Genomic DNA, 57,671 nt, shown 5'->3' with positions numbered 1-57,671 from the left:
TTTAATTTCTTTAACGTTTAGATCAAGGTCTTTTTCAATATCAGCAATCTTTTGTTGGAATGCCAATACATCTGGACGAACTTTTTCTAAATAGCCTTTTAATTCAGCAGGTGCTTTTGCAATTTGTTCATCTAACCAAGCAGGATTTGATTCCTGACCTGGGAACGATGTACGGAACTGTGTACGATCCATACGACCACGACGAACTGCATAACGCATCACTTCACGTTCAGAGGTACGAATTTGTTCGTGCGTACCACGAATCATTTCTGAAATGATGTCAAATAAACGCGGTGTAAATTTAAACATCATAAACACAGTAGCCAGTGCTTCCATTGCCTCAGTACCTTGAGTACTGTTACGGCCGTGTTGCGCAATTGCGACTTTTGCACTGTTCCAAACGGCTTCTAGCTCTTCAAAACGCGCTTTTGCGATTTCAGGATCTGGACCAGATTCACCTTCAGAATCGTCATCACTTTCAGACTCTTCCTCTTCGTCTTCATCATCCAACTTCACTTCTTTAGTTGGTTTTGCAGAAGTATCTTCTTCTTCAACGATAACTTCAGCTTCGTCTTCTAAAACTTCTGGAATCACTTCGTCAGATTCAGGATCTAAATAGCCTGATAAAATATCGGCAAGGCGACGTTCGCCAGTTTCATAATCTTTATATTCTTGTAAAACAACTTCTACAGCATTTGGCCAGTATGCAATTGAATGTAGAACGTCACGAATACCTTCTTCAATACGTTTGGCAATACTAATTTCGCCTTCACGTGTTAAAAGTTCAACGGTACCCATTTCACGCATATACATACGTACTGGGTCAGTGGTACGACCTGGCTCATTTTCTACAGAGGCAAGTACTGCAGCAGCTTCTTCTTCTGCAACTTCATCGCCAGCTTCACTATTCCCTTCGAACATTGCATCGTCAGTTTCAGGTGCACGTTCATGAACTGGAATACCAACGTCTTGAAGCATTTGGATAATGTCTTCAATCTGTTCGCTTTCGGTGATCGAGTCTGGGAGATGATCGTTAACCTCAGCGTAGGTTAAGTAACCTTGTTCTTTGCCTCGGCTAATAAGAGCCGCTACTTGGGAAGTAGGGGAATGCATTTCGCTCATCTTTACTCTCTTCTCGTTGAATCTGTGGCAATGAAAAACCGTGCGTAATTGCACAATCTGTTAAAATATATCTTTGAATAGCTCGCATATTCCATCGGAAGAAATCAGCATAAAACTGTCCGATAAAATATTCAGAATTTAAATTCAATCAAATAGGTGGGGGTGAAATTGTTATTTTCAAGATCATCCCGTGCGATTTCTATTCAGAAAATGTCATAAAATAGTAAGACGCAGGGTGGATTATATCATTACATAAAATAGGGCTCGAAAAAAGCCCAAATTCGCATTTAAATGTAAAAAAAACGGAAAAAACTTGACAAGTTTTCTGAAGACAGATAAATAGCGCCTAGACCCATTCACTTTTTTTCATTATGAGGTAGTTTTAGTGTCTTCTACAGATTTTGAACTAGATGATAACTACGGTGATGATGATGTTAGTTTCGATGAGTCATCAAGCAAAATTAGCGCCAAAGAATCTTTAGAAAAGCGACGTTTGATCGATGATTTACTTGCTCAACGTCGTTTAGAAAAAGATTTAAAAGATTTTGATTATGACATTGATGATGACGATGATTTTGATGACGAAGATTAAAAATTCATTGGGCATGGCGTGGGAAAATGCTATGCTTAAATCTGATACAAATTTACTGGAAACAAAATGAGTGCTTTAGATTTAGACCTACTGAGTGATTATCTAGATGGTGACCAAAATGAATTTGGTCTAGATTTCGCAGCGACTCATGGTTTCTTATGCGCAATTGCGGTTGGTCCTACTTTTGATAAATGGCTTGATGAGCTATTTGATAATAATCAAAAGAAAGTTCCAGCAGAAATCATTGTACAAATCAAAGCATGGCTTGAAGCGATTCGTCAAAACTTAGCCAATGAAGAAGGAATTACATTTCCTTTTGAAATTGAAGAAGCTGATGTTGAATCAAGCTTAGGCGACTGGAGTGTTGGCTTTGTCGATGCAATGTTCCTGAATGAAGAAGCTTGGTTTGCACCAGAATATGAAGATCAAGTTGTTGATCTCACACTACCAATGATGGTGTTCAGTGGTATTGATGATGAAGATCCTCAAATGGAATCTTTCCGCCGCAACGGTCAGTTAATGGACGAGATTGCTGAAGAAATTCCTGAAAATCTAAATGAAATTTATTTGATGTACCACACACCAAATTAATTTGCGCGTATAAAAAAAGCATGCTCACTGAAAAGTGGCATGCTTTTTTTTGTTGGTGATTTACGCCAATAGTTAAAACCGTGCAAATAATAGGCTACAACCTAAAATAAACAGTAAAAGGCCAATCACACGATTGATCACCACTTGGCGATCTAAAATTTTATTTCGTATGCGGGGATGTGCACAAAATAAGGCAATCAAGCCAAACCAAACAAAATGACTCAACGAAATAAACGCACCATAAGCAAAAAGCTGAATGGTCGAATTTCCTGTAGAAGTCATCAGCTGAGCAAATAAACTGATTACAAATAAAGTTGTTTTTGGATTTAGGCTATTGGTTAAAAAACCATGTTTAAACGCTTGCCAGCTACTGATACCAACACCAATTTCATCCAGTTTTATTTTTGCCTGCGTGAATGTTTTATAGCCAAGATAAATTAGATAAGCAGCGCCAATATATTGAATTGTTTGTAAAAGATAGGGCATATGATTTTTTAAAAAACCCAGGCCAAGTAGGCTATAACCCACATGTATCCAAACACCGCAAGCAATACCTAAAGCAGTGCTTAATCCAATATTTCGACCATATAAATAACTGTTTCGTGTCACGATAGCAAAATCAGCGCCAGGACTTATTACTGCCAAGCAGGTGATTAAGATCACAGCAATCATTTCATTCACTCATGTATCCTTTTTTACACAGTTTTAATTATTTTTATATTTTTCATATATTTGTATTCGGTTAAAGCGATAATATTTTGATGAAATGCATGATTTTTTGGAATGTATAGTGCTTGCCGTTGAATTCACTCAAATTTCTCAATCGCTCGGAAGTTTTGCTCACATCGAATGTGTGGTGATTTTTTACGATCGCTGTGGTGTATTGATTATGATTGGGTGATTTTTATACAGTGATGCTATTTATATATGGTGATCGTGTTTCAATTGGTCGGCATTGGTGAAACGGGGAGTATAAGAAAATATAAACAATAGGTTTCTTTTATAAAGCCTGTTAAAACTCATAAATCAACATTATAGTCCCTTTCACCCTATTTTTTTCAAAAGGGAGAGGGAGCGTTCAATAGCAATACAATTTATTCCAGATGATCATTTTGATTTATGAAAGCTCTAATGTCTTTGTGGTTATTCTTGGAATTCGTTGATTATTTTTCAGACAGCTAATGTTAAGAACACAGAGCTCGGCCAAGCAAACATAAATTTGTCTGCTCGACTCAATGTACAAAAATAGTGTGTTTTAACTGAATGCGGGTGCACAATAATTTTTAGCGTGCTTTTGATTTTTTATAGAAAAAATAAGCAACTAAAATTAATACAATGACAATGATCACATAGCCCACACGACTAAAAATTTGTTGCATGAGTTCTATATTGTTGCCAAAATAATAACCAACACATGCAAGAAAAGTGGTCCAGATGATAGTCCCTACGCTGCTATAGAGCATAAATTTCCAAAAGGGCATATGACTCATGCCTGCAGGGATACTAATCAAAGAACGAACTGCGGGAACCATTCGCCCAAAGAAAACCACGCGATGTCCATATTTTTCAAACCAATCTAAAGCTTTTTTGACATCTTCAGATTTGATAAAAAGGTATTTACCGTAGCGGTCAACCCAATTAAAAATGCTTTGATTTGGGATTTTTCGACCCACCCAATACAACAACGCGGCAGCAAGCAGTGAACCGAAGCTTCCTGCGATAATTACACCCGATAATAATAATTGACCTTTAGATGCAGCAAACCCAGCTGATGGCATAATCACTTCTGAGGGAATCGGCGGGAAAACATTGTCTAAAAACATCAAAAGAGCAATACCGAAGTAACCAAGTTGCTCCATGATCGAAATAATCCAATCAGTCATTTTATATATAAAAATAGGGCGTTATGAACATGGTATGGTTTTCATTTATCAAAATATAGTGAGAATTTGTTGTGTTATTAAAATATCTAAATAAAAACCGCAGCCAATAAGCTGCGGTTGAGTGAAGCATTTTAAAATTGATAAAGATTAAAGACGTTTGCGTTTTGCAGCAGTAATTTGTGATTGACGCATACGGAAACCTTCTTTTTGTTTCTCAGATGTTTTATCAATACAATATTTGCAAGAAACACCATGTTCATAACTTGGTAAATCAGCTTCTTCAGGAACAAGTGGCCAACCACATGCATGACATTTAATATTTTCGCCTTCTTCCATACCATGCGTCACCGCAGTACGACCATCAAATACGAAACATTCACCTTCCCACATACTTTCATCAGCAGGGGTTTCTTCAAGGTATTTTAAAATACCGCCTTTAAGGTGATACACCTCGTTAAAACCTTCTTGAAGCAGTAGCGATGTTGATTTTTCACAACGAATACCGCCTGTACAGAACATCGCAATTTTCTTATCTTTATGCTGTTCAAGTTCTTTTTTTACGTATTCTGGAAATTCACGAAAGGTTTCTGTTTTAGGATCAATCGCGCCTTTGAAGGTACCCGCTTTATATTCATAATCATTACGTGTATCAATCAAAATCACGTCATCACGCGCAATCAGTTCGTTCCATTGTTTTGGATCAAGATAATGTCCAACAAGATCACGAGGTTTCACCTCTACACCTAAAGTTACGATTTCGTTCTTTAGCTTAATCTTCATTTTACGGAATGGCTTTTCATCACTATGTGATTCTTTATATTCCATGCTATTAAAGCCTTCATTCAATAAGAATTGATGAATGACATCAATTGCTTGACGATCGCCAGCAACAGTTCCGTTAATTCCTTCACCTGCAATAATGAGAGTACCGCAAAGGTTGATGGTTTTTACCAAGTCTAAAAGACGTTGTTGAAGATCAGCAGGATCTTGAACTTCTTTGAATTGATAAAGTGCTGCAACAACCCAACCAGAGGTCGCTTGCTGTTCTACAGGTGCAAGCTGTTCTACAGTAGCGTTCATGGAGTACTCCAAATATTTAAGATAGAATAAAATTTAAGGCGCATATTTTAGCGTGATTTACATGAATATGCGAGAAAACCCTAGTCTTTGTAGTGTTTTTTTATTCCCTGAAAAAAATATGGGTTTTTATACTAAATATAGTGCTTTAAAATATTTTATATACCATATATAGTATTGCGAAATGATTATTTCGTGCCAAAAAAGTGTGTCACATCGTTGATGTAAGGAGTAAATTTTGAGTAACGAACGTCGGATACCCACCTTAACGCCATGCGCTGGTCGTTGTTCAACGGTATTTGGTGATTCTGTTTGTCGTGGTTGCCGTCGTTTTAATCATGAAGTGATCCAATGGAATACATATGATTCAGCGCAACGTTTAGCCGTTTGGAAGAGGCTGGATGCACAGCTCGATCAAATTTTAATTCCGATGCTACCTTTTGCCGATTTAAGACATATTGAAGGTTTTATTTTGGGTAAACGTATACGAGTGATGGATTCTGCTTCTAAAGGGCGCAAGTTGTATCATGCATTAAAAATTTGTGAAAAAAATAAACATCTCGCAGAAGAGAGTGGTTTGGGAATTCAAGCGAAACAGGTAAAACCGCTTTGGGATGAGTTTGAACGTCGTGTATTGGCATTGGCCAATGCAAGTTATGATTTTGCATGGTTACGTGCAGACGGTATTCGTCAAAGTATTTTACATTTGGAAGATGTTTAAACTTATTTCTTCAATGATTTATTATTCATCAGCTTGATATTTTGGCTATTTAATTTTAATCAGTGCCACTTATAAAAAATTAAAACAAAAACTGGCGCTGTTATTTCATCGCACTTTAACCAAGAATACCTAATCAATATTAAAAAGCCAGTCCAAAGATTTGAACTGGCTTTTTTACTCTGTCTAAATGTGATGACTTAAAATATTTTCTTAGACATTGTGTTTTAAACGATACTGAACCAATTCTTCAATAGTAATAAGCGTTAAATGATGCGTTTGTGCATATGCTAAAACTTGAATGCCTGAAGCCATTGTTCCATCAGGATTGGTCACTTCACATAACACACCAGCGGGTTTTAAACCGGCTAAACGTGCCAAATCAATAGAACCTTCTGTATGTCCACGACGGGTTAATACACCACCATTACGACCACGCAATGGAAAAACATGACCAGGGCGATTCAGATCGCTTGCGACAGCACCTGTTTTAATTGCAGCATGAATAGTGGTGGTACGGTCTTTTGCAGAAACGCCTGTTGTTACACCTTGTGCTGCTTCAATGGTGATGGTAAAAGCCGTTTTAAATTGACTTGAATTGTCCTGAACCATCGGTGGGAGTTCAAGGTGATCTGCTAAATCATCGGTAATGGTTAAGCAGACAATACCAGAACCATCACGAATCATACGTGCCATGGTTTCAATATTGAGGGTTTCTGCTGCAACAATTAAATCTGCTTCATTTTCACGATCAAAATCGTCCATGACCAAAACAGGTTTGCCTTGGCGCATATCTTCGATTGCTTGTTCGATACGTTGGTCTGCAGGGGATAGTGCAGAAAAGAAAATTTCGGGTTGAATTAAACTAGACATTGAAACGCTCTCGTAAAGTTAAAATACGGTTGAACATTTCAGGACATTTGAAATAGTGGCGTTACAAAACCTTTTCCAATAGCGAATATTGAAATTTTTAAGCTGTGACGTCGTCTTCTTTCATCCGGACTATACCGTCGGCTTTGGCATTTCACCAAATCTGCGAATCACGATTAAGCGTGATAAGCTCGTGGGCTGTTGGCTCAGGATTGAAAATCCGTCCAATTTACCACCGGTGGGGAATTACACCCCGCCCTGAAGCGATGTGCATTTATTATAGACACTTTTTTACTAAATGGATGCTTTTTTTTAGAATGATCAGTACTATAGATAGAACAATAGTTGCTATAGAAAATAATTAAACTTATACATTTAAAAGAATATTTGTGGTCATAGTGATCAACAAATAGCAAAGCATAAAATAAGGAGACTCAGCTTGATCACGATTCAGCAAGATGTCTATTCATGGCGTAATGATGACTTTGTTAAACACTTACAGGTTTTGGGATTTGCTCTAATTGCAGTCAGTATTTTATATCTGACCGCTGCAAATTGGTTTATGTTGCCTCAGTTTTTTCAATTAGCAATTCCACAACTCTTCTTGTTACTCAGTGCTGTAACAAGTATTTTTTTAGTTCAGCATGATTATTTAGTACAGTGTTTGCATACAATAAGTGGCTTGATGATTGGTTTAAGTTTGGCTGTCATTGGTCAAATTTATCAAACAGGGGCAGATAGTTATTTACTATTTTTAATCTGGTCTATTTTATTACTGCCGTGGTTGTATCGTCCAAATATTGGTGTTTTTACATTGCTCTGTATTGTCAGCCAACTCACCTTATTTTTGTTTTTTAAACAAACATTTTGGGCTGATGAATATCCTGTCACATTTTTATTTAGCTTAAATCTCCTTTCACTATTTCAGTTTTATTTTTGTCTTCGTTGTTATCAAAAGCTGCGTTATCTCTTTGTCTTATGGTTTGGCATTCTTTCAATTTGGCATATGGGGCTATTTTTATATGGTGACAGTAATTTAGCATTAGCCACAGCCATGGTTTTTACATGGATAAACCTTAAGATCGCTTATTTAATTTCTTCATTTTTTCTACTTTCGATTGCGCTACTTTATTTTTATCGAAAAAGAGATCAATTATGCAGTGTGCTTTCAGCAGTAGGTTTAGGGATTACATTTACGCTGGTGATTTTCAAATGGATGAATAGTCTGTTTCGTGAATCCGAAGTGCTCGGATTATTTTCAATTGCACTGGTGGTTTTCGCTTGGTTTGCATTGATTACTTTTTTATTGATTAAGTTTATCCCACAAAACAAATTTAATAATATTCCTATCGCAGTGGGGGCATGGATTGCAGGTGTTTTATTGGCATCATTGATGCTGACATTTTGGGGCAATTTTTCCTTGATCATGGGGGCCATTTTTGTGGTATTGGCTGCCTTTATTTTAAGAAGCAAACAAGCTTTATTTTTAAGACAGTTTGCTTATTGTATATGGGTCGCAGGGCAAAATGCTGTGATTTTCCACACGTTTGAATTAACAGATCAATTCTTTCCAATTTTCTTTATTCAATTTGCCATGCTGTGTCTTAGTTATTTTATTCGCAGCCATTGGTTCTTTATTTTAATTCAACTATTTGCCTTGTATTTATCAGGTATTGCGTTGATTTGGGATTTAAGTGTTCTGCTTGGATTACATCGTTTTGTTGAAAACTTTTCATTTCTGCTCTTGCTGAGTTATGGATTTTATCTGGTAATGATTTGGGTGCATCGTATTCAACCCAGTCAATATCAACGCAGTTTAGCATTGGCGAATTTATTGATTATTCTTTCATCCTTGGGTTTCTATACACTATTTGGACAATATGAATTAGAGAAAATTAGATACCTTCCTATTCTCAGCTTGGGGCTGCCTATTTTATGGTTGGCTTTGTTTATGGTGTTGAGGATTCACAATCAATTTAGCTTGATTGCTCAATTGATTTTATTGGCTTTTGCAGCAGTCCTGATATTTTATGGCTATTTTGAAATTTTTATTTGTATCGCCATACTTTCATGGGCATTGCCACAGCACGATAAGATTGTCTATGGTTTTGCTTTAGTGACTTTGGCGTTAACCTTATGGTTTATTTACTACGCGTTGAATGTCAGCTTCCTTGTTAAAAGTCTAAGTATTTTTAGCTCAGGATTAATTTTATTGGTACTGACTTGGGTGCTGCATAAATTCCAATCAAAAGAGGGAGTAAATACATGAAAAAAATCATTCCTCTTTGTCTTGCTTTAAGCTGTATTGTTCTTTTTCTAGGCATCATTTTTAAGAATGAACAGCATCTGAAGAATAGTCAGAGTATATATGTCCACTTACAACCTGTTGATCCACGTTCGTTAATACAAGGTGATTATATGGTGCTGAGTTATCAACTTTACTTTGCACCGCAAAAGCTAAATCAGGGTGATCAGAACAATGTAGATCCAAGTGATAATGATGAAAATCATATCTTTTCAGGGCATTATTTTGATCAAGTGATTGAAAATAAGCCTTCGGTTAAGGCTTATGTTGAATTGGATCAACATAAAAAGGTGGCACATACTTATTTTGAAAAGCCTAAAGATGCGCAAACTGTTAAATTGATTTTGAAAAACCCGGATAATCGACATAGATCACTTTATCCTGCATCCAATAGCTTTTTATTTGCAGAAGGTTTAGCTGAATGTTATCAGCAAGCAATGTATGCTGAGTTTAAGGTGGATCAGCATGGCAATGCGATTCTTGCATCTTTACGAGGAGAGCATTTACAAGATTTGGGCTGTGAGAATAAACAACGCTGGCGTGATGGATTTCGTTCTGAAAGAACTGAATAATTGAAGTCCAAATTATTCACTATAACGGATACTTGCTAAGGCAACATTGAATAATATGCATGAAATAAGTGCTTCGAATAAATGGTGGATTAAGTCAGTTTGAATTTAGTCTTATTGGTTTTCATAGCCATAATATGTATGGATAGTCGTTGTGAAAAATAACCAGATCAAATTTTCCCATATGATTATTTTTCTAATACTATTTATTTTTGTTTTATCTACATTTTATTCAGGTCGCTTGAATAAGTCATATTCAAATAGTCCAGAAATAATCAATTTTAGAGAAATTAAAAATAAGTATTTTATCCAATATTCTCCAGAATTTACTCCATCATTGATTAGGCCTGGCAACGCATCTGCTTCAATACGGATACATCGAGATAATTTGTCTAGTGAAGAAATGACACGGATACAACAACAACTTGTCTCTGATGGCTGGAGAAGAATAAAGGATGAAGGTAGATATTTTCAATATTGTTTAAATAAAACACAAATATTAAATATTGGATCTCCTGTCACTTTGAAAAAGAGAAGTGGTGAAATTATTGAGAATGATAAGGTTAACTCATGGATTATTAGTCTGTATTATAATGATAATGGTGTAAATAGCTGTTATTGAAAATAATTAAGTGAAATAGACATAAAAAACCCGCAACATTGCGGGTCTTGAATCATCTGTGTGCAATTATGCAACTTGAACAGGGATACAGTTTGCTGTGTGATTTACTGTATTGTCTGGATTTGCATATACAAGACGTGGTTTATGCGCATCAGCTTCAGCATTGGTAAAATCGCCAAATGTGGCAATAATCATTAAATCACCAACATCAGCTTGAAGTGCAGCGCCACCATTGACTGAAATGATGCCTGAACCTTCTTCACCACGAATCGCATAGGTTGTAAAGCGCTTACCATTAGTCACGTTCCACATATGAATTTCTTCATATTCACGGATACCAGCTAAATCCAAAAGAATACCGTCGATTGCACAAGAACCTTCATAATGTAATTCTGCTTGTGTAACAACACAACGATGGATTTTTGCTTTTAATAAACGAGATAGCATGATTTGCGTCTCCAGAGTAGCCCTTACAATTGTTATCTTGTGTTGAATCAACAATTTTCAATGGGGGATGCATTTGAAAGCGCATTTTGCTCTTAAAAATGAATCATGGCAAGAAAAATTGTTGAACAAAGAACATAAAATTTAGGTTTAAATTATGCTTTATAAGCATTGATTTGATTCATTGCTTGCTGAATCTCACCATTAACCAATAATTTTGTTTTGCCTAAAGCATGGTGTATTGCATCATCCATTAAAGTCTGTTCACTGCTTGGTGCTTTACCAAGTACATGTCCTGAAACTTTTTCTTTAGCGCCGGGATGACCAATGCCAATACGTAAGCGATGAAAATTAGAACCAATATGAGGAACAATGTCACGTAGACCATTGTGACCACCATGTCCACCGCCAGTTTTTAAACGAATGACGCCCGGATTCATATCCAGTTCATCATGAGCGATGAGAATTTCTTCTGGTTTAATTTGGTAGAATTTTGCAAAGGGAACAACACTTTGACCAGAAAGGTTCATAAATGTTGTGGGCAATAGTAGACGAACATCTTGTCCTTCAATATTACCACGACCACTGATTCCTTTATATTTTGAATCAGTTTTTAATGTAATACCATATTGTTCTGCAAGGCGTTCGACGAACCAAAAGCCTGCATTATGGCGGGTTTGGGCATATTCAGAACCTGGATTACCCAAACCAATAATCAGTGAAAGTTTACTCACTCATTTACACCATTTAACACTTATGCGCGTTTAAAGTCAGCGTGCATTGGAGTGTTTTTAGCTGGGTGACGTTGTAAAGCTTGGATTTTAACGCTTTCAACTTTACCTTCGATGTTAAGATCAATAACTTCTTCAAAGAAAGAGTTATTTTCTAAAGCTTTAACAAGCTCGCGAAGTTCTAAAGTAACCGCTACAGGTTCAGCAGAACCACCATAGATGATTGCTGGAACTTTATTTTGAAGACGAAGGCGGCGGCTCGAACCTTTCCCTTGAACTGCTTCTTCACGTGCTACTGCATTTAATACGAAGTTTGCCATGATGACATTTCCTCATTGAGTGTAATTGACTGAACTTTCGACCAGCCCAGTGATATAAAGCCCTACCAAAGAGTAGGGCTTTGAAAATTTGGCGCTATTATAGATAAGAATCGAACATTGCGCTAATAGATTCTTCGTTGTTAATACGACGAATTGTTTCAGCAACCATACTTGCTACTGAAACTTGGCGAATCTTACCAAGTTTTAATGCTTCATCTGAAAGTGGAATTGTGTCAGTAACAACCAATTCATCAATTACAGATTTGCTTAAATTTTCGAGTGCTTTACCTGAAAGTACAGGGTGCGTTGCATAAGCAACCACTTTACGAGCACCAAAAGTTTTTAGTGCATCGGCAGCTTTACACAAAGTACCGGCTGTATCAACCATGTCATCAACAATCACACAGTCACGATCACGTACATCACCAATCAAATGCATCACTTGTGATTCATTGGCTTTTTGACGACGTTTATCAATGATTGCAAGGTCGATATCACCCATTTGTTTTGCAACAGCACGTGCACGAACTACACCACCAACGTCAGGTGAAACCACCATCAAGTTATGATGTTGTTGTTGACGTAAGTCAGCAAGCAAAGCAGGTGTACCGTAGATGTTATCTACAGGAATATCAAAGAAACCTTGGATTTGGTCAGCATGCAAGTCGATCATTACAACACGGTCAATACCCACAGTGGTGAGCATGTCTGCTACAACTTTTGCAGTAATTGGAACACGAGTTGAACGAGGACGACGGTCTTGGCGTGCATAACCGAAGTATGGAATTACAGCAGTAATACGACCAGCACTTGCACGACGCAAAGCATCTGCCATTACTAAGATTTCCATAAGGTTATCATTCGTAGGGGCACAAGTGGGCTGTACGATAAACACGTCTTTACCACGCACATTTTCAGTAATTTCGACAGTGATTTCACCATCAGAAAATTTACCTACAGCAGCAGCTCCCAGAGGGATGTGCAAATGGCTAACGACTTTTTGGGCGAATTGTGGATGCGCAGTTCCACTAAAAACGACAAGATTGGGCATGAAGCACCCTTGGCGGTTGGCAGATTTGAATTAGATGGCAGGGGCGGCTGGATTCGAACCAACGGATGCCGAGATCAAAACCCGGTGCCTTACCACTTGGCGACGCCCCTAATGCGGCAGAATTTTAGTGTTTTTGCATGTCTCTGTCAAGGTAAATCAACATTAAATACAAATTACTACGTTCTGTCTTTTTTGAGAAAATGGCAGGGGCGGCTGGATTCGAACCAACGGATGCCGAGATCAAAACCCGGTGCCTTACCACTTGGCGACGCCCCTAATTTGATGTTGTATTTAATGGCAGGGGCGGCTGGATTCGAACCAACGGATGCCGAGATCAAAACCCGGTGCCTTACCACTTGGCGACGCCCCTAAAATACAACGATCTACAGATGAAAAATGATGGCAGGGGCGGCTGGATTCGAACCAACGGATGCCGAGATCAAAACCCGGTGCCTTACCACTTGGCGACGCCCCTATCATTACACTGTAAAATGAGTGAGTGGTGATTCATTCAAACTGTTGACCAAATAGGCTTTGCAGGGTGAATGATTTAAAACATCATCAATCTTCATTTGTTCAGTGACTTCAACAAAAACACAAGCACCTGTACCTGTAAGCTTTGCTGTACCGAACTGATCTAAATACTGCATTGCTTCATCAACTTCAGGATATAAATTTCTTGCCAGTGGCTCAAAATCATTTCTAAAATTGGATGGCTTTAGCTGATAGGCGCAAAATTTAGTAGGCTTCGTATCTCTTGTCAATGTTTTTTGCGAAAAAAGTCGTTGAGTGCTGATAAAACAATCAGGTTTTAACACAATGTATTGTTTTTGATCTAAGTCTATGAATGTTAAGTGTTCACCTATACCTTCTGCCCAAGCATTACGACCATGAACAAAGATTGGAACATCTGCACCCAATTTAACCCCAAGCTCAGCCAGTTGTTCAGTATTTAAACCGCACTGCCAAAGTTGATTGACCACAATCAATGTGGTGGCAGCATTGGAAGAACCACCACCTAGACCTGCACCCATTGGAATATTCTTTTCGATACGAATTTTTAAACCAGTCGGCTGTGTAGCATAAGGTTTTAAAATTTGAATCGCTTTATAGATCAGATTATGTTCCAAATCGACGTTACTCAAACCTTCAAGACTGATTTCTGCTTGAGAATGTTCTGTTTGGATGAATTCTAACCAGTCATACAAATCAATCAGCTGAAAAATACTTTGCAACTCGTGATAGCCATTTTCACGACGACCTGTGATATGCAAAAACAAATTTAATTTTGCTGGAGAGGGAACACGAATCATAGATTTCATTGTCTAAGGTCTAGATTTAGCGGTTTTGAATCACCATTGTAATACGATTTTCCTGTCCAGATTCAAGTTGTTGTTTTAAAATCAGCTTATTGGGCAAGCTCGCTTGATTGTTATAACTAAAATCTACAGTCCAGCCATCTTCAATGATTTGAGCAATACGTTGAGTATTATCTCGGGTGATTTGTGCATTTTCAGTGGCAGGGTAAGCTTGAACCCAATCGACAATATGCGTAATAGGTGCAGTCCAGCCTGTGGCTTTTTCAAGCAGCTCTTCTGGTGTTTCAGCCGAAATCGAACCTGTTTTAGCGCTGTTTAGGGTAACTTCTCCAGATTTTCCTTCAATAATAGTTTTGCCAATACCTAAGATCCCATTCAACTGGATGTTAAAATCTTGTTGGTCTTGTGTCCATGTGTAGAACGCACTGCCAGACTGTTTTGGTGTTTTCACCCCAATTTTCCCTTCAAGATTAAATTGATTTGACGGTTTTTGCAGGGGCGTTGTGGCATCTGTCGGTGCTGTAAGCGTTGGTGTGGTTTGTGCTGGCTTGACGACTTGTTGACAACCTGTGAGTGTAAAAGCGGTTACAGCAGTTAGGGTGCAAAAGATCTGTGGAATGTGACGCATACAAGTCATTAACTCTTTTTAATATGTTGCGGTAATATTAATGAATCTAATTGATTTAATTGAGGATCATTTGGATGATTTTGTTTGAGTTGTTGTAACACTTCATTAAATTGAGCTAAGGCACCTTGCATATACAAAGATTTTGCATACCGAATACCAATGTTTACACTATGACTCAAATTATAAGCTTTCGATAAAATGTTTGAGGCGGCATCAAAATCATTTTGCAAGAATGTGATATATCCCAGCGTATCTAAAATCGAGGCCTGATCTGGTGCAGAATCTAAGGCATGTTCAGCATACTTTCGCGCTTCATCTAAACGTCTATTTTGTAGTGCAAGCGTATAGGCATAAGCATTTAAATAAGCAGGATTATTTGGCTCTAAAGTTAAGAGTTGTTTCAATGCTTTATCAAGTAAATCACGATCTTCAAATGGATCAAGAAGCAATATTTCTGAATAGAGAATTTCAGGATCATCAGGCAAGTTCTTCACTGCTTCAGTGAGTAATCTCAGCGCTGCTTTTTTATTGCCCATGCGTTTTAAAATCTCGGCTTGAGCCTGATATAAGAAACTTGCATGTTGTGGATAATTGACACGTTCTTGGGTTAAAAACCGCAAAGCATCATTCATCTTGTCTTGTCTTTCAAAAATCGAGACCAGATTACGGCGTGAAACCGTATATAAGTTCCCATCAACCAAACGATAATAGGCTTTTGCCGTTTCATCATTTTGCTTTCGTTCAGCATTTACTGCCAAATAAAAATAAGCTTCGTTTTGATAACGTGACGAGTAGCGTAATTCCACTAAATACTGTTCAGCTTGGTCCAGCTTTTTTAAATCAATCGCAGTTAAACCTGCAATAAATAGGGCTTCTTCAGCATCTGGCCAAGCTTGGATAATCGATTCTAATTTGCTTAAGGCCAATTCAGATTGATGAATCTTGATCAGATATTTGACTTCTGCCAGACGGATATCATAGTTGTACTTGTTTTTACGACTGCTTCGATCATACCAATTTAAAGTCGCTTCTTGGTCACCCAAAGCCTCTAATAAATTAGCTTTCATCAGAATAAAGCCAGTCACTTTTGAACGTTTTTTTAACGCTTTATTGACGGTTTTTAAGGCTTGTTCGATCTCATCGTTTTGTGCTTCCAAACCCGCAATTAGAATTAAAACAGAAGGATTATTTTTTTCTTTACTTGCTCTCAGTGTACTGAGCAGATTTTGACGATCTACTTCTGATTCTGGTGCAATTCCTTCTAAAATCTTTTCTAAATCAGCGTTGGGGTCAATATTGAGAATACTGTCCAGAGTCTCCGCTGCAAGTTCATATTCATGTGATTTGAGCGCGATATGTGCCAAATAAAATTTTGCAGGAACGTCCTCAGGTTCTTGTACAACCCAATGGGTGGCAATGTCTAAAGCTGCTTTTAAATCGTTTTGTTCAATTGCAACATTCAAGGCACGTTGCTTAATGGTGGTTGAATTACTACGAATTGCGAGCACAGTATAATTGTGTAAAGCAGTTGCAGTATCATTATAAGTCAATGAAAATTCAGCAATAATACTTTGTTTTAATGCATTAGTATTATATTTAGCATGATAAAATTCTCCAGATGCTCTAATATGAGCACTAGAAGCCATGCTACCAACCAGTAAGAATGTGGTAGAATATTGCTTAATTGTCATGCCGCTTAAGCGGTTGTTTATTTGACGCAATTTTTCCGAATCCAAGTATGCTTTTTATGACACCGTTATTGCACAATAGCACAAATTTAGCGAAATGATGATCTGATATGTCTTTCTTTGCATTGGGTGTCAACCATCAAACTGCTTCTGTTGAGCTACGTGAGCAAATCGCTTTTAATCCAGAACGATTAAAAGATTTATTTGCCGTAGAAAGCCTTCGCCAAAATTTGAATGATATGGTGGTGGTGTCAACATGTAACCGCACTGAAGTCTATGCCATGGCTGAAAATGCCGATATGGTATTAAATTGGCTCGCCCAAACCAATGGTATTGATGTAAAGCAATTGTCAAATCATGTATATCGTTATGAAAATACTGATGCAGTTTCGCACTTAATGCGGGTTGCGAGTGGTTTAGATTCGTTGATGCTGGGTGAACCGCAAATTCTTGGGCAGGTTAAAACAGCACTATCAATCGCAAAAGATGCTGAAATCGTTTCGCAAAATCTGAATCAAATATTTGAATATGCTTTTTATGCAGCCAAACGTGTACGTTCTGAAACTGCAGTCGGCAGTCATGCTGTCTCAATGGGATATGCTGTTGCTCAACTCGCATTGCAAGTGTTTAGTAAGCCTGAACAGCTTACAGTCATGGTGGTTGCCGCAGGTGAAATGAACAGCTTGGTTGCAAAACACTTGGCTGAAATGGGCGTTGCAAAAATCCTGATTTGTAATCGAAGCCGTGAACGGGCAGAGAAATTAGCACAAGAAATAGCGCATCGTGTTGAAGTGGAGATTATTCCATTTGATGAACTCACTACTCAGCTTTATCGTGCGGATGTAATTTCCAGTTGTACAGGCAGTTTGCATCAAGTCATTGCTTATGCAGATGTGAAATTCGCTTTAAAAAAACGTCGTTATCAACAAATGCTTATGGTCGATTTAGCTGTACCTCGTGATATAGATCCAAAAGTTGAAAGTTTGGATGGTGTGTATTTATACGGTGTGGATGATCTACAAAGTGTAATTGATGAAAATTTAGCACAACGACGTCAAGCTGCGGTCGAAGCAGAGGTTATGGTCAATCAACTGGTGACTCAGTTGGTGACACAGCAAAAAGTAAAAGAAGCAGGTGGGACGATTCAACAGTTTCGTGAGCACGGTGAAGAACAACGCCAGATGGAGTTGTCGCATGCCTTAGAGCGTATTCAGGCAGGTGAGGATACGCAACATGTACTTGAGGATTTTGCACATCGTTTGACGCAAAAGTTATTGCACCCATCTTCAATTTTGTTACGTCAAGCAGCACAGGATGAAGATCCTTCACATTTTGAATGGATGAAAGAAAATATTCAGGATATTTTTGAACAAGAAAGAAAACCAAAAACGAAGTGATTATTTTTTAAAACGAATGTGATTTAATATTTTTGCTTCACCAGCTATTATTGATGTATATACTAGTGCGATCAAATTAGAATAATGAAATTAAGGCAATTAAAATCCTTAAAACTTTATATATATTCATATCATTGTGTTTGTCAGTAGAATGCTTTGCAAAGCCTGTAAAAGACAGTGATGTATTATTGAACCAAGCAATCAAGGATCTACATAGCCTCTCTACTCAGGGTGGAATTATGGGGGTAATTGATTCAGTTGATCGATGCTATAAGAATCCCAAAAAACCTAAACTATATTGCTTTTATCTAGATTACTCAGGGCGGATATTTGATGCACTTATGGTCGAGAGTATAAATGCACACTCAGATTCTAATTACCCTACCAACGCGTTTTTTAGTGATGAAAACTTTCAAAAACGTATATTTATAAACCTATATAAGCCTTATGGCTCCTCAATGGAAGAGGCCAATAGCCATATGAATTTTTTGTATTACAAAATACTTGATAAGCTCAATGAAGCGGTTATAGAAAATTAATGATGTACCAACTTTAAACTAATTTGTTTAGTCAGTTCATTGAGTTGTTTACGTAAATTACGTGATTCACTCAATGAGGTTGGTGCTTTAAGCTTTAATTTTAAATATTTCTCTTGTAAGGCCAAAGAGTAATCTGAAGCCAATTTATCTGCCATTTCAGGCGCCTCAGCCAAAGCCTGAATATTGGTGCGTTGTATGATTTCAGAGAGTTCCAAATGATAAGCACCACATGCACCTAAAATATAATAGGTTGCAAGTTCTTGATCATCTGGTAGATCGTCAAAGACACGGTCAAATACTGCTAAGATTTGCGCCAATAATTCATCTGGATGAATCAATGCACGTAATACTTCAAAGTGAATATATAAAAACGGATGTTGCATCAAAATCGCCACAGCAAAGTCTTCATCTTTGGTGCGAATATTAAATGACAACGAGGCATCTAAGCTGACTTGAGGTTGCCATTTTCGATTAAAACCTAACTTTTCTTTAAAAAACTGTCTTAATAAATAGCGGTAAGAACCTTGTTTAGGTAATAATTCAGTCAGTTGATTGAGTTCAGCCATCACCTGACTTTTACCTTCAGGTGTAGCAACATCATAGTTTTGACTCAATAAAGCAAAGACAAAATCCGATAATAAAGGGGATTGTTGCCATATCCGTTGAAACGTTTCAAAACCTTCCTTACGAATCAATGAATCTGGGTCATGTTCTTTGGGTAGAACAAAGAATTTAAGTTCACGACCATCGTTCAATAAAGGTAGGGCAATTTCTAAGGTTCGACGTGCTGCTTTTTGTCCAGCGGCATCACCATCAAACGCAATCGTGATTTGATTGTTCTGCTTAAATAAAATATTTAAATGATCTGCATTACTGGCAGTACCTAATGTTGCTGTCGCACCAGAAATCCCGTTTTGTTGTAAGGCAATCACATCCATATAACCTTCAACCATGAGCCAATTTTGCGCTCGGTCTTTCCGACCTTCATACAAGCCGTAAAGCAACTGGTTTTTATGAAAGACTTCAGAATCAGGTGAGTTAATATATTTCGGTTTGATTTCGTCATTCAATGCGCGACCACCGAAACCTACAACACGACCTTTGTTGTCTCGAATCGGGAAAATCACCCGATCACGCAACAAATCGAAGTCACGTCCACTATCACTGGTACGAATCAGACCCAGTAGTTTTAAACCTTCAATATCTTGTGGGAAAGCTTTTTCTAAATGTTGCCAATCTTCTGGCGCATAGCCTAAGCGCCAATATTGGATTGTTTCGGCGCTTAAACCACGATGTTTAAAATAATTTTGCGCCACTTTACTGTTGGGTAATTGCCGTTCATAAAATTGTGCAATATTTTCTAACAGATCATAAAGGTTGCCATCTTGAGGGATCTGATCAAAACCCACTGAGTCAAACTGGGTTGGATCGAAATGCTCAGGATCTGGATATTGGCTAAAGGCTTCAAAAGGATCAATTTCAAGTGGCTGAACAGAATCTGTTTTTTGCTCAGCAGGTTTAGAATCTACTACTTTATCGTCTACAGCCTTCACTGCTGGTTTTGGTTTAGATACTTCGCGTTTATACGACAGTTTTTTATTGTCATGATTGTCTTTGGGAAGTTCGACACCTGCATGGCTGGAGAGTTCTTTCATGACATCGACAAAATTTCGATTGTCAATATCCATTAAGAAGCGAATGGCATTGCCATTTGCCTGACAGCCAAAGCAGTGATAATACTGTTTATCACGGTAGACATGAAAAGAGGGTGACTTTTCCTGATGAAAAGGGCAACAACCTGAATAGGTGCGACCAGTTTTTTTCAATTTCACACGTTGACCAATCAGATCGACAATATCTGTGCGATCCAAAATTTGATCTATCGTGTGTTGAGGAATAGCCATAAATTTAATGTCATGTATCGTTTAAACCAATTTAAAGTTTAACGTAGTTTTGAGTCTAAAAATATCTATGAATAAAAAAGACGGGTAAAAACCCGTCTTGATTTGTCGCAATCAATATTTATTTACGTTGTCCATCATACAAACTTTCATCTGCACGTGCTGGCTCTTTAGGCACTTCACGATTTGGACGATCAAGTAAGCCAAAACTCACTTTATTTAACAAGCTTGATTTTTGTTCTGCTTGATCAGACGTTTCAGAACCCGCATCTTTTGATACTTCTGCTTTATCACCACGACCTAAAATACCTAATGTTGCACGGTTCCACCAGCTCGCTTCTTTACGTGCTGCGCGTATATTCACTTCGCCATTGGATTTAACGAGGTTCGGGTAGTTTTGCTTAAGCACGCCAATGTACTGTTGTGAGGTTTCTTTATCGCCCAACTTGTCATAACCATACGCCATTGTTGCTAAGGCTTCAGGAACTTGAGGTGTTTGAGGATAGTGTTCAATCACCCATTGTGAACGTTCAATCGCAGCCAAATACGCTTTACGTTTAATATTGAAACGTGCGGTATTCATTTCACTTTCAGCCAGTTCTTGGCCGATGTATTTCATTCGTTGTGCAGCATCAACTGAATATTGGCTTGAAGGATAGCGACGAATTAAGTCGACAAAATTTTGATAGGCAATTTTTAAATAACCTACATCACGATGTGCTTGTTTTAGTGATGTATAGCGAAGCAAACTGTCATAATTTTGCTCCATATTGGCTACACCACGGACATAGTAGGCATAATCTAAATTCGGATGTTGAGGATTTAAACGAATAAAACGATCTGCCAGTGCAATTGTGCCTTCATAATCTTTTTGCTTAAATTTTGTGTAAAGCAATTCAAGCTGAGCTTGTTGTGCATATTGCCCAGTCGGGAAATAAGTATCCATTGCTTCTAACGCTTTTGCAGCATCGCCATATTGCCCACGGTCTAATGATTTTATCGCATTATTGTAATAAGTCTGCTCATTTGATTTCGGGCCTGTATCAACAACATCCTTCTTCGGATTGCTGCTACAGCCGACAAATGCAGTTGCTAAGCCTACAGTTAAAGCAAGCATTGTGACTTTATAACGTGGTAGCGACATAAAAATTCCTCTGTTTATACGGGCAATAGGCTACAATTGCGCTATTAAACCACTTTTGTCCGAATGAGCAAATGACTTCAGCACACTCTTCTAATTCTAATTTCCCAGAAAATGATTTCAATTTACTTGAAGATTCTGAGGATGCAGATAATCATAATTCTGCGCCGACTGCAACACGTTTATCGTTGCAATTTCAACTGGATGAAAGCTATTTAGGGCAACGTATTGACCAAGTCGCAGCACTGGTTTGGAACGAGTTTTCTCGTGAAAAACTCAAGCAGTGGATGAAAGAAGGTCATTTGTTGGTAAATGGTAACATTGTCAAGCCTAAGTATAAATGCGAAGGCAATGAACTTCTATGTTTAGATGTTGAATTGGAAGCACAAACGTCGGCACAACCTGAAAATATCCCTTTAAACATTGTTTATGAAGATGACGATATTATGGTCATCAATAAACCTGTTGGTATGGTTGTTCATCCTGGTGCGGGTAATCCAAATGGTACTTTGGTGAACGCCTTGCTTTATCATTACCCAAAATCTGCTGAATTAACTCGTGCAGGTTTAGTACATCGTATTGATAAAGACACCAGCGGTTTATTGGTTGTTGCTAAAAATTTGGAAGCGCAATTTTCTTTAAGTAAACAATTGGCTAAAAAAACAGTTTACCGTGTATATGACTTGATTTGTTATGGTCATATTATTGCAGGTGGAACGATTGATGAACCGATTAAACGTCATCCTGTAGATCGTGTAAAAATGGCTATTTTACCAGGTGGTCGTGATGCGGTGACGCATTATAATGTTAAAGAACGTTTTCAACATTTCACCCGTGTACAAGCGCAACTTGAAACAGGGCGCACTCATCAAATCCGTATTCATTTCACCTATATTGGTTATCCATTGGTGGGTGATCCAGTCTATGTTAGCCGAGTTAAAGTTCCAGCAGGTGCTTCTGAAAAGTTGAGCAGTGCATTGCGTAACTTTAAACGCCAAGCTTTACATGCCTCTAAATTAGGCCTAGTTCACCCACGTACACAAGAAGAAATGATGTTTGAAGCACCATGGTCAGATGATTTCGTTGAGTTGGTTGAAGTTTTACGCTCTGAAAACAAAGCCTATTAATTGATTTACATGATAAAACTGCTCAATGAGAGCAGTTTTATACAATGATTTAGTTACCACAAGGATCTTTTGTTCCTGTAGGAAAAGTATTGGTAAATTTTGATTTATCCGTGACTAATTCTAATGACATGGTTTTATTTAGGTATGGAGAGTTGGCTTCAAAACCCTCAAAATTGACTTGTGGGGCTACTGTGAAATCTTTAGGTTTCGACAGTAAAGTTGCGACATAACCTAAGTTGTTTTTATTTACAATCAGTCCAATTTGATTGGTATTTTGATTAAAGTAAATACCAATATTTTGTTGTGGCATGCCCTCAATCGGTATTCCATAACCATAAAGAGTTTCTGTTTGTTTAGTGTCTGGATGAGTTGAAGCTATTAGTATAAATACTACATTCTTTTTATTATCTTGAGAGCTTAATGCTGTGTTATTGGCATAGGTGATGAATATTGAATGCATATTCTTATCTTTGTCTTGGACAAATATTCCATAATTTTTAGTTTCTTTTCTATCGTTTGTTAATTCAGTTGGAATAATTTCTGTATTGAATTCAAGTCCAATAACGCCTGATTGAGGTAATGTTAATCCTCCTTCAGTAATCGTATTATTCGTCATTTCCAATGTACTATGATTCGCAGAATACGTGATTGGACTTGTTGTATTTAGAATTTTATATGAAACTTTTTGACCTGATACCGTAGGAAATTTTTGTGCTACAGGATTGTATTGATCAGATAAAAAACCGTCTAAATCATAACGACAGAGTGCAAATCCTTGCGTGCTGATAACACTCAAACTCAATAAAACAGCAAGCTTTAATTTTTTCATGGTTTGTCCTTATTTTTAAGTTTTAATTAATATTAATGAATTTGATTAAAAAAACAACACTATATTAAGTTGAAATGTTTAGTTTTGTTAATCAACAAAATGGACGAGAAGATTGGTTTTGGATTGAGTAAATTTGTTATAGTTATTGAGTCGTGAAAATGATTTGAAGAGGAAATGAGTCATATGCTATTTGTTCAAGGATTACCTCAAGGTGTATATGCAGGTCAGACTCATATATATCATCCAAAGGCTTTGCCATCTGTACAGCCTGAGCTTGAAGGTTTTAATTTGGCTTTGCATGTAAATGACGATCCTCAACGGGTACAACAACACCGTATGATTTTATTGGATGAATTTGCCGAATTGGGTGTTAGTAAAATTACATGGATGACGCAAACCCACAGCACAATATGTCATACCATCAATGAAGAAATGACTTTTAGCGCATTGGAGGGTGATGGTTTGGTCACACAGACTCAGGGGCATGCCTTGATGATGATGACCGCTGATTGCCTACCCGTTGTTTTAGGTAATGCCGCAGGTACTGAGGTTGCCAACCTACATGCAGGTTGGCGCGGTTTAGCAGGGGGAATAATTGAAAGTACCATTGCCAATATGAAATCCCCACCTACTTGGGCTTGGTTGGGTGCAGCAATTAGCCAGCCTTGTTTTGAAATTGGCGCGGAAGTGAAAGCTGCTTTTTGTTCTAAATATGCTGAACTAGACACTGCATTTATAGAGAGTGAGCAAGCAGGTAAGCACTATGCGGATTTGTATGCGATTGCACGTTATATTCTTAAACAACATGGAGTGAATACGATTACAGGAGGAGATCAGTGTTCTTATCGTCAAGATCAGGATTTCTATTCTTATCGTCGTCATACAAAAACAGGGCGTATGGCTACTTTTGTATTTATTCGGAATTAAATCTTTATTTTTAAATAGATTTATCGTTGTTTTAAGTGTTATGTCATAGGTTTTCTAAACATTACAAGAATTGTTTAAAAATGAATTGATGTTAAACTTGACCAAATTTGTTTGTTTTCAATTGATATGTCTTTATCTGCTAAATCTATCGCGATCGTTTACCACAGTCCATTTGGTCATACTGCAAAAGTTGCGAATTATATTGCACAAGGTGCAGAGAAGATCGGTGTAACTGTTCATCAAATGGATATTGAGCATATTGATTGGGATATTTTAGATCAAGCGAATGCCATTATTTTTGGTTCACCGACCTATATGGGAAGTGTTACAGGTCCATTTAAAATGTTTATGGACTCTACCTCTAAACGTTGGAAAAATCGTGATTGGCAGGGCAAACTAGCTGCCGCATTTACCAATTCTGGTGGTTTAAGTGGCGATAAGTTATCTGTACTGCAACAGATTAATATCTTTGCAATGCAGCATGGCATGTTATGGTCTGGACTCCCTTTAATGCCTACAGGTATTAAACCAACAGACTTAAACCGTATGGCGGGTTATTTGGGGTTAATGACACAATCAGATAATGCACCTGTTGAAATTACACCGCCCTCTGGTGACTTGCAAACCGCAACATGGTTTGGAGAGTATATTGCGTTGCTAGTAAATAAAATTACGCCGTAGTTGTTCATTGGTATTCGATAAAAGAATGAAAAATAGAATAAATAAAAACTTTTATAATAGGCTTCTTTGATAAGCCATTTTTAAACTATAGATCAATATAAAAGCCCCTTATCCTAGCCTTCTCCCAGCGGGAGAAGCAATTTTAAATACCAATATGATTCAATCAATATGATCATTTTTTGCATTTATGAAAACGTATTATGCACTGGTGGCTTATGATCTGCTTTGGACGGATTATTGTGATATTATTAAGTATAAATATACAATTGTTAAAATTAGTTACATAAAGTAATATAAGCAAAAAATCCTTTAGAATCATTATACGAACGATATGGATTTTATAAAAATTATAAAATATAAATATTTACGACGAAGTGCTATTTTCTTTATTTAACACTTAGTATATTTTTTATCCATAATAAGATCTGAGAAGATGGTATGGATATCAAAAAAAACCGAGCAATTGATAAGAAAATCATTAAAATTGCAAAACTAGCTTTCATTTGTACTGGATTGTTTTCTTCAACCCATAGTTTTGCAAGCACTTTACATTCTGAGAGTTTAATTCAATTAAATGATTCTGAACTTTCGGATGTGAGTGGTCAGGCGCTGATGAGCTTGAGTTATATTGCCCCAAATGACTCAATCAATAACATGCAAGGACAAGATGTTGGATTCTATAAACTTGGACTTGAAGCTGAGCTTGACCTAAATGCCAATATTAAAAAATTACAACTGGGTTGTGGTGGGGTAAATGGGGCAGGCGGCTGCGACATTGATATTGATAATCTGAGTCTTTCAGGTATAGCAGATACCCGCGAAGGACGTGTAGGTTCAAGTGCAAAACTAACCAATCCCTTTGTAGAATTTGCGATAAAAAACCCCAATTCTGCGTCAACACGAGAAGTGGTTGGTTTGCGTTTAAGTGCTGAAAAAGTTTTAGGCTTATTAACCACAGGAATAGAGAACTCTGATTTACCCAATGGAATAAATAGTTTAAGTGGTGCAATTAAAATTAAGGCGACCACAGGAACGGGATTCACTGCTCCAAGGGCGATGAGGATTAACGATACTGGAATGGCTATTAATGGTCGAATTAGAATAGCTATTATTGCACCAACTTTTACTACAAATGACTATAATTTACAGTTGCAATCAACCAGGGCGAATTTATTGATTAATGCAACAACCTTAACAGGAACGCGTTTAACTTCTGCAAAACTAACAGGCACTGCGTTGATCGATAATTTAAACTTTGGCGGAAATATTAATGCAAGGGTAAATCTACCATTTGTTTCATTGATTCCTTTAAGTATTAATTCAAATGGCTATATATCAGGCTTACGGGCTGATTTGGATATCGATGAAAATCTGGGGTATATTCATAAATTCCCTTTAAACAACCCTTTCTCTTTATCACTACAGTCGACTCAGGTTCACTGGCCTGGAGCTGAATATACTGCGGATCGCGGATGGTGGTTAGCTATAGAAGATGAAATTGATATTGGTAAAGTTGTACCAAAAAATCAGATTGATGTAACCAATGATATTCTTAAACAAGTTGTACCTAGTATTAGCAATTATTTGACAAACAATCCACCGACTTGTCAGTTAGTTATTGGATGTCTAGCTCTTGGTTTGAATATTGGTGAAATTAATTTATCATCGGCAAAACCACTGTATTTCCCAATTAAGGATTTACCATTAGCAACTCAAAATTTTGCGCCTAACTGCTATGGTAATCTAAAATTCTGTTAGACCTTTAAGACTAAAGGAAGCCTCCTGATGGAGGTTTTTTCTTATATAGGATTGAGCTTTATCACTGTGCCAATCATCACGACTTGCAATAACTCACTCAAGTGACTTGAAAAGCACAAGAGGTACTGAAAAGTAGATTGTATGACTATTAAGTATAAATATATAATAATTAAAATTAGTTACATAAGAAAATATAAATAAAAAGTCTTTAGAATCATTGATAAAGTAATCTTATTTTGCATAATTGTTATAGTATTGAGATATTTAATTCACTTTTCTATTTGCTTTATTTGTATTTTAGTATATTTTTTATTCATAATAAAATGAGATAAGCTGATATGGATATCAACTATAATAGGATGATTGATAAGAAAATCATTAAAGTCATAAAAAATGTCGTAATTTATGCTGGATTGTTTTCTTCAATGCATTGTTTTGCAAATTCTCTATACTTGGAGAGTTTAACCCAATTGAATGACTCTGAGCTTTCCGATGTTCATGGTCAGGCACTGATGAGCTTGGGTTATATTGCCCCAAATGACTCAGTCAATAAGATGCAGGGGCAAGGCGTTGGTTTTTATAAACTTGGACTAGAGGCCGAGCTTGAATTGAATGCCAACATTAAAAAGTTACAGCTCGGTTGTGGCGGGGTAAACGGGGCGGGTGGTTGCGACATTGATATTGATAATCTGAGTCTTTCAGGTTTGGCTGATACGCGTGAAGGGCGTGTGGGTTCAAGTGCAAAATTAACCAATCCATTTGTAGAGTTTGCGATAAAGGATCCCAATTCTGCATCGACAAGAGAGGTTGTTGGCCTACGTTTAAGTGCTGAAAAAGTTTTGGGAATGTTGACAGCAGGTACTGAAAACTCAGACACACCGAACGGTATTAACTCTCTCAGTGGCTTTTTAAAGACGAAAGCAACTACAGGAATGGGATATACAAATAGTCGTGGAATGAGTTATGCAGATACCCAAATGCCTGTGACTGGAAATGTGGATATATGTGTTTTTCTATTTTGTGGGCGATTACCGCTTTCTTCAAATGATTACAATTTAAATTTGGAGAGTACAACAGCGCCAATTCAAATTGATGCTACGACTATAAATGGTAAACGACAAACGAATGTCAATTTAACAGGTAAAGCTAATATTGATCGGTTGAATTTTGGAGGACGTCTAAAGGCTGGGGTGAGGGTTCCTCTACTCGGGACTTTAAACTTAGAAAAACAAGTAAACGGTAATATTACTGGGCTGATGGCCAATTTGTCTATTAGTCAAAATCTAGGTTATATCCATAAAATTCCATTAAATAATCCTTTTTCATTATCTCTACAAAGTCAAAATGTATGGTGGCCAAATGCAGAAGTAACTGCTCAAAGAGGCTGGTGGATGGCATTTGAAGATCCTGTCGACATTGGGAATGTTACACCATCAAAACGTATTGATATTACTAATGATGTATTAAGACAAGTGATCGGTCCATTAAGTACGGCTTTGTCAACGACCGCAGTACCATCTTGTCAAGCTTTGGATTGTCTATTTGGTAGTTCATTAGAAATTGGAAATATTAATTTACCTAATACATCAGTAAACTTCCCATTAAAAGATCTACAACTTAAAAATCAAGACTTTGCTCCAAACTGCTATGGATCGTTAAAATTCTGTTAAAAAGATGTCTAAAAGAAAAAACCTCCATTTCGGAGGTTTTTCGTATATCAAATAAATTATTTATGCATGATTCGTGATTTATCACGCTGCCAATCGCGATCTTTTTCAGTGGCACGTTTGTCATGTAACTGTTTACCTTTTACCAAAGCAATCTCAAGTTTAGCCAAATGACCTTTCCAGTAACACGCCAAAGGTACGCAGGTATAGCCTTTTTGATTGACAGCACCAAGTAACTTTTCAAGCTCACGGCGCGATAGCAACAGTTTACGGGTACGTGTCGCTTCAGGGACTACGTGAGTAGATGCTGAAAGTAAAGGTTGAATTTGAGCACCGAAGAGAAATGCTTCATTATTTTTAAAGGTGATATAGCTTTCAGTAATGGTCATTCGCCCAGCACGTAATGACTTGACTTCCCAACCTTGTAACGAAAGCCCAGCTTCAAATTTTTCTTCAATAAAATAATCGTGGCGTGCACGTTTATTTTGTGCAATCGTCCCACTATTATTTTTTTTAACGACAATGTTTTTCGACATAATACAAATATTCCAAGAATAGCCTTATTTTGCCTCAAACTTGGCTTCAGGTGAAGTCATTTCACAATTAAAGCCAAAGCTAAATCAAAAGAGGTTATTCGCTAATATTTAAGTTTTTGTTAAACTATAGCCCTACATAACAAACTAGAGTACAAATGGATGTCTAAAACTCGTGTCATCTATCCAGGAACTTTTGATCCAATTACCAATGGCCATGTTGATTTAGTCGCACGTGCTTCACGAATGTTTGATGAAGTTGTGGTCGCAATTGCAATTGGGCATCATAAAAATCCAGTCTTTAGTTTGGAAGAGCGTGTAGAGTTAGCAAAGATATCACTCAAACATTTACCCAATGTTGAGTTTGTCGGTTTTGATGGGTTATTGGTAAATTTTGCACGTGAACAACATGCTACAGCAGTGTTACGTGGCTTAAGAGCTGTTTCAGATTTTGAATATGAATTTCAGCTTGCGAATATGAATCGTCAGCTTGATCATGATTTTGAAACAGTATTTTTAACACCATCAGAGCAATTTTCATTTATTTCTTCGACGATGGTTCGAGAAATAGCACGATTGAAAGGCGATGTGGCAAAGTTTGTTCCTCAATGCGTTGTCGAAGCCTTCCATCGTAAACATCAACAAGGTTGGTAGCGTGTCTTTAATTATCACTGATGAATGTATCAATTGTGATGTATGCGAGCCTGTATGTCCAAATGATGCCATTTTTATGGGGGAGGAGATTTATGAAATCCATCCAAACCTATGTACAGAATGCGTCGGGCATTTTGATCAGCCACAGTGTGCGCTTTTCTGTCCAGTCGACTGTATTCCGCTCGATCCGAATCATGTAGAGAGCCAAGACGACTTGATGGAAAAGTATAAAAAACTAATTGCTCAAAAAAGCGCAAGCAATTAGCCGAGAAATTTGTTAGGATACGCCCCGAAGTGAGCCAGACGATCGCTGCTGTGGAGATCTCCGTGATTGAAGCAGGGGAGGAAAGTCCGGGCTTCATAGGGCAAGGTGCCAGGTAACGCCTGGGCGGTGTGAACCGACGGAAAGTGCAGCAGAGAGTAGACCGCCTTCAATAACGTTTCTTTTCGGAGAAATGGAAGGTAAGGGTGAAAGGGTGCGGTAAGAGCGCACCGCATGGCTGGTAACAGTTCATGGCATGGTAAACCCCACCGGAAGCAAGACCAAATAGGGATCCTATAGGCATGGCCCATGCTGGATCCGGGTAGGTCGCTTGAGCGTATGAGTGATCATGCGCCTAGAGGAATGATCGTTCTAGACAGAACCCGGCTTATCGGCTCACTTCGATGAATTTTATTTTAATTAGTGCTTGACGTAACATTGTTTACAGCAGATAATGCGCGCACAGTTTTAGGCTATGTAGCTCAGTTGGTTAGAGCACCGCACTCATAATGCGGGGGTCACAGGTTCAAGTCCCGTCATAGCCACCATTTTTATAGACCACGTTTCCAAAACGTGGTCTTTTTTTATCTACAAGATTTAAACTTTAACAGCGAGACTTGGTCTTGTTTAAAAACCAAGGTTCATTCCTGTACTATCCCCAATATAACTTAAGCTACTTTTAGGCGTCTTTTTATAATCATAAAGCGTTGTTTTTGATAATTTAGCCAAGCCAAATTGATAAGAAAAGTTAAATTGCACCTGATTGATGTTGTATTGCGTTAACACCTCAGCGTGTTGTTGATTAATCTTTTCTAGCAATGTTTCAGCACGATCAAGGTCATCGAGATAATCTGGCTGATTCACATTTAAAATTAAAACCTGATTTGTGGATTCAGCCTCTCCAATGAAGGTATGGCGACTTTCAACTTGAGCATTTTTAATGTCATCAGAGATCAAACTAAAATTATTGGCTGACATTGTTTTGCTTTGGGAATAATTCCATAAATTGACAGAAAAAATCACAATGGTTAACAGCGCAATGATGTAGTAATGAATGTTCCATACAGATTGGCGTGGAATATTGGATTGAGCGTTTCTAAGGATTTGAGTTTCACTGATTAGATCGTGCAGAGATTGTTGGCTATTTCCATTAAAAATAGCCAAGTAGAAACAGGCAAAGACGATACTTTGAAAAAATGCCACAAGTAGGCTGAGTGAAAGATGCTGAGTTGAATATGTTTGTAAATAACCAGCAAAGCAAAATGGAATGATAAAGATACTTGATCTAACCAAAGAACGCATAAATGGAATTGAAGCACCATTTAAATCTTTTACCCTAATTTTACCCAGGATTTTCCCAATAGTTTTACCATTACCTATCTGGCTGTTAAAAGCAGCAAAATAAAATAGACAGAGGAGCGTACCTATACATTGGAAAATAAAAGGAGAATTTTCAAAATATGGGTAGAGTATTTTGCCCGTCACTAAACAGGCTACGCCGACGGTAATACAGTCGATGATAAATGCGAATATTCGAGGAAATATAGGGGCGGCTTTTTGAGTTTCAGTAGTAATTTCAGACATGGTTTTGGTTTAATTAAGTTTATGAAAATATTAATAATTAATGTAAATTTATTATATTATAAGTTTTTTAATGAAAAATAACCAGAAAAATATAGTTGAGCTATCACGCTTTTTAGCAAGATGTATTGAACTTTGAGTTATTTTTAAATTGGCGATTTATAGATGATTTACAAATTTTAGGCATAAAAAAACCAGCTTATCGCTGGGTTCTTTATTGCACCATTTTAATAAGACTTAAAATGGTGCCCGAGGCCAGACTCGAACTGGCACGCTTTGTGGGCGGGGGATTTTAAATCCCCTGTGTCTACCGATTTCACCACTCGGGCATGTGCGCAATAATAAAGGACAGTTTTTCTCTTGGCAAGCGTATTTATGTCGATTTGCTTTCTTTTCAATCAATTCATGTGCTTATGTTTGAAAATAAAGCATTTTAAGCCGTTGAATGGGTATTTTGTCATGATTTTTTCATCAATTTGAGATTAAAGCGAAATATTAAGCCTTTAAATTGATTGGATAAAAAAACTTAGAGGAAACCAACTTCAATGCCAAACTCAATTTCACGCCGTGAACTTATTCAAAAGTCATTAGCCAGTTTTGGGGCATTATCTATACCAGTGTCGTTGACTGCTTGTGGGAGTGATAACAACGACTCAACATCTCCTACTACAAAAGTTGAATTTTTACATGGTGTTGCCAGTGGCGACCCATTAAAAGACCGTGTGATTTTGTGGACACGTATTACACCACAGGATACGTCTTTGCGTTTAGAAGTGGTTTGGGAAATTGCCACAGACGATAAATTTACGCAAGTGATCAATACTGGAAAAGTACAAACAGCATCAGCTCAGGATTTTACCGTTAAGGTCGATGCAGACAAGCTTAAGTCCGGGCAAACTTATTATTATCGTTTTAAATTTGGTTCGGTGATTTCGCCAGTAGGGCGTACCAAAACATTACCTGAAACCACCAGTTCGGTGCAGTTTGCGGTGTGTTCATGTTCAAACTATCCTGCTGGCTATTTTTATGTATATAAGGAAATGGCAAAACAAGAGGTCGATGCGATCATCCATTTGGGAGATTACATCTATGAATATGGTAAAGATGGATATGCCACAGAAGAGGCAGTAAAGTTGGGTCGTACCCTCGCTGCTGACAATGATAAAGAAATTATCAAGTTGGATGATTACCGTAAACGTTATGCGCTTTACCATACTGACAGCGATTTACAGGCTGCACATGCGCGTCATCCTTTTATCGTGATTTGGGACGACCATGAACTGGCAAATGATACATGGAAAGATGGTGCAGAAAACCATCAAGCCAATGAGGGTAATTTCTTAGACCGTAAATTGGCGGCTTTACAAGCTTATTTTGAATGGATGCCGATTCGTCCTGTATCTGCAACAGATCATTTGAATATTTATCGCCAATTTAACTTTGGTTCATTGGTACAATTGACCATGTTGGATACACGTATTTTGGCACGTGACAAGCAACTCGATTATGCCAATTATATGACGGCTTCTGGTTTAGATATCGCTAAGTTCCAGACAGATTTAACCAGTACTACCCGTACACTGATGGGTTATACCCAGCGTGAGTGGCTACAAAAGAAAATGGCACAATCTACAGCGACTTGGAATGTATTGGGTCAGCAAGTGTTGATGGCAAAAATGTTAATCCCTGCTGAATTGCTATTGTCTTTATCTGCAATTACCAGTGGAAATGTTACCGCCGAAACTTTGGCAAAAATGAATCAACAGATCATCGAGTTAGTTACTTTAAAAGTTCGTTTGAAAAGTGGTGATCCAACATTAACCGCTGCAGAAAAAGCCCGTGTAACCACAGTTGCACCCTATAATTTAGATGCTTGGGATGGCTACTATGCAGAACGTGAAATTTTATATGGCACACTTAAAACATTAAATAAGAAAGTTGTGGTGTTGGCGGGGGATACCCATAATGCATGGTCTGCTGACTTGCATACTCAAGCGGGTGATTTTGTTGGGGTGGAATTGGCAACCAGTTCGGTCTCGTCACCAGGGATGGAAAAGTATTTAAGTATTCCTTTGGCACAGTTACAACAATTTGAAATGGCCTTCACCACACTCATTGATGAATTGAATTACACCAATTTAAATCAGCGAGGGTACTTAAAAGTGAGCTTTACAGCACAACAGGTACAAGCGGATTGGGTCTTCGTAAATAGCATCAAGGAAAAAACCTATACGGTGGATACGGCTCGTGCCCATCAAGTGGTTTTAAATAACAATTTGGTTGATGTAAAGACTGTTCAGAAAAGTGCATAAATTTTCAAGCCTAAAAAGCCGAGTTTAGATCACTCGGCTTTTTTAATGCTATAGATGGATTACATCATACTGTCCATATAGGCATCTAAATCTTCATATTTATAGGTTTTACACATTTCATTTTCATATTTTAATAGTTCTAAATGTAATTCTAAAAAGGTGACTAAGCGCTTTTGATAAAATTGATATTTCTCAGAATCTTTGGCTAAGAATCGCATTTTGAATTTGGCTTTCTTGGCTTGTTTATAAGCCCATAAACAGCTTTTTCGAATCTGTTGTAATTGGTAATATTCAGTGTCTTTGGTGCTATCTCTAAATAAATTTTCTTTATAAAATTTAACAAAACCAAAGCTCATTGCAAAGAAAAATAACAGACCTTGCAGTAGGGTGCTTTCTATAAAATAAAGATTGAGGGCTTGCAGGACGATCAATACCGCAAGCTTAAGCGGAATATTATTGAGTTGTTGGTATAAATGCGTTGAACTGTGTTTTATTTGTTTGATAATGATCGGAACAATAATCATAAAAAATAACATAATCGCTAAAGCGGCAATGCCATTGGCTTGAAAGCTATCGAATTGAGGAAAATGATTTGCAATATACTGACCTAAACTAAAATAGATGCTGCAAAAAATCATAATCGACAAAATCCAAGGAATAAACTCCTTTGCTTCATCTAGAAGCCCTTTGGTTTTAATTTGACTATAGAATAGAAAGTTGCGCTTAAATGCTTGTGGGTATTGTTGTTGTAATTGATTTAAATAGAGGGAAACTTGCTTGTTTTGAATCATATAGGCTTCGCTTATCTAAATTTCACTTTGGATATTAACATAAAAAACAATATAAAATTTTAGGCATAAAAAAACCAGCTTATCGCTGGGTTCTTTATTGCACCATTTTAACAAGAATTAAAATGGTGCCCGAGGCCAGACTCGAACTGGCACGCTTTGTGGGCGGGGGATTTTAAATCCCCTGTGTCTACCGATTTCACCACTCGGGCTTTACAAGATTGGAGGCGGAGGTCGGAATCGAACCGGCGTACACGGAGTTGCAGTCCGCTGCATGACCACTCTGCCACCCCGCCATGTCTTGGTGATGCACATATTAGCAATCTTTGAAAAAAAAACAATACTATAATTCATGCATATGCACATAAATTCAGCATATGAAAGAAAATTGTCTAAATAATCATGTATTATTTGCAAAATTGATTCATATCTACTTTGGAGATGTGCCGTGGCATTGGTATTGGATGGTCGCGCATTAGCGAAACAAATTGAAGCAGACTTGTTGACTCGTGTTGAAGCTATAAAAGCAAAAACAGGTCGTACCCCAATTTTAGCGACTATTTTAGTGGGTGATGATGGTGCATCTGCGACGTATGTACGCATGAAAGGAAATGCTTGCCGTCGTGTTGGTATGGATTCTTTAAAAGTAGAGTTAGGTAAGCAAACCACAACTGAACAATTATTGGCTGAAATTGAAAAATTAAATGCCAATCCTGATGTTCACGGTATTTTACTCCAACATCCTGTGCCTGAACAAATTGATGAACGTGCTTGCTTTGATGCCATTTCACTTGAAAAAGATGTAGATGGGGTAACTTGCTTAGGTTTTGGTCGTATGGCAATGGGTGAGGCTGCTTATGGTTCGGCAACACCTGCAGGTATCATGACGATTCTTCAAGAAAACAAGATTGAAATTGCTGGTAAACATGCAGTTGTGGTGGGGCGTTCGGCTATTTTAGGTAAGCCGATGGCAATGATGCTACTTCAAGCCAATGCAACAGTGACAATCTGTCATTCTCGTACACAAAATCTTGCTGAATTGGTAAAACAGGCTGATATAGTTGTCGGTGCAGTCGGTAAAGCTGAATTAATCCAAAAAGACTGGATTAAGCAAGGTGCTGTTGTGGTTGATGCTGGATTCCATCCTCGTGACGGTGGTGGTGTGGGTGATATCCAATTGGTCGGTATTGAAGATGTCGCTTCAGCTTATACACCAGTTCCAGGTGGTGTAGGTCCGATGACGATCACAACGTTGATTCGTCAAACTGTAGAAGCTGCTGAAAAAGCGTTAGCTTAAGTCCTGTTTTATTCTGGGCACAGTGAAAGCCATGCATTCACTGTGCTTAAATTCAGCCTACATTTACATAGCAATGTTTATTTTTCAGTAAAAGTAGGCAATATTGTCATTAGTTTAATGGTCATTGGCTTAACGCGTTTAAGATCTACTTTTAAGTAGCAGTATCTGAGACTTAACAAGAAGTATCTTCTCGAACCTTAGCACATGATGTTACTGTCTATCGAATATGAGGAAGAAGCTGTATTTCCTCAATATCAAAATAATAATTTTGGTCATATTTTGCATGAGCTGTACTTATCAATTTCCTAAAGCCCCACAACATTTACTTGATGCTTTGCATGAAGTGATTCCTCAATGTGAATTATTGGCACAGCAGTTGCCTGAAAGCCCAATTTCGTTATGGTTGATTCCACCTGTTTTTCCAACAGATCGTTTGGATGATGAGGTGATTCGCCGTATTTGGAATGATACACCGTATTGGATTTTTTGCTGGGCTTCAGGTTTAGCAATGGCACAATGGCTGATTGCAGAGCCACAGCATGTAAAAGATAAAGTGGTGCTGGATTTTGGTGCGGGATCAGGTGTGGTTGCAATTGCAGCCAAAATGGCAGGTGCAAAACGTGTCATCTGTTGTGATATCGACCCAATAAGTTTGGATGCTTGTCGTGAAAATGCTTTGCTTAATGATGTAGAGCTTGAATATCTTGATGATTTATATAAAGCCGAACAGGTTGATGTCTTATTGGCTGCAGATGTTTTATATGATCAATCTAACAGGTTCTTCTTGGATGAATTTTTAAAATTTGCACCAGAAGTATGGGTGGCAGATAGCCGAGTGAAAAACTTTAGTCATCCGAATTACCAAAAATTGGATGAACGAAGTGCAACTACTTGGCCTGATTTAGATGAAGCCAAAGAATTTAGAAATGTGAGTTTTTATAAGACGCTATGACAGCGTCTTATTTTATTCTGTAATACAAATCTCTTAAATCAAGAACAGGTATAACGTACTACATGTAAAGTGCTTGGGCGGGTATCTAAGGCTTGGCGTGTTGCATAATCTTCACTGTTATTTAGACTTGGCGTGTTGGAAAGCCCAAAAGATGTACGGCTATGCCCAAGTTGAACGCCAGCCTGATCTTTTGCTGTTTGCGGATTGATAATTTCATTGGTACTTAATACAGAAATTTTATAGTTTTTGTTTGCACCCAACACTTTTTGACATGCGCGCTGTAATTTATCCGCATCCAAATCACGATCTGCACGACCTGAAAGGGTATACGCAAGTGTTGCACTATCTGCTGTTTGATTTTCAATTTGATAACCCGTTACGCCATTGTATTGACGAGGGGTTGTTTGACATGCAGATAAAGCTAAAACGATTAATCCTAAACCTGCATAAGTGATTTTTTTCATCTTTTAAAGTCCTAGCTTTTTGAATTATTTTTAGTATGCCATAGCTTTGCAATTTTCACGATAAGTGAATTGCGTAAATAAAACAGCTTTTTCATGTGAACAAAAAAGCTGTTTTAAATGAATTAGATTGCAAAGTTTACTTTGAATTAATCATCTGTAATCAGGCTATGTTTTTTGGTATCTTTCATAAACACATAGGTGATTAGAGATAAACCGATCATAAAGGTAATGTAATAGAAGAAATAGTTTTCATGCCCAGCATTTTTAAAGCTTAGTGCAACTAATTCAGCCGTACCACCAAATACAGTGTTGGCAAGTGCATAAGGTAAGGCAACACCTAAAGCGCGAATATGCGGTGGAAATAATTCAGCTTTTACAACCGCGTTAATGGCTGTATATCCAGTCACAATGACCATACCACTCATACATAAGAAGAAAGCTGTTTTAGGATCCGTTGTCGAGCCTAAACCATTGAAAATAGGAATGGTAAATAACACACCGAGTACACCAAAAGTGATCATAATTGGTTTACGGCCAATTTTGTCTGAAAGTGCACCGACTGCAGGTTGAATCAACATAAAAATAAAGATTGCGGCTGTGGTAATTTCAGTTGCGGTGGTTTTTTCAAAGCCCGAAGTGTTGACTAAGTATTTTTGTAAATAAGTCGTAAATGTATTGAAGGCTAAGGTACCGCCTGCAGTCAGCATAATGACTGTAAATGCTTGTTTAGGATACTTGGTGAATAAGGCCAAAGCACCAGATGTTTCACCGCCATTTTTAGCTTGTTGTTGCGCTTGTTTAGATGATTCTGTTTCAACCAGACCACGACGAATCCAGAACACAACAATTGCAAGTAATGCACCGATAAAGAAAGGAACACGCCATCCCCATGCATGTAAGGCATCTTCAGAAAGATTATGTTGCAAGATAATCAGCACACAGAGTGCAAGTAATTGACCTGAAATCAGGGTGACATATTGGAAACTTGAGAAAAATCCGCGGTGATTTTTACCTGCCATTTCAGTTAAGTAGGTGGCACTAGAGCCATACTCACCACCAACACTTAAACCTTGTAATAAGCGCGCAAATAAAAGCAGTGCAGGAGCAAACATTCCAACTGAATCATAAGATGGCGCACAAGCAATGATTAATGAGCCAACACACATCAATGAAACAGAAAGTGTTAAACCCGCTTTACGACCTTTACGGTCAGCATAAATGCCCATGATCCATGCGCCGATCGGACGCATTAAAAAGCCTAAAGCAAAAACTGCAGCAGCTTGGAGAAGTTTGACCGTTTCATTGCCTTCTGGAAAGAACACAGGGGCAAAATAGAGGGTAAATGCGGCATAAACATACCAATCATACCATTCGACTAAATTACCAGCTGAACCACCAAGTATAGATTTGAAACGAGTTTTTCTATCAAGTTGCGAAGTGGCAACTTGAGGAGATGAATTGGACAAGGCAATTCTCCAAAAGAATATGCAAAATACAGCCTGTTTAACTTTCATTTTGGATGAAAATCAAAGCAGAAAAATCAAACAGAGAGAATTTCAGTCAGTATGACGAGGGAGATACAAATAATTACAATGCTCGTTATACGCTTGAATGAAAGCAGACCTTATTAGACTTTGGTCTTAGCTGTGTAGAGGGTTTATTGTTGATCCAGAATGAGAAAGTCTAGAAATAAATGAATAATTTTTTTAAAACAGGCATTTAATTTGAAATATTTTATAAATTATAAGAATTTAGCTTAAAGTTAAAGCATATTTGCTTGCATCTAAATGTATGAAATGTACACAATTTGATAAGCTGAGTTGGGAGAATTTAAAAATTTAATCTAGTCGTAAGCTAAGCAGTCATGCTATTTATAGCAACTAAATGTTCATTTTTGAAAATAAAACAATAAGGTTTCACATCTATGGACTTGATGATTCGACAACAGCAAACATTAGCATTGGTTAAGGCTCGGGGCTATGTCAGTATTGATGAGATTGCACAGCATTTTGCAGTTACCCCACAAACTGTACGGCGGGATATCAATCAATTGGCAGATGCCGGACTATTACGTCGTTATCATGGCGGCGCTGCGGTAGACTCAAGCGTCACCAATACCGCGTATAGCCAACGGATCAGCCATAATTTAGCGGCAAAACAGCGCATTGCAACAGCTGTTGCAAAGGCAGTTCCAGACCATGCATCTTTGTTTATCAATATTGGTACAACAACCGAAGCTATTGCCCATGCTTTATTACAACATCGTGGTTTAAAAGTGATCACCAATAACTTAAATGTGGCGAAAATTTTAAGTATGAATGATGATTTTGAAGTACTGATTGCCAGCGGAAAAGTACGCCCCGATGGTGGTGTGATAGGACAAGCCACCTCTGAATTTTTTAAACAGTTTAAAGTTGATTATGCCCTGATTGGTATCAGTGGGATTGATGAAGATGGAACGATGCTCGATTTCGATTTTCAAGAAGTGTCTGTCTCGCAAGAAATTATTTTAGGTGCTCGGCAGGTATTTTTAGCCGCAGATGAGAGCAAGTTTGGTCGTCATGCAATGATGCGCTTAGGCCATCTTTCTGAAATAGATCGGCTTTTTACCAATAAAGTGCCCACTGAAAATTATTTAAAACAAATTCATGCAGCAGAAGTGGCTTTAACTGTGGTTTAAGCTAATTTTAAAACCCATAGTGAAAATATGATAAACGTGAAATTGATCATTTTTTGATAGACATTGATTAAAAAACTATCTATTATTTTCTTAAATGAAAACAAACGAAAATATATTTTCAAAAATGATTGTGAATATATGCAAATGATCAAAGGTGGTGGCGTTTATGACACAAATCAATGAGCAACAAACTTATTATGATATTGCTGTAATTGGTGGTGGAATAAATGGTGTCGGTATTGCCAATGATGCTGCTGGCCGTGGTTTATCTGTATTTTTGTGTGAAAAAGATGATTTAGCCAGCCATACCTCGTCTGCAAGCAGTAAGTTGATCCATGGTGGTCTGCGTTATTTGGAACATAAAGAATTTCGTTTAGTGCGAGAAGCCTTAGCTGAGCGAGAAGTCTTACTTGCAAAAGCACCACATATCATTCGTCCTATGCGTTTTATCATGCCACATCAACCTCATTTGCGTCCTGCTTGGCTGATTCGTACGGGGCTGTTTTTATATGACCATTTGGGCAAAAGAGAGAAGCTTGCAGGTTCACATTTGGTTGAATTTGATCCTCATACCAGCCCACTAAAAACAGAAATCACACGCGGATTTGAATACTCAGATTGTGCTGTAGATGATTCACGCTTAGTGATTCTAAATGCGATGCAAGCACGTGAAAAAAATGCCACCGTGGTTACACAAACGCGCTGTATTTCAGCACTGCGTGAACATGGTTTATGGAATATCCAGTTTGAAAATGAGCAGGGCATTTATCAGATACAAGCGAAGGCTTTGGTCAATGCTGCGGGGCCTTGGGTTGCACAATTCATTAAGCAAGAGCTTCAGTTAAAATCGCAATATGGAATTCGTCTAATTCAAGGTAGTCATATTATTGTGCCGAAAATATATGACGGTGATAAAGCCTTTATTATGCAAAATGATGATCAACGTATTGTGTTTGCAATTCCTTATCTCAATCAATACACCATGATTGGTACAACAGACCGTGAATATTTAGCAGATCCGAATAATGTTGAAATTAGTCAGCAAGAGATTGATTATCTGCTTGATGTTTCCAATGATCATTTTAAAGTGCAACTGACTCAAGCTGATATTATTCAGACATTCTCAGGGGTGCGCCCATTGTGTGATGATGAGTCTGATAATCCAGCCGCAATCACCCGTGACTATACTTTGGCTTTATCACAAGACCATGAGAATGATGCGCCCTTACTTTCTGTGTTTGGTGGGAAGTTAACCACCTATCGACGCTTGGCTGAGTCTGCCATGGAGCATTTGCAGAAATTTTTCCCTAACGCTGGGAAAGCTTGGACTGAAAAATCCTTACTGCCGGGTGCTGAGAATTTGGTTTCTGTTGATGGATTGGTTTTAGAAATTCAAAATAAAATCAAAGGGCTTGATCATGAAACTGCAATCCGTTGGGCACATGCCTATGGAACCTATACATGGAAATTTTTAAATCATTCGACATCTGTTCATGAACTTGGTCAAGACTTTGGCCATGGTTTATATGCCCAAGAGGTCGATTATTTGGTTGACCAAGAGTGGGCGGTCACCAGTCAGGATATTTTAAAGCGCCGTAGCAAGTTATATTTAAAATTTACTAAAGCTGAAATTCAAGCATTGGATGAATATTTGCTTGAATTGCATGAACGCCGCTTACAGAAAGATGTTGCCTAAGCAAAAGTGGAAATATATACCTTTGCACAAGGTACGTTATGACCAATCAAAGGTATATAAAACGCGTTGGGTTTCAGGTTGGTAATACATTAAAATCCAATCTGCCCCATGTGAACAATATTCCCAGCCAGCAACAGCTGCAATAAAATAATAACGCTTGCCATCACGGTCATAAATATGAACCTCTTGATCATCACGGTCTGCGTTGATGTAGCGTAAATCAAAATGTTCATCAATCGGATAAGTCCAGTTTCCACCGCCACATTCACCCCCTAATTGGTCAAGCAGGGTTGTTGCAGAATCATTTTGATATTCAATGCGTGATGTTGAAATGACTTTTCCAGTTTCAGCAAAGCGCTGTTTAAGCTGCACGTAATCTTCATACATTTCTTTATGATGGGTTTTTAGATCGGCCCCGCAATCAGGATTCTCTAAAGCAAAATATCTTTTGTTTGCTAACCATTCATATTGATTTTGTTGATTTAATTGCATAATAAACCAATTTTCATTGGCAAATGCATCAGAAAATTCTGTGGTATCACTTCCGATATAACCTTCATAAGGTTCAATCGGATTGAGCAAATGAATTTTTCCTTGCCATGCTGGATTGATTGCGGATAAATCAATTGAAACAAGTGGAAGTAAATGTTGAGCTAGAAATAGACTTGAAGGGGCGAAGACGACTTCGTGGTCAGGTAACAGGGTTAGATAAGGTTGAATTGTGGTAATGTTTTTAATTGGTGTCATTGCGCTTATTTTTAGATATTGAATGATTGCATTAAATCACAAAAAAGACCGAACGCGTCGGTCTTTTTGCTCGGCTTAATCAGTCAGCCATAAAGCGCCTAACTTTTCATCCCACTCACTTGGGGTGATGACCATACGACCTGCATTGGGGGTTAAGGTAATCTCACTAAAGAAAACATCGTCTTGAGATAATAAGAAATCGATTCGACTATAACCATATTTGAAACAAAGATCTTCTGACAGTTGAAGCATTTTATTTAATTTTTGCGGTCGTGCTAAACAGCTTGGCGTATTACTTTTTAGATCAACGGTAAAGGGTTGCAGCACCCAAGATGTGTCATACATATTTGAATAATCCACGCCTTGGCTGTCTTGTACATCGACTTCAATATATCGAGGCTGACCTTCAAAACAATGAACACGGCATGTTGTAATGGTCAGCTTATTGTCTTGATCAACAAATAAATCAATATGTTGTTCGGCCAAAATTAAAGGAACAATGTCTTTGTAATGCCATTCCCGTTTTCTAAAATACATATTTTGTTTAAGGTGGTGATTGAGTTTGTGCTGCGCTTTTTTGATATCAAATTGCGCTTTATCATTACAGACAATTGCACTGCCACTGTCATGATTGCATTTTAAAACAAACTTGTTGGGAAGTTGATTAAAGTCAATTTCCTCAAAGCACTTATATACACCAATCAGTGGAACAAAATGGGAACAACAAATTTTATCTGCAAGCATTTCGCGGACAGCAAATTTATCCGCCAATTTCGTATGTAAGGGCGCTCTTTCATAGATCATTCTGGCGGTGACTTTTTCATTGAAACTTTTAGGCTGATCAAAGTTCGGGGTATAACCCAATTTAGCAATAAATCTTTTGGTGAGATAGCGTCTATCTGAGACAAATTTGGCTCTAATAACTTTTGCCGAATAAATAATATTTTCTAACATGATTAAAAAAAATCAATAAAATAAAGTAATGTTTGAATTATAGAGAAAATATGAATTTTGTATATGGAAACAGTAATCATTTGTATTTTTATTACATAATTGTAATGAATACCTAAACAATAAGGTGATATGTTTCATATTAATTAAAAAAGACCGCTATGTAGCGGTCTTTTTGTATGACTTGATTTTAGCGATTAAGCAGATTTTTTAACAGCTTCTAAAAGCTCATTTTGACGAGTTTTAAGTGCAGCAGGTAAACGTTCACCAAGTTTATCAAATAACTCAGTGTGGCTTTCGATTTCTTTGATCCATTGATCTTTGTTCTGAGAAGTCACAAGATTAAATTGATCTTTAGTGAAGTCAGAACCTGTCCAGTTCAATTGTTCATAGGTTGGAACAAAACCAATTGGTGTTTCTACTGCTTCAGCACGACCTTCACAACGGTCAATGATCCACTCAAGCACACGCATGTTTTGACCAAAACCAGGCCATACAAAGTTGCCTTCAGCATCGCGACGGAACCAGTTTACGTTATAAATGCCAGGAAGTTTATTGCCTGCAGCTTTCGCTTTAGCACCAACTTCTTCACCCATTTCTAACCAATGAGAGAAATAGTCAGCCATGTTATAGCCAGCAAATGGAAGCATTGCAAATGGGTCACGGCGTACAACACCTTGTTGACCTACTGCAGCTGCAGTTGTTTCAGAACCCATTGTTGCTGCTTTATAAACACCATCAACCCAGTCAAAAGCTTCTGAGATTAAAGGTACTGTATCTGCACGACGACCACCGAAGATGAATGCAGAAATTGGTACGCCAGCTGGATTTTCCCAGTCAGCATCAATAGAAGGGCATTGACCCGCTGCAACAGTGAAACGCGCATTTGGATGTGCTGCTTTTTCACCAGCAACATGCGGTTGGCCTTTCCAGTTGGTCAAGTTAGTAGGTGCTTCTTTAGTTAAGCCTTCCCACCATACGTCACCATCATCTGTTACCGCAACGTTTGTATAGATGACATCTTTATGAAGTGTCGCCATACAGTTTGGATTTGTTTTGATGTTTGTACCAGGTGCGACACCAAAGAAACCAGCTTCAGGGTTGATTGCATATAAGCGACCATCTTCACCTGGTTTGATCCAAGCAATATCGTCACCTACAGTTTCAATTTTCCAACCTTCATAACCTGCAGGTGGAATCAACATCGCAAAGTTGGTTTTACCACATGCAGATGGGAATGCCGCTGCAATATAGTGTTTCTCACCTTGTGGATTGGTCACGCCAAGGATCAACATGTGTTCAGCTAACCAGCCTTGTTGACGACCCATAGATGATGCAATACGTAAAGCAAGGCATTTTTTACCCAATAATGCGTTACCGCCGTATCCTGAACCGTAAGACCAGATCTCACGAGTTTCTGGATAATGCACGATATATTTTTCTGGGTTACAAGGCCATGCAACATCTTTTTGACCTTCAGCCAGCGGAGCGCCAACAGTATGTACGCAAGGAACATAGTCGCCATCAGTGCCTAGTACGTCATAAACAGCTTTACCCATACGAGCCATTTTACGCATACTTACAGCAACATAAGGAGAATCTGTAATTTCGATACCGATGTGAGCAATGTGAGAACCTAATGGACCCATAGAGAATGGAACCACGTACATGGTACGTCCTTGCATTGCGCCATCAAACAAACCGTTAAGGCGAGTACGCATCTCAGCAGGAGCTTCCCAGTTGTTTGTCGCACCAGCATCTTCTTGTTTTTCAGAACAGATGTATGTACGACCTTCAACACGCGCTACGTCAGACGGATCAGAATTCGCTAAATAAGAACCAGGATGTTTTTCTTGGTTCAACGCTTGCATAGTGCCGTTAGCGATCATCAAGTCGATGTAACGTTGATTCTCTTCTTCGCTTCCGTCACACCATTCAATTTTTGCAGGTTTAGTTAATTTAGCAATTTCTTCAACCCATGCAATGAGCTTGGGATGACGAACGAATTCTGGTGCGTTCACTTGGGTCATGGTGAGGCCTATCTAAAATATGTACAATTTTGTGTACAAATAATAATCTGAATGAAGGGATACTACATTCAAATTTAAGTATGAAAAAAAGTGGTGGTATTAAAACATATATTCATAAAAAAAATAAGACTAAAGGCTTAAAAGATACCAATGCTCGAATTTTCACTAAGTGTTTGATTTGTATTGTCTAACATGGATTATTGTTTGATTTTTATTGGTATTTTTAAATAGAATGTAGGGTATTTTAATTGTAAATAATAATAGTTTACAATAAGTTGAAATTATAAGATTTACTAAATTAATTATTGATTTAATAAATGGGCATAATTCGAATTTTACATAAAGGTGCTTTTATTTGTTTAGAAAATCGACGAAATTAGTGCAAATACTTCAAAATAATCAAGCTTATGGACACAGAACTCAAGCCTCTTTCAATGATTTACAATGAAAAGTCAGGTTTTCATGCCAATCAGAAAGATGATATTTATGAAAAACTCATGACCATCTGGACCTCACATGGCTTTGAAATTCAAGTTTTTGATATTGGTTCAGAGCCTGATATAAAAACCCTGATGCAAAAAATCTTTCAACGTCATGCACAATACTCAGATTGTGGTGTCATTGTCGCTGCTGGTGGTGATGGTACGTTGAATGCAGTCGCCTCGCAAATGTTAAAGCAAAAAATTCCTATGGGAATACTACCTTTGGGTACTTTTAATTATGTGGCGCGTGTTCTACATATCCCCTTGAATATTTTAGAAGCAGCCAATGTGATTGCCACAGGGGAGCCGCGTGCATCACATGTGGCCTGTATCAATGATCAAATTTATTTAAATAATGCCAGTTTAGGTTTATATCCTTTGTTTATTAAAAAACGCGAAGAATATAATCGTCGGTTTGGACGCTTTCCTTTAAATGCTTACACGTCTGGTTTGGATGTACTGATTCGTGATCGTAAAGAACTCAAATTAGAGATCGAAGTAGATGGGCAAAAGTATCCTGTAAAAACACCACTGATTTTTTTTGGTAACAATCAACTGCAATTAAAAGAATTGAATTTAAAAATTTCGAAATGTGCAGAGGTGGGGGAAATTGCCGGTGTGGTGATCGCCAAAGGGGATAAAGCCACTTTATTTAAAACCTTGTTTCAAACCATTCGTGGAAAATTGGAAAACGCTTCCGATGTGTATAGTTTTGGTGCACAAAAAGTCATTGTCTATTCAAAAAAGCCTAAACTGACCGTTGCTGTCGATGGAGAAATTGTTTCAATGACGACCCCATTAACCTTACACGTAGAAAAAAATGCTTTAAAAATTATGGTGCCGCATGTTATTGCATCTGTCTGATCTACATTTTGGTACTGAGCGTCCAGAGTGTATACGGGCGATTCAAAAGTTTTGTGCTGTGCATAAACCAGAAGTGGTTGTGGTGAGCGGTGATTTAACTCAACGTGCTAAATTTAAAGAATTCTATGCATGTAAGCAGTTTTTAGAATCACTAAACATCCCTTATTTTGTGGTGCCTGGCAACCATGATATTCCTTTGTATCATGTTTGGAATCGTGCCTTTAGACCATTTGGTTTATATCAACTGTTCTTTGGCAGTTTAGAACGCAGCTTATTTACAGAGCATTTTTATTTAATTGGCATGAACAGTATTCGTCGCCGTTATCATACACGCGGACATATTTCATTTGAGCAAATTCAAAATGTAAATCAGTTGTTGACCAATGCACCAAAAAATAAATTAAAAATAATCGTTAGTCATCAACCTTTTTATACCTCAAATGAAGACCATCACTTAAAAGATTGTCCGGCTTTAGGGCAGTTTGCCATTAAAGAATGGGGACAACATCAACTGTATGCTTTATTGCACGGTCATTTGCATTTAGTTGCGGTCTATGATCTGAATCAAGCCTTTGCGCTAAATTTAAAACAACCAGTTTATGAGGTTCATGCGGGTACAGCAGTTTCTCGACGTTTGCATAAAAATATACCCAATAGCTTTAATGTGATTCATCAAGATGGGCGCTTTGAACATTATTTTTTTGATGAACAATTACAGGAATTTATTGCCAAAACTGCGGTAAAAAATTCTGAATTAGACATGATTTGATACAAAAGAAGAAAAAACATACAAATTAAATAAATTTTTTTTCGTTTTCCCCTTGAAGCGTTTATTTCCATCCCCACAAATGTGACATACAAATATTTTGTCGATGACCTAGGAATAAGAAGTCATCTTCGCTGAGTAATCAATGACATTTTAAAATGTCTATGGAGTTAGAAATGAGCAAGATTCGTCCTTTACATGACAACGTTGTGATCCGCCGTGTTGAAAAAGAAACTAAAACAGCAGGTGGTTTGATTTTAAGTACTTCTGCAGCTGAACAGCCTGCTCAAGGTGAAATTCTTGCTGTAGGTAATGGCAAAATCACTGATAACGGTGTACGCGCTTTAGACGTTAAAGTTGGCGATAACGTACTGTTTGGTGCTTATGCAGGTACTAAAGTTAAAGTTGATGGTGAAGAACTTCTTGTGATGAAAGAATCTGACATTTTAGCGGTATTGGAAGGTTAATCTTCTGCTGTTGAGATGGGTTTTCATCCAAAAATATTGGTCAAAATTTAAAATTTATAAAGATATCTGGAGTTTAGTATGTCAGCTAAAGACGTAAAATTTGGTGATTCAGCGCGTTCAAAAATGATCGCGGGTGTAAACGTACTTGCAGATGCAGTAAAAGTAACTTTAGGCCCTAAAGGTCGTAACGTTGTTATTGATCGTTCTTTCGGTGCACCACACATCACTAAAGATGGTGTAACTGTTGCTAAAGAAATTTCTTTAAAAGACAAATTCGAAAACATGGGTGCACAATTGGTTCGTGAAGTTTCTTCAAAAACCAATGATATCGCAGGTGACGGTACAACAACTGCAACTGTACTTGCTCAAGCGATTTTAAATGAAGGGATCAAATCAGTCACTGCGGGTATGAACCCAATGGATTTGAAACGTGGTATCGACCTTGCGGTTAGAGCTGTTGTTGAAAATATCAAAGCAACTGCTAAACCAGCTTCTGATACCAAAGCAATTGAACAAGTCGGTTCGATTTCTGCAAACTCTGATGAAACTGTAGGTAAGTTGATTGCGCAAGCAATGGAACGCGTTGGTAAAGAAGGCGTGATTACCGTTGAAGAAGGTTCAGGCTTTGAAGATGCGCTGGATGTTGTAGAAGGTATGCAGTTTGATCGTGGTTATATCAGCCCGTACTTTGCAAACAAACAAGATACTTTGACTGCTGAACTTGAAAATCCATTCATTCTTCTTGTTGATAAGAAAATTGGTAATATCCGTGAATTGATTACAGTTTTAGAAGCTGTTGCAAAAACAGGTAAACCATTACTCATCATCGCTGAAGATGTTGAGGGTGAAGCACTTGCAACACTGGTTGTAAACAATATGCGCGGTATTATCAAAGTATGTGCGGTTAAAGCACCTGGTTTTGGTGATCGTCGTAAAGCAATGCTTCAAGATATCGCGATCTTGACAGGTGCTACTGTGATTTCTGAAGAAGTAGGCATGTCTTTAGAGCAAGCAACGCTTCAAGATTTAGGTACTGCACATAAAATCACGATTTCTAAAGAAAATACTGTGATTGTTGATGGTGCTGGTGATGCAAATCAAATTGCTGAACGTGTAACTCAAATTCGTGCTCAAATCGAAGAATCAACATCTGAATACGATAAAGAAAAACTTCAAGAGCGCGTAGCTAAACTCGCTGGCGGTGTTGCTGTAATCAAAATTGGTGCTGCAACTGAAGTTGAAATGAAAGAGAAGAAAGACCGTGTAGATGATGCGCTTCATGCAACGCGTGCTGCGGTTGAAGAAGGTGTTGTTGCAGGTGGTGGTGTTGCGTTGGTACGTGCAGCTAAAGTACTTGACGGTCTTGTTGGTGCAAATGATGACCAAACTGTAGGTGTGAACATCCTTCGTCGTGCGATCGAAGCGCCACTTCGTCAAATCGTGTCTAACGCGGGCGATGAGCCATCAGTTGTGATCAATGCAGTGAAGAGCGGTGAAGGTAACTTTGGTTACAATGCTGCAACTTCACAATATGGCGATATGTTAGAAATGGGTATCCTTGACCCTGCTAAAGTAACGCGTTCTGCACTTGAGCATGCTGCATCTGTTGCTGGTTTGATGTTAACGACTGAATGTATGATTACTGATATCCCGGAAGACAAACCTGCTATGCCTGATATGGGCGGTATGGGTGGTATGGGCGGAATGATGTAATATCATTTCAATCTCCGATCATAAAAAATCCTCGCTATATGCGGGGATTTTTTTATTTAATTTGTCTGATCCTTAAAAAGTCTCTTCTAGTTCTCCTATAGCGTGATACAGAAATTGTACGTAAGCGTCCGCTAAAGCACCACTACAAAAATTAATCATAGACGCTTATTTTCGTACCCACTTATTTATTAATGGGTACTAAATTTATGAATCAAGAACTGGCTGTCATTGATGCTGATCGTGTAAAAAGAAAACGTCGTACTTAGCGTAATGACTTCAAACGTGAACTCATTCAAAAATGTCATCATCCACATATTTCTATTGCTAGCGTTGCATTAGAACACGGGATCAACACCAATTTACTCAATCCTTGGGTTAAAAATGCATCTCTTGAAAATGCGATCTTAAACGTAGAACCACGATCAAATTTCATTGCTATACAGAACACACAATGAGATTACATTTAAGATCCAGATAGCAAAATCAGATCAATCTCTTCAGTTCACATGGCCAATGACAGATATGGCATCACTTGCTCAACTTATTCGTGAATTGACATCATGATCCGTATTGATGAAATCTGGCTTTCTACCCAAGCTCTAGATATGCGAGCAGGTACAGTCGCTCTGAACCATGGATTTGAATCAGTTCACCGAGGCAATCATGATTATAGCGTGGTTAATATGGTCGTTTGAGACGTTTAGCAAATGGAATTCATAGAACTACTGCAATCATCCAGGATCTTAGAGTTTCTACTGAAATATCAAAGTGATGAAAAGTTGTGAGCTTTTCATGCGCTAAAGTTGGACTAAAGCCATGGAGCTGATCTGCAACGATGGTTAAGCACTGTGATCGAATATCTTCAGATAATTTTGAATTACTAGGGCGACCGCGACCAGCATGTGCCAATGCAGAAGAACCTTGGCTTTTATATTTCAGTAGTAGCCGACGAATTTGACGTGGGGAAATATGCAGTAGTTGAGCAGCTTGAAGCTGGGTAAGGCATTGATCACAGACTTCTTGCAAGACTGATAAACGTTTGAGTTCTTTATCCGACATAGACACAAACATATTAAATCGTCCGCTAAGAAATTCTTGAAAAATGAATATTCTAAAGGTGACATTTTTATTGGTGAAAATATAGACACTTTAAATGGGTTCTAACATAATGGTTTCGCATAAGCGCCCATTATGTTAAATGTGGAGATATTTACTGATTTTTAGTTAAGTTGTGTTAAAAAATATTAACAGTTGGTTTAAAAAATAATCTATAATTCATTTTAGAAAAAATGAATAGATAAAAACAGAGAATCATCATATGAAACATAACTATCTTTATCAGTATGTATTAGCACTTTTTTTAGTTTTCTTAACAGTATATACACATGCGGACTATACTGGTGAAAGATATGGTTTAACGGCATTAACGGCTCAAAATCAAAATATACAATCATGTACTCCAGGGATTAATGCCATATCCCGTCAAATTATAACAGGCAGTACGGATATTGGTGGCCCATTACCTTTCAGTAGAAATTACGAAACAGCTTTGCAACTAGGTTTTATTCCAACACTTCGTTCTGGTGATGCAAAGAGTTTAGATGAAGCTTTCGCTATCACCTATTTAGAAAACAGAGCCTTACTTGGAATGGGATGGTCTCATAATTATGATTATCGACTACAAACAATAGGGACTCGTGCATTTACTCTGAATATGCCAGGCAGTGGGTTACCATTACTTTTTGCAAAACAAGCGGATGGGTCCATTCGTTTATCAAATTCTAGTCTCGCTCCAATCACTACAGACTTAGAATATAAAATAACTGACAATAATCTAACAGTGATAGTTAATATCAATGGCACAGAAATTACCTTCCAATCTTTATCTGGTTCAAGAGCGTTAATACAAAATTTTCAAGCCACTCAAGTTAAATACTCTGGCGGTAAAGTTATTACAATGACATATACCCCAGCCACTACCTCTGGAGGAGCTGTTATAGGATATCTCGTTACAGGGGTATCAGATAATTTAGGAAATAAAATATTAATAAATCGTAGAAATATGAATGGGTCTGATACTTCGACGTTAGGATTTCAACTCCAAGGGTTTATATCAAGTGTAGAAACTCTATCAAATCCATTGAATAAACAGACAGCAACCTATAATTATAGTATCCAATCCATCCTGTGGAATGGTAGCACAAAGAATTTTCCAATCTTGACTCAAGTTACATCAACTATAAATGGTACAGAAGACTATAACTATACAAACTATCTACATAATGGTTTATTCAATGACAGCGCTAAAACAAAATATGGTGTAAATATCCCAATTTTGTCTAAATATTCAAAATCTGGACAAGCATTGTTAAATTGGGAAGCCTCAGCGAATAAGATAGCCTCATTCACGGATAAGAGTTTGGATTATTCTAGCTTGACTTATGCTGAGCTTGCTTATGGTGGGACTTTAACACTTTCTACTCCAAACTCATTTACAGCCACCCCATCTACTGAAATTTTTGATATAAACGATACTTCTGATAGCATTATTTATAATAGTAAGAGTTCGTTACCTTGCTTAAGTGTTGGTGGTAAACCTGTTAAAGAACTCGTGTTTTCTAAAAAAATTAGAAAACTCACTTCTACTACAGATAAAATTGGGAATAAGTCTACTTTTGCTTATGATTCAAGTAACAGATTAACATCGTGGGTTGAAGCAGTAGGATCGTCGAGTCCTCGTACAACTACTTTAAGCTATAACACTAATTTTAGTATTCCAAGCACAATTCAACGAGCAAATCAGACCCAAACGAATACGATTAATACAATTGGGCAAATTACTCAGTCTGTATTAAGTTCGTCTCAAGCAGGAAGTATTTCTAAAGCAACTGTATATACATACTTGAATAATGGATTACTAGACAGTGTAGATGGACCTCGTGCAGGCACACTTGATAAAATAACATTCACATACGATAGCTATGGTAATAAAACTTCAGAATCTCAAATCGTAAATAATATCACCAGAACGACTAGCTATGTGGGTTATAACTCGCTTGGTCAACCTGAACGTATCGTTTATCCATCAGGATTAGTGGATAAATTTATATATAACACAGATGGGACAGTCGCCAGTAAGACGACAGGTGTCGGCACTTCAACCTCAGCCATTACAGGAAAAACCATCAGTTATACCTATGATGTCTTAAAACGTTTAAGTTCTGAAACGAATCCAGATGGTGAAAAAACTTCTTATTTTTATGATCTTGCTGGTCATATTATTAAAACAGTTTCCCCAGATGGTAGTGTAACCAATAAGAGCTATTATGGTAATAGTGTAGTTGCTTCTGAAAAACTCACAGATAGTACTGGTGCAACCATTTTTAGTCAAAGTTCCACAACATTGGATGTAAATAGACGTCCGCTTAGAACAATGAGTGGTACCGATACCGCTAAAAACTGGGTGGACAATATTTATGATCTCAATGGAAATCTCATTCAAAGTACATCGGCATTAGGCATTACCGAAAAATGGTCTTATGATGCATTTAACCGTGTACTGACTCATATTGATGGCTTAGGTAATGTTGATACCAAAACTTACGACTTACAAGATAATACATTAACTGCTTTAGATGCATTAAATGCGGGTACAAATCCTTATTCTTATCGCAATGGTAAAGTTTTAACTAAAGAAATCAATACAGACTATGGAACCAAGTCTTATACCTACAATGAAGCTGATCTACTGACTCAATCCCTATATGGGACTCGTAAGTGTGATAATACCAATATTGATGCTTTAGAGCGAGTAGGACAAACAGCCTGTACGAATGCTTCTGCAACAACGCCTGCAACACTACTCAGTAATCTTAGCTTTGGTTATGACCAAACCCGTTTTGGTCGTTTGGATAAGGTAACATCTGCTGATACTGCTTATGGTGTTGATACCGTTTATATCTATGATATTTATGATCGTATTATCGGTAAATCTCAAACCAATAAAACCATTACGACTTGGGCAGGGACTAAACCAATTTTATCTGTGGGTTATGCTTATACCCTTGGTGACAAGCTAAGTGCTGTAACATTACCATCTGGTCGAAACCTTGTTTATACTTATGATGCCACTAAAAAAAATCTTCTAAGCAATATTACTTTGGATGGTACTTCCCTCATTCGTGCAATCACTTATGATGCTGGTGGCCAGATGACAGGTTGGAATTGGGGGACTGGGGCTGCAAGTTACACATGGGCTTATGATGTTTCTAAAAGTGGCGTAGTTCAGTCGATTAGCAATAAAAATAATGCTGGGGTGGTTAACTATAGTTTAGTTTATGGCTTTGATAATGATGGTCGTATTAACAAAATCACGCGTAATAATGGTCTCGTGGATAGCTTTGGTTACAACAATGCAGATCGTCTTTTGAATGAGACTCGTGTAAATGGTACAAGCAATGTTTTCGGTATTACGTATACGTATGACAAAAATGGTAACCGTTTAAGCCTTGCTGCTACAGGGACACACCAACAACCTCAGGCAAGTGTTGCTTATACCTATACGGGTAATAAGTTAGCCACAATTGCAGGTATTGCGACACCTCATACAGCGAATGCTGAGTTGATCTATGGTGGATTTACACCTACATATGACAATGCAGGCAATCGTCGTGAGGATAAAACTACAGGTGGGGTTGTTACTGCACCTCAGTACTACATGACTTACAACCATAAGAATGAGCGTACTGTTCGTGGTTATCAAGCGAATGGATCAGCATGGAAAGCGAATGCTGTTCAGTATATTTATGATGAAAACAGTCATTTGATTGGTGAATATAATGCAGATGGTATCCCACAGGTTGAATATGTGTGGATGGGTGATAAGCCTGTTGCTGCTATTTATGGTTCAGGTACTGCAACTAAAGTTTACTGGATTTCAACGGATGCACAAAATACCCCACGTCGCTTAATCAGTGCAACTGATGGTACAACTACAGCATGGGCATGGGATTCAACAGCATTCGGTGTGGGCGTTCCAAGTGTTCAGACCATCAAGTTTAATCTACGCTTCCCTGGTCAATACTATGATGAGTTAACTAAACAGCATTATAACCATAACCGTTTCTATAATCCTGCTTTAGGGCGTTATGTTGAGCCTGATCGTATTGGTTTAGAAGGTGGATTGAATCCTTATATTTATGTGGGTGGGAATCCTGTTAATAATTATGATATTGAAGGGTTGAGTCCTCGTAATAATAGAATTGCAAATATTCGCCCAACATCAGATCCTTTAATTGTATCAACAGTTTTAAGGCTACAACAGGATATCAGATTACATAATCCGAACTTTAAGTATAATGTAATAGTTCCAGCAGGACAGCCGACATTTACTATGCGTGATGTGTTCTTATTGCAAAGAGAACTTAGTAGATATTCAAATTCAAATTCTCTACCTTTATTGAAGGGTGCGACTAGAAGTACAGAATTTTCAAATAACTGGCAAAGAGCAAGTATTTCTGAAGCTGTTAGAAAAATAGCTGGAGAAAATCCGCGAATTTATAACACATTTAATCGAGAAAAAACGATTTTTGAAAATAGAAATAATGGAATGCAAGTTATGTATGATCTTTCTGGTAATTATTTTAGGATTAACAACCCAAACATCAATTCAACTAGAAGCTTTACGGGATTAAATGGAGAAAATGTTAGTAATAAACTATTACCTAATGGTACACAGATGGGGCGATCAAAGGCAGAATATCAACAAGTAACACATTTTTATGCTTTACCATGATGAGTATTCACATATGATTTGCTTTATTGTTCCACATAACCAAGATGCCATAGAAAAACATAACCACGGTATTGAAGATACTAATATTATGACTATAGTTCCTATAGAGGAGAAGTACATTAATACTTTATGGGGAATTAAATTTTTTGATGAAATTAATCAAAAATTTGGTCTAATGATTAGTACTGGTGAGGATGAAAATATTTCAGGACAAGAGCTTTTAAAAGAAGTTCTTGTCCTTACTAAAAAATACATTAATAGATATCCTGAAAATCACTATTTATATATGATTAAAGCTTTACTCGAAGAAGCAATAGAGAGAAAAACTGAATTAAACATATATTTATAACCTGTCTTTAATTTTTAAAAATTTATTTATTAAAGAGATATTTTTACATAAAAACTGGCTTTGTTCAAAGCCTTACTTAACTCTTTGGTTTAGGTTGGGCGGCGCCAGATTACTCGACAATTTGTAGTAGACAAAAGCATATTGATATTGCGATTAGCTATCAAAAAGTAGCGACGCCTAACATCCCCTCATCGATTCTACAGGTTTGAAGTTTTTAGATGAGGGTAAATGGAAACGTAAGAAACATCAACCTCAATATCGTCGCTAATGGCGTAAACTTAATATCGGTATAGATGCTAAAACCTTACAAATACGAGCTGTTCAGCTCACGAAGAACAATGTGAGTGACTCTCTGGTTATTGGAGACTTAATTGCTCAATTTCCATTGGATGAGCGGATTGACTCTGTCTATACTGATGGGGCCTATGATACAAAAGATTGCCCACAAGTGATTTCAGATCGACAAGCACATACTGTAGTTCCACCAAGAAAGGATGCCAAGCCTTGGAAAGACAAAAAGTAAGATCTATAGAAAGGAATAAATTATTAAAAATGGTTAAGTGTCTAGGAAGAGCTATATGGAAAAAGTGGTCTGGGTACCATCGCCGAAGTTTGGTCGAAATTATGATGCGCACTGCATAATATATAGGACGATAAATTAATAGCAATGAGCTTTCCTCAGCAAATATATATTCACTATCAGGATAAAGCGAAAATTGCTCTTTTATGATTTCAATGGCTTGGTCAGACAATGGTACAACATGCATTCTGTTCTTTTTCATATTGCGCTTGCCAGCCAAAATATCAGTCCTCGATACTGCTGGAATCGTCCATGTCTTATCTTCAAAATCAATATATTCCTTTTTTCCTCGACGTATCTCAATGCTTCTAAGCCATGTGTATGTTGCGGCTTTAATAGCATTTCGTGTGCTAATTGAGCCACCGTATGCATTGAGCTTAGGCAAAAGTACTTTTTTTTCAGACTCAGTTAGTGGTCTGGCATGGGTTACATCTGGCTGTTTAATGTAACCCCTAAGAACATAAGTAGGATCTATAGAAATACGTTTTGTGATAATTGCATATTCCATAACTTCACCGATGATTTGTCTTACAAAAATTCCTTTAACCTCTCCTGTACCTCTTCCTGATTTTTTGATTCTTGCCATAGTGCTATCAAGCACAGTTTTAATATCAATAGAGTCAATCTCGTGAATAGGTTTATTACCGATAAGAGGATAAACATCTTTCTCAAAATAACTGCTGCGGCGTTGCTCCCATTCCTTGGATTGTTGAGCTTTCCGAGAATTCATAAATTCGCTAGCGACTAAACGGAATGTACCATTATTTGCTTTGATTGTTTCAAGGCGTTCATTTTTCTGGTGGTTTATTGGGTCTACTCCTTTGGCGAGTTGCTCTCGATACTCCATTGTTTTTGAGCGAGCGTATGCTAAAGTAATTTCAGGATATTGACCGATTGTTAGCATTTTTGCTTTTGTAAGAAATCGGTAGCGATAACGCCAGAATTTGCTACCAGATGGTCGGACTTCTATACACAGTCCTGAATGATCAGCCACGCGGTATAATTCTTCACGTGGTTTTAAGCTTTTGATTTTAAGATCGTTTAGCATGTGATGTGAGTAACGCTATTTTTGAAAGTGCTTACTCACAATCTTACTCACAAAAATTGGTAATTGCATGTATCACGTTGTTATAGAAAGTTAGAATAAAAATATATTTAAATCAATTGGATGGGGCTTAATGTAATTAATATTTAGAGAAGGTTAGATCGTTA

Annotated in this window: 48 protein-coding genes, 8 tRNA genes, 1 other RNA gene, 3 pseudogenes and 1 riboswitch (1 of these 61 only partly in view); of the genes and pseudogenes, 28 read left to right on the top strand and 32 right to left on the bottom strand. The window is 37.6% G+C overall.

What is annotated here, in order from left to right:
• Positions 1-1,176: the 5' portion of an RNA polymerase sigma factor RpoD gene (rpoD, locus tag GJV03_RS03870; RefSeq protein ID WP_267313594.1), read on the bottom strand. Its footprint begins 768 nt before the window's first position; the window shows 1,176 of its 1,944 coding nt (coding positions 1-1,176); its start codon is at positions 1,174-1,176; its stop codon lies beyond the left edge, outside the window.
• A gap of 331 nt (positions 1,177-1,507) precedes the next feature.
• Between rpoD and GJV03_RS03865 the strand changes: the two genes are divergently transcribed.
• Positions 1,508-1,714, top strand: a complete 207-nt coding sequence (locus tag GJV03_RS03865; protein ID WP_004722524.1) for a PA3496 family putative envelope integrity protein — start codon at positions 1,508-1,510, stop codon at positions 1,712-1,714.
• Between the two features lie 66 nt (positions 1,715-1,780).
• Positions 1,781-2,305, top strand: a complete 525-nt coding sequence (locus GJV03_RS03860) for a YecA family protein (RefSeq protein WP_004722523.1) — start codon at positions 1,781-1,783, stop codon at positions 2,303-2,305.
• 72 nt (positions 2,306-2,377) lie between these two features.
• Here GJV03_RS03860 and GJV03_RS03855 read toward each other — a convergent pair whose 3' ends face one another.
• The 3 genes from GJV03_RS03855 to GJV03_RS03845 form a co-directional block, all read right to left on the bottom strand.
• Positions 2,378-2,986, bottom strand: coding sequence for a LysE family transporter (locus tag GJV03_RS03855; RefSeq protein WP_056514375.1), 609 nt, complete (start codon positions 2,984-2,986; stop codon positions 2,378-2,380).
• A 602-nt stretch (positions 2,987-3,588) separates the two neighbouring features.
• Positions 3,589-4,164, bottom strand: coding sequence for a DedA family protein (locus GJV03_RS03850; protein WP_004722518.1), 576 nt, complete (start codon positions 4,162-4,164; stop codon positions 3,589-3,591).
• Between the two features lie 171 nt (positions 4,165-4,335).
• The gene (locus GJV03_RS03845) at positions 4,336-5,268 is read right to left on the bottom strand and encodes a rhodanese-related sulfurtransferase (protein ID WP_034618212.1); all 933 of its coding nucleotides are present in this window, start codon (positions 5,266-5,268) and stop codon (positions 4,336-4,338) included.
• Between the two features lie 235 nt (positions 5,269-5,503).
• On the opposite strand from GJV03_RS03845, the gene GJV03_RS03840 reads away from it, so the two are divergent.
• Positions 5,504-5,986 carry a DUF1289 domain-containing protein gene (locus GJV03_RS03840; protein WP_004722515.1) on the top strand — a complete coding sequence of 161 codons (483 nt, stop codon included), beginning with the start codon at positions 5,504-5,506 and terminating at the stop codon, positions 5,984-5,986.
• A gap of 210 nt (positions 5,987-6,196) precedes the next feature.
• On the opposite strand, the gene ribB is transcribed toward GJV03_RS03840, so the two are convergent.
• A complete protein-coding gene (gene ribB, locus GJV03_RS03835; RefSeq protein WP_056514369.1) occupies positions 6,197-6,856 on the bottom strand; it encodes a 3,4-dihydroxy-2-butanone-4-phosphate synthase in 660 nt (219 codons plus the stop codon).
• A 108-nt stretch (positions 6,857-6,964) separates the two neighbouring features.
• Positions 6,965-7,122: riboswitch (FMN riboswitch) on the bottom strand.
• A gap of 170 nt (positions 7,123-7,292) precedes the next feature.
• Between ribB and GJV03_RS03830 the strand changes: the two genes are divergently transcribed.
• The 3 genes from GJV03_RS03830 (at position 7,293) to GJV03_RS03820 (ending at position 10,349) form a co-directional block, all read left to right on the top strand.
• Positions 7,293-9,122, top strand: coding sequence for a DUF2157 domain-containing protein (locus GJV03_RS03830; RefSeq protein ID WP_004722510.1), 1,830 nt, complete (start codon positions 7,293-7,295; stop codon positions 9,120-9,122).
• Complete coding sequence (locus GJV03_RS03825; protein WP_154129495.1) at positions 9,119-9,730, top strand: GDYXXLXY domain-containing protein; 612 nt, start codon at positions 9,119-9,121, stop codon at positions 9,728-9,730. The genes GJV03_RS03830 and GJV03_RS03825 overlap by 4 nt, the downstream gene beginning before the upstream one ends.
• Positions 9,731-9,881: 151 nt before the next feature.
• Positions 9,882-10,349 (top strand): hypothetical protein, encoded by a 468-nt coding sequence (locus GJV03_RS03820; RefSeq protein ID WP_056514360.1) that lies wholly within the window; start codon positions 9,882-9,884, stop codon positions 10,347-10,349.
• Positions 10,350-10,415: 66 nt separating this feature from the next.
• Here GJV03_RS03820 and panD read toward each other — a convergent pair whose 3' ends face one another.
• The 11 genes from panD to GJV03_RS03765 form a co-directional block, all read right to left on the bottom strand.
• Entirely contained in the window at positions 10,416-10,796 is a 381-nt protein-coding gene (panD, locus tag GJV03_RS03815) for an aspartate 1-decarboxylase (RefSeq protein WP_004722504.1), read from the bottom strand.
• Positions 10,797-10,948: 152 nt separating this feature from the next.
• Complete coding sequence (gene pth / locus GJV03_RS03810) at positions 10,949-11,527, bottom strand: aminoacyl-tRNA hydrolase (protein ID WP_004722502.1); 579 nt, start codon at positions 11,525-11,527, stop codon at positions 10,949-10,951.
• Positions 11,528-11,547: 20 nt separating this feature from the next.
• The gene (gene rplY / locus GJV03_RS03805) at positions 11,548-11,844 is read right to left on the bottom strand and encodes a 50S ribosomal protein L25 (RefSeq protein WP_004722499.1); all 297 of its coding nucleotides are present in this window, start codon (positions 11,842-11,844) and stop codon (positions 11,548-11,550) included.
• Positions 11,845-11,941: 97 nt separating this feature from the next.
• Positions 11,942-12,895, bottom strand: a complete 954-nt coding sequence (locus GJV03_RS03800; RefSeq protein WP_004722497.1) for a ribose-phosphate pyrophosphokinase — start codon at positions 12,893-12,895, stop codon at positions 11,942-11,944.
• Positions 12,896-12,930: 35 nt separating this feature from the next.
• Positions 12,931-13,005 (bottom strand) — tRNA-Gln (locus tag GJV03_RS03795).
• A gap of 91 nt (positions 13,006-13,096) precedes the next feature.
• Positions 13,097-13,171 (bottom strand) — tRNA-Gln (locus tag GJV03_RS03790).
• A gap of 19 nt (positions 13,172-13,190) precedes the next feature.
• Positions 13,191-13,265: transfer RNA gene (locus tag GJV03_RS03785), tRNA-Gln, on the bottom strand.
• 30 nt (positions 13,266-13,295) lie between these two features.
• Positions 13,296-13,370: transfer RNA gene (locus tag GJV03_RS03780), tRNA-Gln, on the bottom strand.
• A 4-nt stretch (positions 13,371-13,374) separates the two neighbouring features.
• Positions 13,375-14,208, bottom strand: coding sequence for a 4-(cytidine 5'-diphospho)-2-C-methyl-D-erythritol kinase (ispE, locus tag GJV03_RS03775; RefSeq protein ID WP_016539189.1), 834 nt, complete (start codon positions 14,206-14,208; stop codon positions 13,375-13,377).
• Between the two features lie 25 nt (positions 14,209-14,233).
• Positions 14,234-14,842 carry a lipoprotein insertase outer membrane protein LolB gene (gene lolB / locus GJV03_RS03770; RefSeq protein WP_004722492.1) on the bottom strand — a complete coding sequence of 203 codons (609 nt, stop codon included), beginning with the start codon at positions 14,840-14,842 and terminating at the stop codon, positions 14,234-14,236.
• A gap of 8 nt (positions 14,843-14,850) precedes the next feature.
• Complete coding sequence (locus GJV03_RS03765; RefSeq protein ID WP_216070494.1) at positions 14,851-16,563, bottom strand: tetratricopeptide repeat protein; 1,713 nt, start codon at positions 16,561-16,563, stop codon at positions 14,851-14,853.
• Positions 16,564-16,640: 77 nt separating this feature from the next.
• Between GJV03_RS03765 and hemA the strand changes: the two genes are divergently transcribed.
• Positions 16,641-17,927, top strand: coding sequence for a glutamyl-tRNA reductase (gene hemA / locus GJV03_RS03760; RefSeq protein ID WP_154129494.1), 1,287 nt, complete (start codon positions 16,641-16,643; stop codon positions 17,925-17,927).
• A 535-nt stretch (positions 17,928-18,462) separates the two neighbouring features.
• Here the strand turns inward: hemA and GJV03_RS03755 are convergent.
• Entirely contained in the window at positions 18,463-20,370 is a 1,908-nt protein-coding gene (locus GJV03_RS03755) for a CHC2 zinc finger domain-containing protein (RefSeq protein ID WP_105713101.1), read from the bottom strand.
• Positions 20,371-20,488: 118 nt separating this feature from the next.
• Positions 20,489-21,511, bottom strand: coding sequence for an outer membrane protein assembly factor BamD (locus GJV03_RS03750; RefSeq protein ID WP_154129493.1), 1,023 nt, complete (start codon positions 21,509-21,511; stop codon positions 20,489-20,491).
• Positions 21,512-21,582: 71 nt separating this feature from the next.
• Between GJV03_RS03750 and rluD the strand changes: the two genes are divergently transcribed.
• On the top strand, positions 21,583-22,635 hold the full coding sequence (gene rluD, locus GJV03_RS03745) for a 23S rRNA pseudouridine(1911/1915/1917) synthase RluD (RefSeq protein ID WP_004722483.1): 1,053 nt from the start codon (positions 21,583-21,585) through the stop codon (positions 22,633-22,635).
• Between the two features lie 49 nt (positions 22,636-22,684).
• On the opposite strand, the gene GJV03_RS03740 is transcribed toward rluD, so the two are convergent.
• Positions 22,685-23,464 carry a DUF4882 family protein gene (locus GJV03_RS03740; protein WP_105713100.1) on the bottom strand — a complete coding sequence of 260 codons (780 nt, stop codon included), beginning with the start codon at positions 23,462-23,464 and terminating at the stop codon, positions 22,685-22,687.
• A gap of 183 nt (positions 23,465-23,647) precedes the next feature.
• Here GJV03_RS03740 and pgeF point away from each other — a divergent pair, with 183 nt between their 5' ends.
• The 4 genes from pgeF to GJV03_RS03720 all read left to right on the top strand — a co-directional run bounded on the left by pgeF (position 23,648) and on the right by GJV03_RS03720 (position 28,500).
• Positions 23,648-24,391, top strand: coding sequence for a peptidoglycan editing factor PgeF (gene pgeF / locus GJV03_RS03735; protein WP_154129492.1), 744 nt, complete (start codon positions 23,648-23,650; stop codon positions 24,389-24,391).
• A 126-nt stretch (positions 24,392-24,517) separates the two neighbouring features.
• Complete coding sequence (locus GJV03_RS03730; protein ID WP_056514339.1) at positions 24,518-25,072, top strand: flavodoxin family protein; 555 nt, start codon at positions 24,518-24,520, stop codon at positions 25,070-25,072.
• A 438-nt stretch (positions 25,073-25,510) separates the two neighbouring features.
• Positions 25,511-26,830 (top strand): hypothetical protein, encoded by a 1,320-nt coding sequence (locus GJV03_RS03725; RefSeq protein ID WP_154129491.1) that lies wholly within the window; start codon positions 25,511-25,513, stop codon positions 26,828-26,830.
• A gap of 338 nt (positions 26,831-27,168) precedes the next feature.
• A complete protein-coding gene (locus GJV03_RS03720; protein ID WP_154129490.1) occupies positions 27,169-28,500 on the top strand; it encodes a hypothetical protein in 1,332 nt (443 codons plus the stop codon).
• 56 nt (positions 28,501-28,556) lie between these two features.
• On the opposite strand, the gene smpB is transcribed toward GJV03_RS03720, so the two are convergent.
• Complete coding sequence (smpB, locus tag GJV03_RS03715; protein WP_004722477.1) at positions 28,557-29,033, bottom strand: SsrA-binding protein SmpB; 477 nt, start codon at positions 29,031-29,033, stop codon at positions 28,557-28,559.
• Positions 29,034-29,192: 159 nt separating this feature from the next.
• Between smpB and coaD the strand changes: the two genes are divergently transcribed.
• The 4 genes from coaD (at position 29,193) to GJV03_RS03695 (ending at position 30,494) form a co-directional block, all read left to right on the top strand.
• The gene (gene coaD, locus GJV03_RS03710; protein WP_004722475.1) at positions 29,193-29,684 is read left to right on the top strand and encodes a pantetheine-phosphate adenylyltransferase; all 492 of its coding nucleotides are present in this window, start codon (positions 29,193-29,195) and stop codon (positions 29,682-29,684) included.
• A 1-nt stretch (position 29,685) separates the two neighbouring features.
• Positions 29,686-29,949, top strand: coding sequence for a YfhL family 4Fe-4S dicluster ferredoxin (locus tag GJV03_RS03705; protein ID WP_004722473.1), 264 nt, complete (start codon positions 29,686-29,688; stop codon positions 29,947-29,949).
• A gap of 26 nt (positions 29,950-29,975) precedes the next feature.
• Positions 29,976-30,353, top strand: an RNA gene (gene rnpB / locus GJV03_RS03700) — RNase P RNA component class A.
• 64 nt (positions 30,354-30,417) lie between these two features.
• A tRNA-Met gene (locus tag GJV03_RS03695) sits at positions 30,418-30,494 on the top strand.
• 79 nt (positions 30,495-30,573) lie between these two features.
• On the opposite strand, the gene GJV03_RS03690 is transcribed toward GJV03_RS03695, so the two are convergent.
• Both GJV03_RS03690 and GJV03_RS03685 read right to left on the bottom strand, forming a co-directional pair.
• Complete coding sequence (locus GJV03_RS03690) at positions 30,574-31,530, bottom strand: RDD family protein (protein ID WP_154129488.1); 957 nt, start codon at positions 31,528-31,530, stop codon at positions 30,574-30,576.
• 240 nt (positions 31,531-31,770) lie between these two features.
• A tRNA-Leu gene (locus GJV03_RS03685) sits at positions 31,771-31,856 on the bottom strand.
• Positions 31,857-32,072: 216 nt separating this feature from the next.
• Here GJV03_RS03685 and GJV03_RS03680 point away from each other — a divergent pair.
• Positions 32,073-33,839 (top strand): alkaline phosphatase D family protein, encoded by a 1,767-nt coding sequence (locus tag GJV03_RS03680; protein WP_154129487.1) that lies wholly within the window; start codon positions 32,073-32,075, stop codon positions 33,837-33,839.
• Between the two features lie 59 nt (positions 33,840-33,898).
• Here the strand turns inward: GJV03_RS03680 and GJV03_RS03675 are convergent, their stop codons facing one another.
• From GJV03_RS03675 to GJV03_RS03665, 3 genes are all read right to left on the bottom strand, one after another.
• Positions 33,899-34,630, bottom strand: coding sequence for a hypothetical protein (locus GJV03_RS03675; RefSeq protein WP_004722467.1), 732 nt, complete (start codon positions 34,628-34,630; stop codon positions 33,899-33,901).
• A 123-nt stretch (positions 34,631-34,753) separates the two neighbouring features.
• Positions 34,754-34,839 (bottom strand) — tRNA-Leu (locus GJV03_RS03670).
• Between the two features lie 10 nt (positions 34,840-34,849).
• Positions 34,850-34,923 (bottom strand) — tRNA-Cys (locus tag GJV03_RS03665).
• A gap of 152 nt (positions 34,924-35,075) precedes the next feature.
• Here GJV03_RS03665 and folD point away from each other — a divergent pair.
• A complete protein-coding gene (folD, locus tag GJV03_RS03660; RefSeq protein ID WP_354666829.1) occupies positions 35,076-35,924 on the top strand; it encodes a bifunctional methylenetetrahydrofolate dehydrogenase/methenyltetrahydrofolate cyclohydrolase FolD in 849 nt (282 codons plus the stop codon).
• Between the two features lie 283 nt (positions 35,925-36,207).
• On the top strand, positions 36,208-36,876 hold the full coding sequence (locus GJV03_RS03655) for a 50S ribosomal protein L11 methyltransferase (RefSeq protein ID WP_004819654.1): 669 nt from the start codon (positions 36,208-36,210) through the stop codon (positions 36,874-36,876).
• Positions 36,877-36,914: 38 nt separating this feature from the next.
• Here the strand turns inward: GJV03_RS03655 and GJV03_RS03650 are convergent, their stop codons facing one another.
• The gene (locus GJV03_RS03650) at positions 36,915-37,340 is read right to left on the bottom strand and encodes a hypothetical protein (RefSeq protein ID WP_004722461.1); all 426 of its coding nucleotides are present in this window, start codon (positions 37,338-37,340) and stop codon (positions 36,915-36,917) included.
• A gap of 146 nt (positions 37,341-37,486) precedes the next feature.
• Complete coding sequence (locus GJV03_RS03645; RefSeq protein WP_154129486.1) at positions 37,487-38,806, bottom strand: MFS transporter; 1,320 nt, start codon at positions 38,804-38,806, stop codon at positions 37,487-37,489.
• A gap of 458 nt (positions 38,807-39,264) precedes the next feature.
• Between GJV03_RS03645 and GJV03_RS03640 the strand changes: the two genes are divergently transcribed.
• Both GJV03_RS03640 and glpD read left to right on the top strand, forming a co-directional pair.
• Positions 39,265-40,020, top strand: a complete 756-nt coding sequence (locus GJV03_RS03640; RefSeq protein ID WP_154129485.1) for a DeoR family transcriptional regulator — start codon at positions 39,265-39,267, stop codon at positions 40,018-40,020.
• A 166-nt stretch (positions 40,021-40,186) separates the two neighbouring features.
• A complete protein-coding gene (gene glpD, locus GJV03_RS03635; protein ID WP_154129484.1) occupies positions 40,187-41,716 on the top strand; it encodes a glycerol-3-phosphate dehydrogenase in 1,530 nt (509 codons plus the stop codon).
• Between the two features lie 36 nt (positions 41,717-41,752).
• Here glpD and GJV03_RS03630 read toward each other — a convergent pair whose 3' ends face one another.
• The 3 genes from GJV03_RS03630 to GJV03_RS03620 form a co-directional block, all read right to left on the bottom strand.
• The gene (locus tag GJV03_RS03630; protein WP_151956170.1) at positions 41,753-42,463 is read right to left on the bottom strand and encodes a hypothetical protein; all 711 of its coding nucleotides are present in this window, start codon (positions 42,461-42,463) and stop codon (positions 41,753-41,755) included.
• 75 nt (positions 42,464-42,538) lie between these two features.
• Entirely contained in the window at positions 42,539-43,417 is an 879-nt protein-coding gene (locus GJV03_RS03625; RefSeq protein ID WP_004722451.1) for an ATP-grasp fold amidoligase family protein, read from the bottom strand.
• Positions 43,418-43,611: 194 nt separating this feature from the next.
• Positions 43,612-45,444: a phosphoenolpyruvate carboxykinase (GTP) gene (locus GJV03_RS03620; protein WP_151956172.1), complete on the bottom strand. Its 1,833-nt coding sequence runs from the start codon at positions 45,442-45,444 to the stop codon at positions 43,612-43,614.
• Positions 45,445-45,851: 407 nt separating this feature from the next.
• Here GJV03_RS03620 and GJV03_RS03615 point away from each other — a divergent pair, with 407 nt between their 5' ends.
• From GJV03_RS03615 to groL, 4 genes are all read left to right on the top strand, one after another.
• The gene (locus tag GJV03_RS03615) at positions 45,852-46,790 is read left to right on the top strand and encodes a diacylglycerol kinase family protein (RefSeq protein WP_004819665.1); all 939 of its coding nucleotides are present in this window, start codon (positions 45,852-45,854) and stop codon (positions 46,788-46,790) included.
• The gene (locus tag GJV03_RS03610; RefSeq protein WP_154129483.1) at positions 46,771-47,559 is read left to right on the top strand and encodes a metallophosphoesterase; all 789 of its coding nucleotides are present in this window, start codon (positions 46,771-46,773) and stop codon (positions 47,557-47,559) included. The genes GJV03_RS03615 and GJV03_RS03610 overlap by 20 nt, the downstream gene beginning before the upstream one ends.
• A gap of 173 nt (positions 47,560-47,732) precedes the next feature.
• Complete coding sequence (locus GJV03_RS03605; RefSeq protein ID WP_004722444.1) at positions 47,733-48,023, top strand: co-chaperone GroES; 291 nt, start codon at positions 47,733-47,735, stop codon at positions 48,021-48,023.
• A gap of 78 nt (positions 48,024-48,101) precedes the next feature.
• Complete coding sequence (gene groL / locus GJV03_RS03600; RefSeq protein WP_004819670.1) at positions 48,102-49,736, top strand: chaperonin GroEL; 1,635 nt, start codon at positions 48,102-48,104, stop codon at positions 49,734-49,736.
• Between the two features lie 681 nt (positions 49,737-50,417).
• Here groL and GJV03_RS03595 read toward each other — a convergent pair.
• Positions 50,418-50,795, bottom strand: a pseudogene (locus GJV03_RS03595) (helix-turn-helix domain-containing protein); the annotation flags it as partial.
• A gap of 259 nt (positions 50,796-51,054) precedes the next feature.
• Here GJV03_RS03595 and GJV03_RS03590 point away from each other — a divergent pair.
• The 3 genes and pseudogenes from GJV03_RS03590 to GJV03_RS03580 all read left to right on the top strand — a co-directional run.
• Positions 51,055-55,530: an RHS repeat-associated core domain-containing protein gene (locus tag GJV03_RS03590; RefSeq protein ID WP_154129482.1), complete on the top strand. Its 4,476-nt coding sequence runs from the start codon at positions 51,055-51,057 to the stop codon at positions 55,528-55,530.
• The gene (locus GJV03_RS03585) at positions 55,517-55,879 is read left to right on the top strand and encodes a hypothetical protein (RefSeq protein WP_154129481.1); all 363 of its coding nucleotides are present in this window, start codon (positions 55,517-55,519) and stop codon (positions 55,877-55,879) included. The genes GJV03_RS03590 and GJV03_RS03585 overlap by 14 nt, the downstream gene beginning before the upstream one ends.
• Positions 55,880-55,926: 47 nt before the next feature.
• A pseudogene (locus GJV03_RS03580) lies at positions 55,927-56,609 on the top strand (IS5 family transposase); the annotation flags it as partial.
• Here the strand turns inward: GJV03_RS03580 and GJV03_RS03575 are convergent.
• Positions 56,560-57,507: pseudogene (locus GJV03_RS03575) on the bottom strand (integrase arm-type DNA-binding domain-containing protein); the annotation flags it as partial. The pseudogenes GJV03_RS03580 and GJV03_RS03575 sit on opposite strands and share 50 nt — an antisense overlap.
• Positions 57,508-57,671 lie beyond the last annotated feature (164 nt).

This window comes from Acinetobacter sp. RIT698, from assembly GCF_009668065.1.
GTDB classification, from domain to species: Bacteria; Pseudomonadota; Gammaproteobacteria; order Pseudomonadales; family Moraxellaceae; genus Acinetobacter; species Acinetobacter guillouiae.
The sequence above is the reverse complement of the archived record's forward strand: the minus strand, read 5'-3'. Positions and strand labels throughout refer to the sequence as shown.

Excerpts from the sequence above, each read along its gene's own strand:
- GJV03_RS03650 (WP_004722461.1), bottom strand. The coding sequence starts at position 37,340 with ATGAAAAAAATCACTTATGCAGGTTTAGGATTAATCGTTTTAGCTTTA.
- GJV03_RS03655 (WP_004819654.1), top strand. The coding sequence starts at position 36,208 with ATGAGCTGTACTTATCAATTTCCTAAAGCCCCACAACATTTACTTGAT.
- GJV03_RS03620 (WP_151956172.1), bottom strand. The coding sequence starts at position 45,444 with ATGACCCAAGTGAACGCACCAGAATTCGTTCGTCATCCCAAGCTCATT.
- GJV03_RS03800 (WP_004722497.1), bottom strand. The coding sequence starts at position 12,895 with ATGCCCAATCTTGTCGTTTTTAGTGGAACTGCGCATCCACAATTCGCC.
- GJV03_RS03625 (WP_004722451.1), bottom strand. The coding sequence starts at position 43,417 with ATGTTAGAAAATATTATTTATTCGGCAAAAGTTATTAGAGCCAAATTT.
- glpD (WP_154129484.1), top strand. The coding sequence starts at position 40,187 with ATGACACAAATCAATGAGCAACAAACTTATTATGATATTGCTGTAATT.
- GJV03_RS03725 (WP_154129491.1), top strand. The coding sequence starts at position 25,511 with ATGGATATCAAAAAAAACCGAGCAATTGATAAGAAAATCATTAAAATT.
- GJV03_RS03755 (WP_105713101.1), bottom strand. The coding sequence starts at position 20,370 with ATGGCTATTCCTCAACACACGATAGATCAAATTTTGGATCGCACAGAT.
- GJV03_RS03590 (WP_154129482.1), top strand. The coding sequence starts at position 51,055 with ATGAAACATAACTATCTTTATCAGTATGTATTAGCACTTTTTTTAGTT.
- lolB (WP_004722492.1), bottom strand. The coding sequence starts at position 14,842 with ATGCGTCACATTCCACAGATCTTTTGCACCCTAACTGCTGTAACCGCT.
- hemA (WP_154129494.1), top strand. The coding sequence starts at position 16,641 with ATGTCTTTCTTTGCATTGGGTGTCAACCATCAAACTGCTTCTGTTGAG.
- GJV03_RS03605 (WP_004722444.1), top strand. The coding sequence starts at position 47,733 with ATGAGCAAGATTCGTCCTTTACATGACAACGTTGTGATCCGCCGTGTT.
- smpB (WP_004722477.1), bottom strand. The coding sequence starts at position 29,033 with ATGTCGAAAAACATTGTCGTTAAAAAAAATAATAGTGGGACGATTGCA.
- GJV03_RS03610 (WP_154129483.1), top strand. The coding sequence starts at position 46,771 with ATGTTATTGCATCTGTCTGATCTACATTTTGGTACTGAGCGTCCAGAG.
- GJV03_RS03750 (WP_154129493.1), bottom strand. The coding sequence starts at position 21,511 with ATGTCGCTACCACGTTATAAAGTCACAATGCTTGCTTTAACTGTAGGC.
- ribB (WP_056514369.1), bottom strand. The coding sequence starts at position 6,856 with ATGTCTAGTTTAATTCAACCCGAAATTTTCTTTTCTGCACTATCCCCT.
- pgeF (WP_154129492.1), top strand. The coding sequence starts at position 23,648 with ATGCTATTTGTTCAAGGATTACCTCAAGGTGTATATGCAGGTCAGACT.
- GJV03_RS03675 (WP_004722467.1), bottom strand. The coding sequence starts at position 34,630 with ATGATTCAAAACAAGCAAGTTTCCCTCTATTTAAATCAATTACAACAA.
- rluD (WP_004722483.1), top strand. The coding sequence starts at position 21,583 with ATGACTTCAGCACACTCTTCTAATTCTAATTTCCCAGAAAATGATTTC.
- GJV03_RS03680 (WP_154129487.1), top strand. The coding sequence starts at position 32,073 with ATGCCAAACTCAATTTCACGCCGTGAACTTATTCAAAAGTCATTAGCC.
- GJV03_RS03850 (WP_004722518.1), bottom strand. The coding sequence starts at position 4,164 with ATGGAGCAACTTGGTTACTTCGGTATTGCTCTTTTGATGTTTTTAGAC.
- GJV03_RS03630 (WP_151956170.1), bottom strand. The coding sequence starts at position 42,463 with ATGACACCAATTAAAAACATTACCACAATTCAACCTTATCTAACCCTG.
- GJV03_RS03740 (WP_105713100.1), bottom strand. The coding sequence starts at position 23,464 with ATGAAAAAATTAAAGCTTGCTGTTTTATTGAGTTTGAGTGTTATCAGC.
- GJV03_RS03690 (WP_154129488.1), bottom strand. The coding sequence starts at position 31,530 with ATGTCTGAAATTACTACTGAAACTCAAAAAGCCGCCCCTATATTTCCT.
- GJV03_RS03860 (WP_004722523.1), top strand. The coding sequence starts at position 1,781 with ATGAGTGCTTTAGATTTAGACCTACTGAGTGATTATCTAGATGGTGAC.
- GJV03_RS03825 (WP_154129495.1), top strand. The coding sequence starts at position 9,119 with ATGAAAAAAATCATTCCTCTTTGTCTTGCTTTAAGCTGTATTGTTCTT.
- GJV03_RS03730 (WP_056514339.1), top strand. The coding sequence starts at position 24,518 with ATGTCTTTATCTGCTAAATCTATCGCGATCGTTTACCACAGTCCATTT.
- rplY (WP_004722499.1), bottom strand. The coding sequence starts at position 11,844 with ATGGCAAACTTCGTATTAAATGCAGTAGCACGTGAAGAAGCAGTTCAA.
- coaD (WP_004722475.1), top strand. The coding sequence starts at position 29,193 with ATGTCTAAAACTCGTGTCATCTATCCAGGAACTTTTGATCCAATTACC.
- GJV03_RS03640 (WP_154129485.1), top strand. The coding sequence starts at position 39,265 with ATGGACTTGATGATTCGACAACAGCAAACATTAGCATTGGTTAAGGCT.
- GJV03_RS03845 (WP_034618212.1), bottom strand. The coding sequence starts at position 5,268 with ATGAACGCTACTGTAGAACAGCTTGCACCTGTAGAACAGCAAGCGACC.
- panD (WP_004722504.1), bottom strand. The coding sequence starts at position 10,796 with ATGCTATCTCGTTTATTAAAAGCAAAAATCCATCGTTGTGTTGTTACA.
- GJV03_RS03585 (WP_154129481.1), top strand. The coding sequence starts at position 55,517 with ATGCTTTACCATGATGAGTATTCACATATGATTTGCTTTATTGTTCCA.
- groL (WP_004819670.1), top strand. The coding sequence starts at position 48,102 with ATGTCAGCTAAAGACGTAAAATTTGGTGATTCAGCGCGTTCAAAAATG.
- ispE (WP_016539189.1), bottom strand. The coding sequence starts at position 14,208 with ATGATTCGTGTTCCCTCTCCAGCAAAATTAAATTTGTTTTTGCATATC.
- GJV03_RS03615 (WP_004819665.1), top strand. The coding sequence starts at position 45,852 with ATGGACACAGAACTCAAGCCTCTTTCAATGATTTACAATGAAAAGTCA.
- GJV03_RS03720 (WP_154129490.1), top strand. The coding sequence starts at position 27,169 with ATGGATATCAACTATAATAGGATGATTGATAAGAAAATCATTAAAGTC.